Source organism: Peptoniphilaceae bacterium AMB_02, assembly GCA_036321625.1.
Classification (GTDB): Bacteria; Bacillota; Clostridia; order Tissierellales; family Peptoniphilaceae; genus Microaceticoccus; species Microaceticoccus formicicus.
In genome coordinates, this window is the sequence record CP143259.1 from 346,030 (window position 1) to 403,700 (window position 57,671).

A 57,671-nucleotide genomic window follows, 5' to 3' on the forward strand; every position below is an offset into this window, starting at 1 on the left:
AGCTGCAGAAAGAGATTGAACGACAAACTAGCGTGATAATGGAGCTTGCACTAATGCTGTCACAGGTGGGAGTTTATGAAGAAACTGAAGAAACTGAAGAAACTAATAGCGAAAATACTAATCCAAATCCTGATGAGAATGGAGGGCAAGGAGGTGAATAAGATGTTAGTAATATTATTAGCTGAACAAGTACTAAGCGGGAAAATTAAAATCGAGCAAATCGGAAACGGATTCAATTTAAGAAAAAGAGTTGGAAGCGAAAATAAAAGAAATGCTTAACGAACAGGAAGAAGAAGCAGGGGAGTAAACCCTTGCTTCTTTCTTACCTACAAAGAAGGTGATTAAATGACCATTAAAAAAATGGGATTAAAGAAAATAACACTAAACTATGACCAACATCAATTGACAGGACTTGAACTCATGCAAGGTGACACACTGACAAGAGGCTACTCAATTCTTGTAACGGATGCGGACGGAAGAGTAATCAAAGCCAGTCCGGATTATGAGCTGCGAATGTACTGTGTAAACATGGCATATCCGGAACAAACCTACTACCGAATCGCTGAGATAAACGGAGACCGATACGATGTTATCGTACCGACAAGTGCACTAACCCAAAAAGGTCGCATCAAGGTTCAAGTCGGACTATACGAAGGCGATGACACGGCGATATATTCGCACGTATGGGAAGGAAATGTCGGCGAATCACTGCCACAGGGCGGAGCGACTGAGGGTAGTGATTTGGTCGTTGATTTTACGAAATTAACACTTGCGATAGAGAAGGTCGATGCCTTGCAAGCTGACTATGAGCAGAATCTTGCAGAGCAAAAGGTAATTAAAAAGGACATCGACACTAAGCATCAAGAAGTCACTACGATGCACGCAGCACTCGAAACCGTCTTCGACACAGAGAACGAACGAGTCGCAGCGGAACAAGCAAGAGCGACAGCCGAAACAGCAAGGCAGACAACAGAAGACGATCGCTTAAGCTCTGAAACGACTAGAAAAGCAAACGAAACAGACAGACAAGGCAAAGAAGCTGCAAGGCAGTCGACTGAGGCTGGTAGAGTTAGTGCAGAAAATACAAGGCTGACAAACGAAGATGCAAGGGTCGATGCTGAAAATGCAAGGAATACCGCAGAAAATTTAAGGGCAACAGAAGAGACTAAAAGGAGAAATAATGAAGTATCTAGACAAGATGCTGAAGTAATTCGAGAGCAGAACGAAGAAACAAGGGTGACAACGCAATCCCAGAGAGATAGTATATGGCAATCTTGGCAAGGCTTAATCGAGGAACAGACTTTACCGCCAGCGACAGATATGGTTGCGGGAGTTTTAAAGATTGATAAAGCAGGGCAAGATACGGCAACTTCAACAGACACGTTTAATGCATTAAAAAATTTGGTTCAAAATGGACAGATTCCTAAAAACGCTATTGAGTTTAATTTAAACGAGGATTTAAACAATTATATTGAGGTTGGGTTTTATTATACCGACAAGTCGGTAGTTGCAAACAGCTTAGCAAACAAGCCTACAGATATTGCGTTTGGGATGACAGTTCTTAAAACAGCGGGCATTGTTCAGATTGCATATGAATACTTACAAAATCCAGAAAAACGAAATAAAATGTTTATCCGAGCATATTATGATCACTCAAACAAATGGAACGATTGGTGGGAAGTTGCAAGTCTACAAGAAGTGCAAAACTTATTAAACAATAAAGTTGACAAAGCATCGGGAATGGGATTGTCTCAAAACTCCTACACCACGCTTGAAAAAGAAAAGCTTGCAACGATTGATAGAAATGCAAACAATTACACCCATCCAACAAGCCATGATGCAAGTATGATAACCGAATCTGAGACAAAGAGATTCGTAACCGACACAGAAAAAACGACTTGGAACGCAAAAGTGGGCAGTCACGGGAGCATCACGATTGAACAAATCGCTGTTATTAATGCGGGCGGAAGTACGGCGGAGATACCGAATAACACGCTTATATTGGAGTTGGAATAATGGCAAAATATTGGTATGAGAAGTGGAGCATTAAGACGAATGAGGTTACGCACAACACTGTAACCAATGAAGAAGTACAAGGGTATATTACTTATTTTAAGTTTCAGACAGGAACAAACGGCTTGAAATACACAACAAATGGAACGCACGACATGCTTCTTCAAAACCGAGTATTCTTATATCCATTAGTAGCCCATAATGCGGCAGCAACCAACAGTGATTATAAGATAGTAATAAGTAGTAAAGCAGGCAATGTGCCTAATCTAACTTTTGGCGGAACGGTCTACAGGCTTGAATATGTGAAAAATGCATTAATCGAAACCATTGTCGCCGACGAGTCGGAATATCCCGCTAATGGCATACAAGGCGATTATTGGTATATCCGAGGTGAAAAAGCATTCCCAAGCTTGAAAATAAATGGACAGACAATATGCGGTGCAAAAATTAAAGACAGCACCGGACAGGTGAGGACGGTCAGGAATGTGTATTATAAGGACAGTTCGGGGATTGTAAGGAATTTGAAATAGAAAGGATGAACACATGTGCATGGATGAAAGAATATGCAACGAAAGAATGAAGAAAACCGAAGAGCACCAAGCAAGGCAGGATTTAAGATTGGATAATCATTCATCAAGGTTAGACCAACTAGAGCAGTACCGAGCGGGATTTGAAATTCAAATCGGGCATTTATGCGAGAAAATCGACGGACTAATTAAAACAATTCAATGGGGAACAGGCTTACTGATTAGTGTTTCAGTAGGCTTTTTTGTTTGGTATATCCAGAGCATCAAATAGGAGGGTTAGAAAATGAACATTAAGCAATGGTTGCTACCCGAAAGCGATACAAGAAATTTTGGTAAAATGCAAGGAAAGTATCAATATATTACAATTCACAACACAGCTAATCGGATGCCTGCACAAGCAGAATCGCAGTATGTCCACTCCGGACAAGGAGAGGTAACGTATCATTTTGCAGTGGATGATAAAGAAATAATACAATTACTTCCACTTGACATGACTGCATGGCACGCTGGAGATGGTAGAGGGAATGGAAATCTAAAATCAATTGCAATAGAAATATGTTACAGCTTAGACAAGGGAGATAAGAGATATCCTAGAGCAGAAGAAAACGCAGCTTGGCTTGCTGCTAAATTGCTTGTAGAAGGTGGTCTCTCTATGGACAGATTAAAGAAACATCAAGATTGGAGCGGTAAGTATTGTCCTCATAGAATGCTGGACAACAAAGGTTGGGAGCCTTTTAAAAAGAGAGCAGGAGAATATATGAAAGAACTTCAAAACACTACAAAACTAAGTACAGAAGATTTTATCGAAAAAATAAAAGATGCAGCAGTTGACGGATGGAAAACGCATGAAATTTTACCATCGCTGACCATTGCACAAGCAATTCTTGAAAGCGCATCCGGAAATAGCGAACTTGCCACCAAAGCGAACGCATTGTTCGGAATCAAAGCACACACGGACCCGAGTTGGACGAATGTGTACAAGAAAGAAACTAAAGAATGGAGCGGTGGGAAGTACATCACGATTACAGCGGACTTCAAAGCATATAAAAGTTGGGATGAAAGCTTGAAAGACAGACTGACTTATCTAACCACACGAAAAATCAATGGGAAGTATATCTATCAAGGATTAATCGGCGAAACGGATTACAAAGTTGCTGCCCAAAAGATAAAAGATGCTGGATATGCAACTTCTCCGACTTATCCACAAAACTTAATAAACTTGATAGAAAAATATAATCTTCAAAAATATGATGAAGTGACAAAGGATGATGAAAAGTTGAATATCGATAAAATAGTGATAGCTTACTGGAATGATGGAGACCTTGCGAATGCTCTTGCACTGTTGAATGTGTTAGGAAATAGGGCAGTACTGACAAGGACACTGGATGCAACAGAATACAAATGGTCCGAGGTGGTCCAAGTAGGTGGAACAGAAATAAAAGGTGCAACTAAAATAATAAAGGGTGCAACTAGAAAAGAAACGTTGCAAAAAGTTGCAGAGTATGTAAAGGAGAAATAGAATGAATGAAGAATTAAAACTATTAGTAATTCCGGTCTTAATTGGAATCTTGGAAGTCTTTAAAAAGCTAGGCTTACCGGTGAAATACGTGCCGGTACTTTCCCTTTTATTAGGAGTATTGGCAAGTGTTTCTGTGTCCGGATTGGCGGTCGAGAATTTTATGCAAGGGTTGGTTTACGGACTAAGTGCATGCGGTCTATATTCCGGGACCAAAGCCACTTTGGAAGAGGTAGAATAGTATCAAGAGACATGCGAAAACGGCTTACAGGCGATTCTGTGAGCCGTTTTTTTGTTTGCAAAATGCAAAATTGTATGTTATACTATATTTAATTTCATAATGCTCTATGGAATAAAAGAATATGTAAAAAAGCAGCTAGAACACTTTAGTTGCTTTTTTATTTATCTATAGTTTTAAAATTGCTTTAATGTCTGCTGCTGTGACCTTTAAATCTAATTTCCAGTCTCCATTCGAATCAAAGTATTGTTCTTCATTCTTTTTTATGTGTTCAATTAAACCTTGCCATGCTACCTCTTTGTCATTTTTATTTAAATCTGCACTTGCTATCGCAAAGCCCAGCTTAGCTGCATTGTTCCAAGTTTCCATCCTGTCTTTTACTTCTAAGACCTTTCCGGCTTCTCTGTAGTTAGTAAAAAACATTGTAGGTTCACCGTCTCTGTAAATCCTTGCATTATATTCTATCCAGTTTTCCTTATTTGAGTAATCGTATATTTTTCTGTCGTTTATATTTACATAAACATCTCTACCTTGATCGTCTTTGATTAATACTAAATTTGTCATTGTCTCCCTCTCCTTTATTTTATCCTTGTATTTTTCTTCAAGCCATTCTCTGTCGATTAGCCACATGTTGCCTTTTTTGATTCGCTTGTTTTCTGGGATTACTTTATTTCTTGTGATGTATGAACCGAATGTGTTGTGCTTTACACCAGTCAGCTGTTCAGCTTCTTTTAGTGTTAGCCATTTATCCATTGTTTTTTCTCCTTGTAATTTTAAATTAAGTATCTAACTTCATAAATGTCAAAAATCTCTTCCGTCTCAACAAATAGGGTTTTAATTTTTATAGTTCCTCTAAAGTAATTAAATTGTTCAATTGACAACGCCGCTGTTTTAGCAAAAATGCTAAGCTCTTCTTTGGTTGCATTTCTGTACACGGTGTCTTCTTCAAAATAACCTTTGGCATCCATTTCCACCCAAGTTATTTTATCTAGTGTTTCTTGATTGAAATATTCATCCAGTCTGTCCTTGAATATTTTAGGAACGTAAATGTTTTTGATTTCACTTGGCTTAACTTCACCCACAACATATTCATCATACAGTCCTAAGTTTGCATCGTTTTCTATCATTTCATTTTTCCATGCATTAGTTTCTACTTCGAGGAGGACTAAACCATATTGTGTGAATGAATTTTGTAAGCCTAATGGTTTTGCTAGATAAACTAAGTCGAGAGAGTTGTTTCCTCTAAGTCCTTCATCCCAAACATTATTTCCAGTTTTTGAAATTGGGAGTATTCCTTCATATAAAATTCTTTCCAAGTATTCAATGTCTACATTTTTGTATAGTTTCATGGTTTATCCTCCTTTCTTTGTATCTCTTATCTTACTTACATTATACATGATATCTCATGTACTGTCAAGCTTTTTATAAAATTTTAAATGGCTTAAAATACACGTTTGCGAAAAAAGTTTAAAAAAAAGTTTTTATTTTTGAAGATTTTTTTAAAGTTAGTGGGATATTTTAACGAAATGTAAATAATCTCTAGTCAAAATCAAGTCAGAGAAAATGAAAAAGGCTAGATGGCAACACTTATAAGACTTTTAACGGAAACTCCTTGTCTCCACCAAAATAAAGGAAAGACCGGTTTTAAGCGGTCTTTCCTTTGTCATTTTTCTACATATTTTCATCGGGAATTAGAAACATCCAATAAAAACCGAATTTGTCTTTTACTTGACCATAGAGAGGACTGAAGAAAGCCGGTTCCATTGGCATAATTACTTCTCCATCAGCTGCAAGGGCATTGAAACTTTCTCTCAGTTTTTCTTCATCCTCTGAAGAAACAGAAATCCAAAAACTGGAATTCGGTTCAGTAACCACCCCTGGGTCATTATCACTCAAGGCAATTTGACCTGCAAAAGTATCGACCATCGCATAGGCTACTAAATCCTTGTAAGTTTCATCAAGTGGACAATCAGGGTCTTCAGGCATATCCGAATATTTCATCATATACGGTTCCTGTGCTCTAAAAGCACGGCTATAGTAATTTGCAGCTTCAGCTGCATTTCCATTTAATACCAAAAATACTTCTATCATTTGAAACCTCCTTAATAAATACGGTTAATCGTATTTATATAATATATACCCTAAACACATCTTTTCTAAGTAAATAAATAATGATATATTAAATTTCAGAATTAAAAGTTTTTGGATTACCGAAAATGCTTTTTTAAAATTCACATAGTCTGAAATGGATATTGAAGGATGAAGAAAATGAAAAATAATACAATGGGGGAAATATTAAAAATAGTTTTAAATTATCATTTCTTTAACATAAAAGTTATAATAATGTGATTAAATGGTATTAATACGTCATTGATACATAAGTCTATTTGCTTGTACACCATAATATATTAAAGTTTAAATGATTAAAGTATAAGGAATAAATCATTATATTATTGACATAAAGATACATGGTTGTTATAATTTTCATTAATACATTTTATATTAAGAGGTGCGGGGGTTTTTGCCGCACTTTTTAAATAATATTGGAGGATAATTATGATTTGGGCAAAAGAAGAAATGATGCCTAGAGCTGAGATTGAAGCTATACAATTGGAAAGGTTAAAGAAACAGGTTGAAATTGCATACAATAAGGTAAAACCTTATAGAGTAAAGATGGAAGAAGCTAAATTGAGACCTGAAGACATCAAATCTTTAAAGGATGTATCAAAACTACCATTTGTGACCAAAGAGGATTTTAGGGCGAATTATCCCTTCGGACTCTTTGCGGTTGATAGAAGTGATATCAGAAGGCTCCATGCATCATCAGGTACTACCGGGAAACCAACGGTGGTGGGTTATACTGAAAATGATATGAAAAGCTGGACTGAGACTGTCAGTAGAATTGCAGTAATGGGAGGAGCGAGTTCTAAGGATACTGCACAGATTTGCTTTGGTTACGGTATGTTTACGGGAGCTCTTGGTCTACACTACGGTCTTGAGAATATGGGGATAGATATAATTCCGTCTTCAGTAGGAAATACTAAAAAACAAATTATGTTTATGCAGGATTTTGGTACGACTATTTTAGTTGCAACGCCATCATATGCGCTACATATTGCAGAAGTTATTAAACAGGAAGGTTTTGTACCGGCTAAAGATTTCAAGTTAAGGATAGGCCTACTAGGTGGTGAAGCACTATCGGACAAGATGCGTTATGAACTGAACGAATTGTGGGAAGGCAGTGTATTATTTACTCAGAACTACGGTATGAGTGAGTTAAATGGTCCCGGGATATCGGGGGAATGCGAAGAGATTGCTGGTATGCATATTAACGAAGATCACTTTTTGGCCGAGATTATCGACCCTAATACTCTTGAAGTACTTCCTGAAGGAAGTGAAGGAGAACTGGTCATAACTTGCTTGACCAAGGAGACAATTCCGCTCCTAAGATATAGAACCAGGGATATTACTTCTCTAAACTATGAAAAATGCAGATGCGGAAGAACTACAGTCAGGATGGAGCCTTTGAAAGGCAGAAGTGATGATATGCTTCTCATAAGGGGAGTAAATGTATTTCCGTCTCAAATAGAAGAAGTGCTTTTGAGTATAGATGAGATAGGTTCGAATTACGAGATAGAAGTAAATCGTGATAAACATATGGACAATATGCTCGTAAGAGTAGAACTTACCGATTATGATTTATTGGATTCATTTTCACTACTGGAACAACTTGAAAAGAGAATCAAATTCGGTATTAGAGAGATCGTGGGTATTGATGCAACTATTAAAATTCTAGCTCCGAGATCCTTAAAGAGATTTGAAGGTAAAGCTAAAAGGGTATTGGATTTAAGAGATAAAAATTAGTTATCTGAATTTATATGTAAATTCATTTAAAATGCTAAGAGGTGTGATTATGAGTGAAAAGACAATAATGCTTGGAAACGAGGCTATCGCAAGAGGTGCTTATGAAGCCGGTGTGGTTGTTTCCAGTGCATATCCAGGAACGCCAAGTACGGAAATCAGCGAATACTTGGCCCAGTACAAAGATGAACTATACTGCGAATGGGCACCAAATGAAAAGGTTGCAGCTGAAGTTGCCATTGGAGCTTCTATCTCAGGTGTGAGGGCTATGGCTTCTATGAAACATGTAGGGTTGAATGTTGCTGCAGATCCGTTATTTACAGCTTCATATATTGGAGCATCGGGCGGACTGGTTTTCGTGGTTGCCGACGATCCGGGACTTTACAGTTCCCAAAATGAACAGGATACCAGGTCTGTGGGTATAGCTGCAAAAGTGCCGGTAATTGAACCTTCAGACAGTTCTGAAGCCAAGGAATTTATGAAAATTGCTTTTGATATAAGTGAGAGTTATGATACGCCGGTTATTTTTAGAACAACCACAAGGCTCTCTCATTCTCAGGGGGTAGTAAACTTAGAACCGAGAGTTGTGCCTGAGATAAAAGAATACGAAAGAAATCCTGCCAAAAATGTAATGATGCCGGGAAACGCGAGGTTGAGACATCCTTATGTAGAAGATAAACTTAGTGATTTGGCTGAAGATGCATCAAATATGACATATCTAAACAGTGTAGAGATAAATGATACCGGAATCGGTATTATAACTTCAGGCATACCATACCAGTATGTAAAAGAAGCTCTACCCAATGCATCAGTACTTAAGTTGGGTCTTGTGCATCCTCTACCGAGAAAGATGATAGAGGATTTTGCTGGCAGAGTAGATAGACTTGTGATTTTTGAAGAATTGGATCCTGTAATAGAAAGAGAAGTTAAGTCATGGGGTATAGATTGTGAAGGCAAGGAATTGTTTTCAATGATAGGAGAATACAATGCTGAAATGCTCAGAGCTGTTTTCGGCGACGAAACTCTTATAGATCAACCGGAAAAGGCACCGGTAAGACCTCCGATTCTATGTCCGGGATGTCCACATAGAGCTGTGTATTCCGTACTCAATAAACTCAAGATACATGGAGCAGGAGATATTGGCTGCTATACACTTGGAGCGGTTGAGCCTTTAAATGTAATAGATTCTTGTATTTGTATGGGAGCCAGCATCAGTTCGCTTCATGGCATGGAAAAGGCAAGGGGAAGTGAATACATTAAGAACTGGATTGCCATTATAGGGGATTCTACTTTCCTGCACACAGGGATTAATTCTCTAATGAATATGGTCTATAATGGTGGTACCGGTACTGTATTGATACTCGACAACTCGACCACTGCTATGACTGGTCATCAAGACAATCCTGCCACTGGGCTTACACTTATGGGTGAGCCTACAAACGAAGTAAATATTAAACAGCTTTGTGAATCCGTTGGGGTTAAGCATGTCGTAGAGATTAATTCCTTTGAAACGGTTGAACTGACGCGAATTTTTAAGGAAGAATTAAACAGAGATGAAGTATCGGTGATAATTGCCAAAGCTCCTTGTGTACTGCTCAAGGGTAAGCCAATAAAACATCAGTACTTGGTAAATAGAGAGCTTTGTAAAAAATGTAAGATTTGTATGAAACCCGGTTGTCCGGCTCTTACAGTCGATGAAGACGGAACAACTATGATTAATGATACCATGTGCAATGGATGCGGATTATGCTTTAGAAGCTGTCCGTTTGATGCCATAGAGATGGTAGATTCTATAATAGAAGAGATATAAGAGGTGCGATATGGAAACTAAAAACATAATGATAGTCGGTGTTGGTGGTCAAGGGACACTTCTTACCAGTAGAATCTTAGGCGGTATCATATTGGAATCGGGTTATGATGTTAAATTATCAGAGGTTCACGGCATGGCTCAAAGAGGTGGGAGTGTAACGACCTTTGTGAGATATGGAGATAAAGTCTTTGAACCTATAGTTGAAGAGGGCTGTGCTGATATTCTAATAGCTTTTGAAAAATTGGAAGCTCTTAGATATGCTCACTTCTTGAAAAAAGAGGGTATACTTATAGTGAACGATCAAAGAATTGATCCAATGCCTGTTGTCATTGGAAAAGAAGAGTATCCCAAAGATATTTTTGAAAGGCTTGAGGACAAGTATGATTTAGTTGTCGTGGATGCATTAAACGAGGCACGAAAACTTGGGAATGTCAGAGTTTTTAATGTAATAGTGCTCGGTATTGTATCCAGGTATTTAGGAATAGAAAAAGAAGTCTGGGAAAAGGTAATAAGAAACACTGTACCGGTTAAGACTGTGGAATTAAACTTAGCTGCATTCGAAATAGGAAGGAATATTTCTAAGGAGAAAAATTATGATTAGACAAATATCTGTATTGGTAGAAAACGAAGTAGGTACTCTTTCAGAGGTAACAGATGTACTGGCAAAAGAAAACATCAATATAAAGGCTTTTTCAGTATTTGATACTCAGTATTTTGGAATACTCAGACTAATCGTAGATAGACCGGATGATGCGGAGAGAACTTTGAAAGAAAATGGTTTCGGGTATAAGGTTGGAAATGTGGTTGCAATTGAACTTGAAAATGTACCCGGTGCACTTAATGGAGTTTTAAAATTGTTGGCAGCTGAAGGATTCTTTGTGAATTATATGTATTCGATGGTTTTAAACGGAGAGGAAGCACCTCTTATGGTAATACATTTAAATGATGAGGAAAAAGCTGAGCAGTTTCTTAAGGAAAAAGGGGTTGTTGTGGTATGATATGGAATGAATCAAAGGAATGTATGAGCAGAGATGAAATGCATCATATGCAGAGTGTAAGGCTTTCTAAACTGGTCAAAAGGATTTATCACAATGTACCTTATTATAGAAAGAAAATGCAGGAAGTCGGAATTGAACCATGGGATATTAAAACTGTAGAAGACATCTCAAAACTGCCCTTTACCACAAAAGAAGATCTTAGGGACAATTATCCTTTCGGATTATTTGCCGTGCCAATGACAGAAGTGGTTAGATTACATGCATCTTCAGGAACTACAGGTAAGGCAACAGTTGTAGGATACTCCAGAAGAGATATTGAAATATGGACAGAATGCGTGACCAGAGTTCTTGCTATGGCAGGGATTGGCAAAGATGATAAAATTCAGGTATCATATGGATATGGGCTGTTCACCGGTGGACTTGGACTTCACTATGGGGCCGAGAATGTAGGAGCTACAGTAGTTCCAATGTCAACATCGGGTACTAAGAAGCAGATAACTATGATGGAAGACTTTAAATGTACTGCGGTGGCATGCACGCCATCTTATCTACTCCATTTGATTGAGGAAATAAAGGAGAAAGGAAATCTTTCAGAAGTTCATCTAAAAGCTGCCATCTGTGGCGGGGAACCATGGACTGACAATATGAGAGAGAATATTGAAAATAACCTAAATAGCAAAGCTTATGATATATATGGTTTAAGTGAAATTATGGGACCGGGAGTTGCTGCCGATTGCAGGTATCACAAAGGCTTGCATATCTATGAAGACCATTTTCTTCCTGAAATAATCAACTCCGATACTCTCGAGCAAGTTCCTGAGGGAGAAGCAGGGGAACTGGTAATTACGACACTGACTAAAGAGGCATTTCCACTAATTAGATACAGGACTAAGGATTTGACTTCGATTAGTTATGATAAATGTGACTGCGGTAGAACACTTGCCAGAATTTCCAGATTCACAGGAAGATCTGACGACATGCTCGTTATAAGAGGAGTCAATGTATTCCCATCTCAAGTCGAAGCGGCACTTCTTGAACTGGGAGAAACTAAACCATATTATATGATAATCGTCGACAGGGTTGACAATATGGACACATTCGAAGTTTGGGTAGAAGTAGATGAGAAGTTCTTTAGTGACGAGATTAGAGAGCTTGAAAAATTAAGACAAAAAATAGCTCATGGACTAAGACAAGCTCTTGGACTGAATGTTAAGGTAAAACTGGTTGAACCGAAGACTATTGAAAGAACATCGGGTAAATCAACGAGAGTTATTGACAAGAGAATACTCGTATAAGGGGGATAATCAAATGATAAAACAACTTACAGTATTCATAGAGAACAGAAAAGGATCGCTGACCAGAGTTACTAAACTGATAAAAGATGCCGGGATAAATATTATAAGCTTCTCATTGGCCGATACCGAAAACTACGGACTTCTTCGAATGATGGTGTCCGAACCGGATAGAGCTTATAAAATACTTAAAGATGCAGAGATGTCGACGAGTCTGACAGATGTCACTGCAGTTGATATCAAAAATGTTCCTGGCGCATTACATGCATTATTATGCTTAATCGAGGATTTTGATATTCAGTATATGTATATGTTTTCCAATAGGGATGATATTGCAGGAGTAATACTTAAAATAACTGATAAGGAAGCTGCTGAAAAAGTAATTGTAGAAAATGGATTTAAGTTGATAGATAGAGAGTTTTTCAGGTTTTAATGAGATTAGAATAGTTTATAAAAAAATTTTAAAACAAGTAAAAAGGGGCTTTTGCAAAATAGCTCCTTTTGTGGTGCAATTAATTTAAAATAAGAATGGAGATAATAGAGTATCATTAATGAAATTAGTTAATCGATAAAAGGTCAATAAGTTAAGGCTGACCCCTTTAAAACAAAATAGGTAGTGTATCAGAAAATAGTTTATTCTGACACACTACCTTGATTAATTCATTCTAGGTTTAAAATGTGTATGGTTTAGTCTTTTTGATCCTTATATCCTTCTCTTATAACGTGGTATTCTCCTGTTTCAGTGTTTAGGTCATAGATATTGAAATTGGTCTTCATATCGATTCCTTCATGATGAGTTGCCAGGTTTATGGATGCCGATCCTTCTTCCGCACTAACTACTCTATGGAATACATGAGTTGGCCAAATGAGAACTGCACCGCCTTCTACAACGACTTCACCATTATGTTCAATATATTCAGGAGTTACAACAAAGTATTCTATCTTCCCATGTTCAACATTATAAAGTTCTACATATCGCTTACCATGAAGTACAAATAGATTGTCATCTTGGTGAGTGTGCATATACCATGGTCTTTCAACATCTCCTACAGGTCCAGGAGAAACTGCACTACTCATATGAAGAACTCTGTCAATAGCATCAACCTTCGGTACCATTGATTTCACCATTACATCAAAAGCAACACCTTTGGTCCTTCTAAACTCTTTCAGCTTTATTATTTGATACAATCCTTTAATTTCAGCTACAATATGATCCATATTTCCCTCCTAATATAATTTTACATAAAGAACGTTTATTTAGAAATGCTCACCATTAAATATATACCCTTAATTCGTGAAATAAAGCAGGATAAAACCCTTTAGGATTACAATAAAAAAACAATCGAACAAGAAAAGTTTACGTGCTTTGTAATAAACTGATATATCTGTTAAAATAAAAAGCAATGATAAGTGACGGGTGAAAAAATGAAAGACAAAATATATGAATTCGAGGCAGAAATAATAAAGGTTCAAGATATGGATGCGGCATATATAGTTTTTCCATATGATATAAGAGAAGAATTTGGCAAAGGAAGAGTAAAGGTACACGCTACTTTTGATGGGGAGCCTTATGACGGATCGGTAGTTAATATGGGTACGGGAAACTATATTATTGGGATTAGAAAAGATATAAGAAAAAAGATAGGAAAACAAGCCGGAGACATGATTCGTGTGACTATAAGAGAAAGAGTATAATCAAACTCTGAAAAATGAGCTTTAAACAAGAGATAACGATTCTATTAACAATGATATACTTGACCGTATAAGTTTATAGTTATATAATAAAAATAACCGAATAAAAATTGTACTTGCTATTAGCCGGCAATTGCCGAGGGAACCGGATGAGATTTCCGGACTATCCCAGTAACCGTGAAGTGGACGAAAGAGCGAATACCACTGTAGAAATGCAGGAAGGTGCTCCGGTAGAATGAAGCCAAGTCGGGAGACCTGAGTATAATTAACACCTCTGGGATTGGGTAGCAGTTTTTTGATGCTCACTTTCCATGGAGAGCATTTTTTTAATGGAGGGAAGTATGAAAAGTATATTTAATTGGAAGCGGTTTGTAGCTGTGTTCATGGCAATCATGTTATTGGCTGCATGTAAACCAGTAACCAAGGAAGAAAATGTAGAACCTAAAAAGGTAGAGACTTCTGAACAGGAAAGTAGTGAAAGTAAAGAAGAAAAGAAAGAAGATAAGAAAGAGGAAAAGAAGGAAGAGGATAAAGAAGAAAAGGGTGCTGAATCCGGTAAAATTGAGTTCACAGATATGGCCGGCAATCAGGTCAGTTTAGATGCTCCTATCAAAAAAATTGTAGTTTTGACACCTTCTGATTGTGAAATTCTATATGCAATCGGTGCAGGAGACAACGTCATTGGAAGAGGTACTTACTGTGATTATCCTGAAGAAGTTAAATCAGTAAAAGAGTTGACTTCCGGGAAAGACACAAATATTGAGGAAATAATCGCTTTAGAACCCGATGCTGTTGTGATGTCTATGATGAGTCAAACTGAAGATCATGTAAAAGCGCTCGAAAAAGCCGGAATTAAAGTGATAGTATCCGATGCAACCAGTATTGAACAGGTTTATCAGGCGATTCAAATGATAGGAAAAGCTACTGGAAAAGAAGGTGCTGCTGAAAACCTGATTAAAGAGATGCAATCCACCTTTGAAGAGTACAAGAAAAAAGCCGAAGGAAAAGAGGGAGGAAACATCTATTACGAGGTTTCACCACTTGAGTACGGTCTGTGGACTGCCGGTAATTCTACATTTATGGATGAGATAGGTAATATCATAGGTGTTAAAAATGTTTTTGCAGATGTTAAAGGATGGTCTGAAATTTCGGAAGAGCAGATTATCGAAAGGAATCCTGATCATATAGTTACGATTACCATGTATTTTGGGGAAGGTCCAAAACCGGATGAGGAAATACTTGGAAGAAATGGTTGGGGAGATATCACTGCAATAAAAAATAAATCTGTTTTTATGGCAAATGCTGATGAATTCTCAAGACCTGGACCTAGACTTAAAGAAGCTGTAAAAGTTCTTTATGATTTTATTTACAATGAATAATTAAAGGCGAGATTTAGGTCTCGCTTTTTTAATAGTGAGAATGAAAAATGGGAAATGAATTAATTAAAAACGGTAAAATTAAATATTTAATACTGTCATTACTTCTCTTTGCAACCATAGTATTTTGCATCTGTCTTGGTTCTGTAAATATACCATTAGCAGATGTATTTAATGCTTTTGTTAACAGATTAAAGGGACTTGAACCAAAGGGACCTTATGAGAGTATTATTATACATGTCAGAACGCCAAGAGTACTTTCAGTCGCACTTGTAGGCATGGCCTTGTCGCTTAGTGGCGCAGTAATGCAGGGCTTACTTAAAAACCCGCTAGCTGATGGATCGACGCTTGGTGTATCTACAGGAGCTTCCCTAGGGGCTGTGCTTGCGATTGTCCTTGGTATTAGATTTACTGCATTGCCTTTTGCAGGGACTATGATTATGGCGATAATCTTTGCCTTTTTATCGCTTATTTTCGTCTTATCTTTATCCTATAAACTGGATTATTCTCTATCTACAAATACTATAATCCTCATGGGAATAATTTTTTCGATGTTTGTAAACAGTTTAATCAGTTTATTACTGGTATTTTCGGGAGACAATATTAAATCTATCATATTCTGGAGCATGGGATCTCTACAGGGCTCTACTTATGAAAATGTAATTGTTCTACTCATAGCTGTAATTATATTTTCGATTATAATCATCTCCAAAAGCGACGAATTGAACGCTTTTGCTCTGGGTGAAGAGATAGCAAGCAATCTAGGCGTAGACACTAAAAAGATAAAATTGATACTTTTAATTACCTCATCTGCACTAATCGGTATTACTGTTTCGGTAGGAGGTACTATTGGATTTGTTGGACTTGTTATTCCACATATAACCAGACTTATTACAGGACCAAACCATATGAAGCTCTTACCATCATCTATGTTTATAGGATCGAGTTTTCTCATGGTAGCGGATTTGGTAGCCAGGACAATGTTTAAACCCTTGGAACTACCGATTGGTGTCGTTACATCCCTGATAGGATCGGTATTATTTGTGTATATATTTTCAAAGAATAGGATGGTGAGATAATGCTTAAAATATCAAACCTTTCTGTTGAGTATGGAACATTTAAAGCACTGGAAAATGTGAGTTTTGAAGTATCCGAAGGTCAATGGATTATGGTAATAGGGCCAAATGGAGCAGGGAAGAGTACAGTAGTAAAAGCAATATCGCAGTCCGTCAATTATACAGGTTCAATTATTTATCATAATAGAGATTTGAGCAAGATGAAATCGAAAGAAAGAGGAAAGTCTATAGCTGTCCTTTCTCAAAACTATTCAACCGGCTACGGGTTTACAGTTGAAGAAGTGGTTAGGCTTGGCAGATATTCCCATTCAAGTGGTTTTCTATCAAGACATAATGAAAAGGACTTTGAAATCGTAGATCAAATGCTTGAGTTAACCGGACTTTCAAAATTAAAAAACAAGAATATTTTAAAATTGTCAGGTGGTGAACTGCAAAGGACATTTCTAGCCCAAGTGCTCGTACAGGAGCCTAAGCTACTAATACTTGATGAACCTACAAATCATCTGGACTTAGTCTACCAAAAAGAAGTTTTTGAACTAATAAAAGAATGGATTAAAGTCAAAGGTAGAGCAGTGATTTCCGTTACTCATGATCTCAGTTTAGCAAAGACATTTGGCACTCATGCAGTACTGTTAAATGCAGGCTCATTGATTGAATGCGGCGAAACAAATGCTGTCATGTCACCGGAAAACTTAAACAGCGCCTATAAAATGAACGTCTCTGCATGGATGAAACAATTATGTGAAAATTGGTAAGAATTTAAATGTTGTATCAGAATTTCCTATATTCAGGTACAACATTTTTTTATGTAAACAGACATAAGCCTAAAATCATAGAATTATACATATTTTGATTTTATAAAAACCGAACATTTCAACGTTAGAATGGGGTCAGGCTTCCGATTCTACTATTTTATGGATAATTATAATAACAAAATCGTTATTAAAACTTGTTAAACAATACAATCAAGAGGATAAGCTCGCTGAGATATATACGCTATATAGTATATATATGCATAAAATAGAAAAATAGAAGCCTGACCCGCTTAATTTTTGGGGATAGATGGTTTAAATTAGAGGTTTAGTGTTTTTTGACATGATTTTATTGTACATAAAAAGGACCTGTCATTTTGGAAGGTCCTTTTGAGTTTTAGGAGCTGTTTTGCAGCTGCTTTTTATTATTTGACTATTTTTTCTATGAAGAGCATATTGTTAACTGTTATTATGCCTGCCCAGTCTCTTACGACATTCTCTGGCATTTCCATATCTTGCCAGTCCCAATTGATTTGCCAAAATCCGTAATCTGTAACGCTTTCTTCGATATAATCAGTATAAAAGCCGCAGATATCTTCATTTCCTATATACATAGGATCATTTTTTCCTGAGATATACATGGAAGGAGGTGTGTAATAGTTACTCTCCGTATAGTCTCCGGTATCTCTACTTATTGATTTATCGACCCTTTCTTTTATGAAAGCTTCAAAGTTATTTGGTAATAGATTTGTTTTATTGACCGCTTTTAAGTCTCGATATAAGTTTAGGACATTTACCAGTTCGTGTACCTCTATTTCGTAGTTATCATCGGTAATTATCGGAATCATTGTATTTAAGACTTTTAGTCCATATTCATAAACTTCAGATTTTTCGTCTGCAAATCTCAGTATAAATCCGACAAATTCGGCAGTAGGATTATAACCAAAGGTATTTTGTCCACTGTAAAAATACCATGGTGAATGAGGGTACTCGTTATTACTTGGTACCATTGCATCCCAAATTAGATTATCCCTATCAAGGCTATTTAGTAAATAGTCTAAAATTTTTTCTATCATATTTAAACTAAGCTCCGGAAAGTTTAGTTCTCTTAGAACTTGAATAGCCATCCAGGTAGACATAGGGTTTGAGTTTGGATTTTGCACATCAGGCTCCAGCCCATGTCCAAATCCACCGTCCATATTTTGATAAGTGGCAAGAGCTTTTAAAATCTCTGCCTCTTTTCCGTCTTCAAAGTGGTAATTCCATCTTGCTACATCCAGATATCTTCCGTTCCTAAATAAATACTCTCTGATATTTCTTAGTTTTTTACCAGCCATTTTTTTGATTCCTTTCATGTAGTAAAATAAGCTGAGATCTATTGGTTTTATGTTCTTTCCAATTTTAATCTCTTCTCCTTATACTAAGTATATCATATGGAGTCTCTTGATAAACATAATAATTTAACCAATTAGAAAAGAAAAGATTGCCATGTGCTCTCCAGTTGGCTTCAATTCCCTTATCCATGTCATCATCTACATAGTAATTTATGGGCATCTTGATATCCAATCCCTTGTCTAAATCTCGTACGTATTCTTTGTGAAGGGTATCATGGTCGTATTCCCAATGACCGGTTACAAATATTAAACGATTATCCTTGGTTGCAGCTATATTTACTCCTGTATGAGGATTGTCTGCTAGTATTTCAAGGTCTTCTATTTCCATCAGTTCCGAGGATAAATTATAAGTATGTCTTGACTGCGGCATATCAAATACATCGTCAAAGCCCCTGACAAGTGGTGAATTCCCCATAGGGGTATACTTATAGATTCCGAATATCTTTTCATTTGAATTGTATTTATCTACACCATAATAGTGGTAAAACGCCGCTTGAGCAGCCCAACAAATAAACATCGTAGAAAATACATTATCCTCGATATAATCAAAGATATTTTTTAATTCATTCCAGTATACTACTTCATCGTATTCCAAGTTCTCAACTGGTGCTCCCGTAATAATGAAAGCATCGTATTTATTGTTTTTTATTTGAGAAAAGGTCTTGTAAAATCTTTCCAAATGCACACTATCAGTGTTATTGGACTTATAGCTCTCGGTGTGAATCAAATCGACTTCTATTTGCAAAGGTGTATTCGAGAGTCTTCTCAATAATTGTATTTCAGTTGCTTCCTTAGTAGGCATTAAGTTTAAAATACCTACTTTAAGTGGTCTGATATCTTGAGTATGTGCCCTTTGTTCATTCATAGTAAATATTCTTTCACTTTTCAAAACTTCTTCTGCAGGTAGTCCTTTCGGTATAATGACCGGCATTAAATCGCCTCCAATGCTTTTTCAATATCCTCTAGTATATCTTCTATATTCTCCAAGCCGACTGAAAGCCTAATGAGATTAGGTGTAATGCCGGCTTTAATCTGATCTTCTTCAGATAATTGGCGATGAGTCATGCTCCCCGGGTGAAGAGCACAGGTTCTAATGTCGCCAACATGTACTATCAATGCTGTTAATTTAAGATTATCAATAAATTTTTTGCCTTCTTCAATACCGCCCTTGACTCCAAAGCTTATTACTCCACTGCCTGCTTTTAAATACTTAACGGCATTTTCATAAGAGGGAGAAGATTTTAAGAATGGATATTTAACCCATTCGACCTTGGGATGTGATTCTAAAAACTCTGCAACTGCAAGAGCATTTTCTGAATGTCTATCCATTCTAACCGGAAGCGTTTCTGTTCCGAGATTCATCAAAAAGGCGTTGAAAGGCGATAAACAGGTTCCCAAATCTCTCATAAACACTGCACGTGCTTTGACGATATAGGCAGCTTCGCCGAAAGTTTCAGTGTAACTTAGACCATGATAATTAGGATCCTTTTCAGTTAAGTGAGGAAACTTTCCATTAGTCCAATCAAAATTTCCACTATCAACTACAACTCCACCAACCGAGGTTGCATGCCCATCGATATACTTGGTCGATGAATGGATAACAATGTCCGCTCCATGTTCAATTGGTCTTAGAAGATAGGGAGTAGCAAGTGTATTGTCTACAATGAGAGGTAGACCGTTTTTATGTGCCAAGTTTACAAACCTCTCCAGATCCAATACATCTACACCCGGATTTGACAGTGATTCGGTAAAAATCAGTTTTGTTTCCGGTTTGATAAGGGATTCAATTTCTTCATCACTCGCATCTTTGGAAAAGAAAGATGCTGAAATTCCGAATTTTGCGAGAGTTGAAGAAAACAGTGTAAAACTTCCGCCATATATATTATTTGGGGCAATAAAATGTTCTCCATTATTACATATGGTTAAGATTGCAATCAAAGAAGCAGATTGGCCGGATGAAGTTGCAAGAGCTCCAACTCCTCCTTCTAAATCTGATATCTTTTCTTCAAATGCAGCAACCGTAGGATTTGAAATCCTGGAATACATATGGCCTTCTTTAGCTAAATCAAAAAGTGCAGCTACTTCATCTGCAGATTCATATCTAAAAGTAGTGGACTGAAAAATCGGCAATATCCTAGGTTCTCCATTCTTAGGATCGTATCCCGATTGTAGACATTTTGTGTTAAAACCGTATTTACTCATTTATTCCTCCTATTTATCGTATAATAAAAGCTCTCACCCTAAACAAGGGCGAGAGCTTAGCTTCGCGTTACCACCTTTTTTACATCATATCTCACGATACGATGCCTCTTCGAGTACCATCATACTCAAGCGCTATAACATGCACACATGTTTCAACCTAAATATCGATTGAAAAGCTCCGGGACCATATTCTGTAACTTTTCCACCTGTTCCTCTCACCAAACGGAACTCTCTGTAAGGTTTATCAGCACATACTCTTCCCATCAAAGCAACAATATTGCTATAATTATATAGTGCATTAAAGTAAATGTCAAGACATAATAAAAATCTATTTTAACAAATTCTATAATACAGCTAAATCCTCATCCATCGGGTCACAAATAAACATATACCCCGGTGAATGCGTAATCATAAGATCAGGTTTACTGGTCATCGCTATGGACTGAGGCGTAACTCCACAAGCCCAGAAGACCGGAACTTCTCCCTCTTTTATTACTGAAGCATCTCCAAAATCGGGTTTATCGATATCTTTAATCCCTATTATACTTGGGTCTCCGATATGCACAGGAGCTCCATGAACTTGAGGGAATCTTGACGTCGCTTGAACTGCTCTTACGATTTGTTGATGAGGTATCGGTCTCATACTGACTACCATCTTACCATGAAACTTGCCAGCCGGTTCAGTTTCTATATTTGTAATATACATGGGCACATTGTGATTATCTTCTATATGTCTGACAGGGATTGAAGCGTTTAGCATAGCTGATTCAAAAGAGAAGCTACAACCTAGTAAAAAAGCCACTAAATCATCTGTCCAGTATTTTTCGATATCGGTTACTTCATCAACCAGTTCACCATGCTTATACACTCTGTACTTTGGAATATCAAATCTCAAATCAGCACCTTTTGCCATCAGCTTAGGTTCAGGATCTCCAACATCCGTTACATCTAAAATCGGGCAAGGCTTAGGGTTGCGCTGAGCAAAAAGTAAGAAATCAAAAGCCAAATCCTTATGAACAATTACAAGATTTGCTTGAATATGCCCTTTACACATTCCCGATGTAGGCTGTACTAATTCACCTTTCCTAATCAAACTTCTAACTTCATTTGGTTTCATATTAGCTAAATCCATAATATCCTCCTTAAGATTAAGTTATTGCTATATTGGTTTAATTATATAGTGTAAGAAAGTTAATGGTCAAGAGGGATTTAATCTAGATTTAGTACAAAATAATCCCTAATTGAGTGATACTTTGGCAATGTTGCTTCAATTTGGTAACCACTTTTTATAAAATTTCTAGCACTATAATGATTTTTTGGTGAAACTGTCGAGATAACACGTTTTTTGTCATAACGGACAGCATAGTATTCTGCTAAGCTAATAGCGAATCTATGTATACCATAACCAACATAATTCTCATCGACTAGTGCTGCATCTAATAATACTGATTTTTCATCTTCGGAATCAGGGTACATATCTTTATATAGATCTTGTTCCGGTGTTGGATTTGGTACGACAAGTAGAGCTGCTACAATTTTGTTTTCATCAAAGAATCCTACAAAAATATCGTTATTAATCCCATAGATAGTTTCTTCTATAGTCATTGGTTCGTAAATATTATCGATATCGTTATTTGGAATCTTATCAACCACTTTTGCTTGCAAGTTCATGACCTTTGTTAAATCATCTTGATTAAGCTTTCGTAAGTTTAGTTCAATCTTTTCGAATTTATTATTAATGAATGTAATATTAACAGAGCTGTTTTTATCGTTAGCAAAGCAATATGCGCGATATCTTCTATGAAAATCATAGTCATACATATATATTGCATCACCAATATATATTTCTTGTTTTTCTTCGTGCAGCCTTTTTCTTATAGTTTCTAACCAAATATCATACAAGTCTATTATGAATGGATACATAAAACCATATGGGAGTAGTTCGATTCTTTGAATTTCGGGATTGTTACACAATGCAAAAAACCTAAATCTAAACATTTCGTCGATAAGAGATAAATCTATTGTTTCGGTAATTACCATTAGATAGATTGTCTCAAAGAAGGATAAGTATGCTGAAAAATCTGCAACAGAGTCACCATCATATGGTGGAGTTTCTCTAATTCCAATGTTTCTATAGGTTGTATCTAAATATCTATACACTCTTTGAGCAGGTGCTGAGGTTTGAAATTCATTATTGACTTCTAATAACAATCGCATATAATTCTGCTTGTTTTCTATTGGTAACTCTTTGAACCAGGCTAATGTATCTTGTTTATTGCTTCTATCTACAAATCTATCTTTTAACTTTGAAGATGAAACTAGAAACATACCGGAAGTTAATTTCTCAAACATGGCATCATAATACTCCATCCTACCGCGCAAACAGTTTACGTTGGGTAACTGTGCAATTGCATCGGGTAAGTATGTCGGGAAGCCATCAAAACCTGTAAGGACTATACCTGTAATTCTTTTGTTCTTTTCAAAAGCATATGCAATTTCTTTAAACATGACATCTTCTGGATTATAAATTCTTTCTGAAAGTGCATCCTTAGAAAGAAGAACTATGAAATCATTACAACTATCAATAGCATCCATGATATTTTTACGAAAGTCACCCGAACCTAATGTTTCCATATCGTAAAAAGTAGAAAAACCTGCAGCAGTTAAATCACGATATAGCATATGCGCTATAGCTTCTGCTCCTTGTCTCCTATAGCTTATGAAAATATCAAACTTCATACAATCACCTCCAAATTTAACCACAAATATTATGCAAACGTTTACTATATTGATTATATGGGATAGTCATGCATCTGTCAATTTTGATGCCGGCTCATAAATCAGTTTTTATTTGTTTATATGGGATAAAATTATGCTATAATTTATATGAATTGGTAAATGTCAAGGAATGAGGAATTCTCAGGAGGAGTATGATGGAAAAATCTAATAAAAATAGACGTGTTCAGAGAAATAGAATATATAGATACTTTATTGATGCTGCCGTCGATATCTTAAATGAAGATGGCTTGGATGCAATAACGATTAGGGCAGTTAGTGAGAGGGCAGGATATAATAGCGCAACTCTCTATAATTATTTTACAAATCTGGATCATTTAAAATTCTTTGCAGCTATCTCGGTTTTAGATAAATATGTAGAGAAATTAAATGGTGTAACCAATGATGACGATTCAAGTAGAGAAAAGTATATAAAGATATGGATGGCTTTTGCAGAAAACTCATTTGAGTATCCGGAGCATTACTATATAATTTTCTTTTCCGAGATGAAAAAGGATATGGATGAGTACTTAAACGATTACTATGATATCTTTATCGGAGAGGATACTAAAGTTGAGGACACCATACAGAGAATGTTAAAAGAAACAAGTCTTTCCAATAGGTCGATGGTACTTATGAATGAATGCATTAAGGATGGATTATTCAGTGAAGAAAAAGGAAAGATCATTGATGAGATAGTAATTTTAGTCTATCAAAGCATACTAATTCAAGTGAAAACCGGAGTTTTAGATCCGGAAGATGCATTGAATTCGTTTTCCAAGTATTTAAACAACCTACTATAATAAAGTATAAATAATAACTATATACCCAGATGCGATAAAGGTGTCTGGGTATTTTTTTATATGTTTTTCAGTGTAAAATGCATTAAATAGTTGATTTAATTTTTTGTTGAGTATATAATATGATTAAAAAGTAATCATGATTAGTTTATAAACGAAACTAATTGTATCTTATAATTTGCTGAAAACGATATTATTAGGAGGTAAGAAATGAAGCGACTTGAAATTGGCAATTTCCATGTAAAAGACGTAGTATTTGGAGAAGTTACTAAATTTGAAAATGGAATATTGACAATAAACAAAGAAGAGGCAGAGGCATTTATTAAAGAGGATGCACATATTACCAAGCTTGAACTTAAAATTGCTAGACCGGGAGAGAGAATCAGAATAGTGCCGGTTAAAGAGGCGGTTGAACCTAGAGTAAGACTAGACGGAAGAGCTGTATTCCCGGGAGTAACAGGAGAGCTTGCACCTACAGGTGAAGGTAGAGTACATGCATTAAAAGGTGTGTCTGTGCTTGGTGTAGGAATGCATATGGGTAGCTTTGGAGATGGTCTAATCGATATGTTCGGAGAAGGACAAAAATATACCATCTTTGGAGAACTAATAAATATTTGTATTATTGCAGACACTGACGAAGATTTTGAAAGATTTGAACAACAGAAAAAGAATAAAGCTATCAGATGGGCTACACACAAGTTCGCTGAGTACCTCGGGAAAACAGTTCTAGAACAAGAACCTGAAGAGGTTGAAACCTTTGATTTTGAAGCTGTAACAAAAAGAAGTGCTGAGTTAAACGAACTTCCAGGAGTGGTATTGGTTATGCAGCCGCAATCACAGATGGAAGAGATGGGTTATAATGATTTACTTTATGGTTGGGATTTAAATCACTTTGTTCCTACTTTTATGAATCCTAATGAAGTGCTTGACGGAGCAATAATCTCCGGTTCATTTATGCCTTCTTCATCAAAATGGGCAACATATGATATGCAAAACTTCCCTACAATAAAAGAGTTATACAATGCTCATGGTAAGACTATTAATTTCTTAGGAGTTATTATGTCAAACCTAAATGTATCATTGGAGCAAAAAGAAAGATCTGCTATTTTTGTAGCTAATATCGCAAAAGCACTTGGTGCAGATGGTGCGATAGTTACAGAAGAGGGCTATGGAAATCCGGATACGGATTATATAAGATGTATAGTGGCGTTGGAAGATGTTGGAGTTAAGGTAGTAGGAATTTCCAATGAGTGTACAGGTAGAGACGGTGCATCTCAGCCGCTAGTTGTACTTGATGAAAAAGCAAATGCACTTGTGTCTACAGGAAATGTTTCTCAAATGATAGAGCTTGAACCGGCTGATGAAGTATACGGTGAATTAATGGCTCTTGCCAGGGACGGACTGTCAGGTGGTTGGGCAGATGATGAGATACTAGGATCTTCAGTCAGAGAAGACGGATCAGTAATAATGGAAAATAATGCTATGTTCTGTGGAGATGCCATAGCCGGATGGTCTGTTAAGACTATGAAAGAATTTTAGAGGTGAAAAAAATGAAAAAATGTCTATACTATATTAATCAGTTTTTTGCCGGAGTCGGTGGAGAAGAGGAAGCTCATTTTAAGCCTGAACTTAGAGAAGGATTTTTCGGTCCCGGTTTGGCATTAAATGACGCATTGGAAGATTGTGAAATCACTCATACCATAGTTTGTGGTGATAATTATATCGGTGAGAATAAAGAAAAAGCAGTAGAGGAAATATTTGAGTTAATTGAAGGACTTGAATTTGATTTATTTGTTGCAGGACCGGCATTCCAAGCAGGAAGATACGGTGTTGCCTGTGGAATGATTTGTGGAAGCAGTAGAAAAGAAATACAATGTCCCTGCACTGACTTCAATGCATATTGAAAACCCCGGTGTTGAGATGTATCGTAAAAAAGTAATCGTATTTAAAGGCGGTAATTCTGCAGCTAAGATGCGTGAAGATGTTAAAAAAGTTGCTGCTTATGCCAATAAATTATTAAAAGGAGAAAAGACTCTTTCAGCTGAAGAAGAAGGATACTTCCCAAGAGGAGTTAGACATCAAGTATGGTTGGAAGAGCCTGTAACTGCAGCAAAAAGAGGCGTTGACATGCTGGTTAAAAAACTTAATGGTGAAGAGTTTGAAACTGAGCTTGTAATCGAAAAGAAAGAACTGGTTCCTGTAGCAGAACCAATTAAAGACTTAAAGAAAGCAAAAATTGCACTTCTTAACACCGGTGGAATTGTTCCGGTTGACAATCCCGATAGAATTCAATCAGCATCGGCTACCAGATGGGGAAGATATGATATCTCCAATATGGATAAGTTACTGGGCGGAGAATTTAAAACAATCCATGCCGGATTTGACCCTGCAGCTGCAGATGCAGATCCAAATGTAATTATGCCGGTCGATGTTATGAAGGATATGCTTAAAGAAGGAGTATATGGCGAACTTCATCCATACTTCTATTCAACAGTTGGTACTGGAACTACCCAGGCTGAAGCAGCCAGAATGGGAAGAGAAATGTTAAAATACCTTCAAGAAGATGGGGTTGACGGAGTACTTATGGTCTCCACCTGAGGTACTTGTACACGTTGCGGTGCAACGATAGTTAAAGAAATAGAAAAAGCCGGACTTCCGATAGTTCAGTTATGTAACTTGGTTCCTGTAGCTCTTACAGTTGGAACTAATAAGATAGTACCTACTATATCAATACCTTATCCATTTGGAGATCCTTCAACTTCTAAAGAGGAGCAATATGATCTTAGATATAAACTGGTAAGAAGAGCATTGGAGGCACTTACCGAAAACGTTGAAGAACAAACTGTTTTCAAAGCATAGAGTATTAAGCTTAGCTATAATCAAAGGTCGAAAGCTTACTTGAGGATTTCAAAATGCTTTCGACCTTAATCCTACAGTGAGACTGTAGAGAAGGTGGTGTGTATGAAAAAAGATAATTCCGTATTCAATATATCCTTGGTCATTGTAGCAATAATTGCAGGCTGGGGTATAGTCAGTCCCAAGGGATTTGGTAAAGTCGCTGATTCTGTTTTTAAAGGACTAACTCAATACTTCGGTTGGTTCTACCTCATGGTCATGTTTTGTTTTGTCCTATTCGTAGGATATTTAGCCTTTAGCAAATATGGGAATATTGTTTTGGGACCGGACGATTCTAAACCGGAATATTCAACTATATCTTGGTTTGCAATGCTTTTTTCAGCAGGTATGGGTATAGGTCTTGTATTCTGGGGAGTAGCAGAACCTTTAAATCATTTTATGGCACCTGGAAGAGGATTGGTTTCGGGGAGTCCTGAAGCAGCTGATTTTGCAATGTTTGCATCATTTATGCACTGGGGATTACATCCATGGGCAAATTACACAATAATAGCACTGCCCCTTGCATATATGCAGTTCAGAAAGAATAAACCGGGTCTTATCAGTAGTATATTGATTCCATTAATCGGGGAAGAAAGAGCGAGAGGACCAATTGGTAAATTCGTAGACATATTGGCAATATTTGCAACAGTGGCAGGTGTAGCTACATCACTTGGACTTGGGGTTCTACAGATAAATAGCGGTATGAATTATTTATTTGGAGTTCCAATTAATAATTTTGTGGCACTTATAATAATCATCGTCGTGACATTGGTATTCGTAGGAACAGCAGTGTTGGGAATTGAAAAAGGTATCAGTTTGATTTCCAATATAAATATAGTGATAGCAGGATTGATAATGCTGGTTTTATTCCTTGTAGGTCCTACATTAAAGATATTAAATTCATTTACAAACGGTCTCGGTCAGTATATATCTGGACTTGTGCAAGACAGCTTGGCAATTAGTACCTATGGAGATAATTCATGGCTTGCAGGTTGAAGAATATTCTACTGGGCTTGGTGGATTGCATGGGCACCTTTCGTTGGAGTATTTATTGCCAGAATATCAAAAGGCAGAAAGATTAGAGAATTTGTGCTAGGGGTTACATTGGTACCGGCGCTTGGATCTTTCATTTGGTTTGCAATATTCGGAACAACCGGAATAAACCTTGGACCAGAAGTTGCAGCTCAGGCAATTCAAAAAACTGAGACTGCATTATTTGTCGTCATGGAGCATGTTCCTCTTGGAAGCATCCTGTCGGCAGTGGCAATTGTGTTATTATACACATTCTTCGTCACAAGCGCCAATTCAGCGACATTCGTACTTGGTATGATGAGTAGGAATGGAACTCTAAATCCCGATGTAAAAACAAAAGTACTTTGGGGAATTATACAATCAGCATTGGCATATGCTCTAATGCTGGCAGGAGGACTACAAGTACTTCAAACTGCATCAATTACAGTAGCCTTCCCATTTGCAATAGTAATGATCTTTGCAATGGTAAGCATAATGAAAGCGTTAAAAACGGAGTTTTAATATAGAAAATACCGCAGCCTATGGATTGCGGTATTTTTATTTAAAAAATCTATACCAATCTATGCTGAAGTCACAAAATTTTAATTAGCAGACTAAATTATTTCTTTTCTGAGATTATAATTTCTTTTATATCTTTACAATTATTGATAACTAACTCAATATATGTTACTATGATTAAGACATTATAATACATACTATTCGGTTTGCGAATTTGCAATTAAATCTGGAAGTCGAGTGAAAATCTCGCGCGGTCTCGCCACTGTGATATTGATAATATCAATTAAGTCAGGTCTTTTGCCGAATATGTCCTGGTATTTCTACGATGTATAGAAGAGGGAGAAGTTTGTGTTACTCCATCTTTGAAGAGATTTATACATAATAACTTCAAGGAGTGAAAATGGAAATTAATAAAAATATTAGTAAATTGTTGGCTGTAATTATTGGTGAGTTGCTGTGCGCAATTGCCATCACTTATTTTTTTGTACCCCATAAACTGCTCAGTGGTGGTATCGGTGGTATTGCAATTATGATTCAGTATTTGACGAACTATTCGAGTGGTATTTTTATTTTCTTATTCAATATACCATTATTTATATTAGGATTTAAGAAACTTACCAAGAACTTTATGTTTTACACTTTTATCTCAGCGAATCTATTATCTATTTATTTGATGGTTTTAAAAGCAGTTAATTTTAATTTTCAGATAGATGATATAATACTCTCTGCGATATTTGGTGGCGTAATTAACGGGATAGGTATGGGAATCATGTTTAGGTTCGGTACAAGCCAAGGCGGTCTTGACATACTTGCTATTATTGCTAGAAAAGACTGGAATATGAATATTGGCTCAGCACTACTTGGAATGAATCTCATAATTGTTTTAATAGCATCCGTACTATTTGGATTGACAAGAGGACTTTATACAATTGTTGCCATGTACATCGGATACCAAGTTGTAGACAAGGTAATAAGTGGTTTTGATGTAAAGAAACAAATATTGATCGTATCCAAACACAGCCATGAAATAGCTCAAAAAATAATGGTAGACCCACATAGAGGTGTAACTTATTTTCAAGCTAAGGGAGCCTATACCGGCGACTCTAAAGATGTAATCTACTGCGTTGCGAACAATAGACAAGTAGTCAGGATAAAAGAAGTAGTCGATGAAATTGATCCAAGAGCATTTATGTCGATTTCTCCAATGACCGAAGTAAAAGGTAAAGGATTTGCAAATGCGGAAATATAAAAAAGGTAGATCAAAATATAATTAGTGTTTAAAAACATAGGTTCTTTGTCAAATAGTGTTGGTATATAAATTAATCACAAACTATTAATGTCAGGCAGCGTTAGCTGCCTGACGTTTTTTTACACTTACAGTGTCTTTTGGTACTATCATTTTCTTGCAAATTAATATTCGATTCCTAAAATGATAGTACGACCTGTATCCGAAAGCAACTCTTTTTAAACACTTAATAAAATTATTAATACCTTCTAAACATCCATTTGTAACATTGACTTCTAAGCAATTTTTTACGTACTCAAAGTCCTTTAAAAGCGTGTTAATACTAGTTTTCATAGCATCTGATACCTCATCTGAATAATATTCTAAATGTGCCTTTAAGGAGGCAATATCTCCGTTTTCTACATCCTTTAAAAGAATCTGATAACAATCATAAGTATTTAGAAGTGTTTTGTTGACACTAATACTATCCATAACCACATCTCTAGCACTTTTCCATCTTTCAAAATGTATCCACTTTCTAAAACGTGTAGAATTAAGCTTTAAATAAGGCTTTTGTATCAGCTTCCAATACCTTTTTAACCTTTTGTATTCCATTGAATACTTAGAAAAACTATTCATAACTTCTATTCTTGTTTTGTTCAATGCTCTAGATAAGTGGTTAACTATATGGAACTTATCAAATACTATCTTAGCATTAGGGAAAAGATCAGAAATTAGACTAATGTATGGCTGATACATATCTATACATATACTTTTAACCGATTCTCTAGCACATTCACTAAACCTAGAAAAATAGCGCTTAAGATAGTGTAATTGCCTGTTTTCAACAATATCGATAATATCATGAGTAATAGCATCACAGAAAATAAAGCTCATAGATCCTTTAGCAGTTTTTGTGGATTTAAACTCATCAAAACATAGATGTTCTGGTAAAAACTGATAATTAGGCTTAAACTGTTCAAAAGCTTGATCTACACATTTAGAAACCGTAGAATGAGAAACATAATGTAAACTAGCAACATCTTTTTCACTTACTTTCATGGTCAAATTAGTTGTAATATGAGCTTTTACTCTATTAGAAATAAAACAATTCTTTTTAACAATATCAGTTTCAGCTATAAAAGTAGAATTACACTCCTTACATAAAAATCTCTGCTTTTTAAGTCTCAAGAAAGTAGGTTCGCCATTAAAAGGAAGAAGTTTAATATCAGAAGACTTAGTGCCGTGTTTAATAATGCTTGGGCTATGCACGTTACCACAAACGGGACAAACAGAAGCATTATAGGTAAGCCGGCCAAAAATCAAATTGTAAGAGATATTCTTCTTTTTAATCTTCTCGACATTTTCAAAAATCTCAATATTTTCATCTTTTAAATCTAATAAATTTAAGATATAATTACTAATAGACATAGTGGCCTCCTTATTTTTTTGTTGTGGTGATTAAATTATAAAGGAAATTGGTCACTATGTCTTTATTTTTTAAAAAGAAAATAGTGCCCGCAAAGAAACTAATATTTCTTCACCAACACTATAAATTATAGAGCCAAAACATATCCAATATACCAAACGGCCCATCTTCATGATGAGCCGTTTTTTTAGTGAACCCGAAGATTTTAGATGCCTAAACAAAAGGTCAACCAATGTGGACTTTTGGTTGACCTTAAATATTTATTGATTCTTTTTCTTAAGTGCCAGCAGCGCTAAAAACTCAAACACTACATTTGCAGCGAGTAGTGAAGTAATATCTGCAATGTCATAGGGTGGTGCGACTTCTACGATATCAAATCCAACAAAATTAATATCTTTTAAGCCTCTAATAAACTGAAGACCTTCAAAAGATGTATAACCTCCTACTTCAGGCGTTCCTGTGGCAGGAGCATAAGCAGGATCAAAAAAGTCGATATCAAATGTTAAAAATGCTTTATTGTCTCCAACTACTTCACAGATTCGTTTAATCGTCTCAGGAATTCCGATTTCTCTGACCTCATGAGTGGGGATAAGAGTTAAGCCTAGTTCTTTTGCGAGTTTAAACTCGCCGGCATCATAAAGTGAACCTCTCATTCCAATTTGGACTGATTTATGCGGATCTATCAAACCTTCTTCTATAGCTCTTCTAAATGGTGTCCCATGATTATATTTTTCTCCAAATACTTCATAATTAATATCGGCATGGGAGTCAAAATGTATCAAGCTGACCTTGCCGTGTTTCTTATGAATAGCTCTAAGTTCACCAAGTGTTATTGAGTGATCTCCACCCAATGCTATTGGGACGGCACCGGCATTTAGTATTTCAGAAGTGAATTCTTCAATTCTTTCATACGTAGGATGAATATATCCTGGGACAATATTTACATCGCCTAAATCAGCGCCTGTCAGATAATCCAATAGATTTACTTCATGGATGGTATGATTGGTTTTCATCATTACTGAAATATTTCTGATTGCTTGAGGACCGAATCTAGCTCCAGTTCTGTATGAACAGGCAGTATCAAATGGAATCCCATAAATAGCAAAATCCAACCCTTCAGATTCTGAAACTCTCTCCATTCTCATAAAATTTCCCGTATTGCAAAATCTTGGAGAAGCAAAAGCCGTAGATGGCTGTTTAATTTGTTTTTCTTTCATCTTTACCTCCGTATACTTCATGGCTTAATTATACACATTTAAGACGAGGTCTTGCAAGGTAAAAAAATATCTTGATACCAGTAGACTTTACTACAATATAGCGATTAAGTAATTTTGCATAGGGTATATTACTAATAAGAAAACCGGGAAGGGGGTGAAGTTATGAATTTTATCATTTCCAAGAAAAAAATTGCGGGATGTATTTACTTATTGGCAATTATATTTTTAATGACCGGATGTAATCAGTATAATTTTAAAACAAAGGATGAAGCAAAGACAATCAATGTAGAGATAGAAAAAACTGAAGAACCAAAAGATGATGATAAAACGGAAGAAATTAGGCTTAATGCAGTAATTGAAAAAGAGAATATAGATATAGCAGAAGAAACTAAAGATGAAGTTTTGACTCATGATTCCCATGAGAAATCGGAAGAATTTAAAATAGAAGTCTACGAATTAAAATTACCAAGTATTGATGCTTTAAAACCGTATGTCACAGATACCGGGGATGAAGTAAGGCCTTATATATCCATACCACAAATCACGCCCGTTAATGATGAAATAAAGTATTATAATAGACAAATGGTTAGATTTGCAGAGTTTTTAGTAGATAACTTCAAGATGGATGAGCAGTACCAAGCTCAACATACCGGTACTGCGAGTTATGAATCTTATGTAAACAATGGTATCCTATCTGTTATTACTAAGCATAACAGCCGTTTAGATGGTAGAAAAGAACCTTTTATGAATTCTATAAATGTGGAGATGACTACCGGTCATGTATTAACCGCTGATGAAATGATGAAAAGAGCGGGTATTATAAACTTTGCGCCTAAGTTGGATTCTGTAATAATGAAAGAGCTAAAAAAATTTGAATATTACTTATCGAATGAACCCTATCAATATTTAAAAGCTATGATTCTTATGACAAATTGGAATCAGTACTTTCAATTGAAATCCGTATTTGAAGATAATCATAATAAGCATGAAAAGGAATACCGGCCATTAAAACCATATGAAATAGACTCCCAAATAGCTGCAACTTTCTTAGACGAAAATGGAGAACTTGCATACATTTTAAATGTTAACGCGCCTACCGGAGTCGGAGTGGATCAAGTTATATTTTATCCTAAAAATGAACAGGACTACGAACCCGGTTTAAATAAGGCTTACGAATATTTTGCTCAAAACCTGGAAATTGATCCAAAAAGTGAAGAATCACCAGTAGCTTTGATAGCTTATATAGGTGGACTCCCATCAAGTGAGCCTACTGAAAAATTAAATGAGATACTAATGAATTCACATTTAAAACTGACTCAGATTTCAAAAATAAAAGCAAATCTAGACAATGAAGATAAGGGGACGGAATTATATATAATAATACCCAAGTATGTAGATACATGTATGTACCTATATACCATGGTGTCAGAAGATCAACCAATTCCACTGGACGGAACTACTCAGATGATCTTAATGTCGACAAATAGTAATAGTTCGGATGGAATATTAATACGAATTCAACATAGAGGCAATTTGGTTTTTTATAGTACGAGGCAAAACGAAGAAGGTATACTTAATAATATACCTAAGGAGATAATGGATATTTCAGACTTTCTTGTAATAAAAAATGGTGAAGTACCTAAAGAAGTTAAAAACTTTATAGAAAGCTTTATAATGGGACTGGATTAAGTGGGGCATATTCACTTAATCCTGTTGATTATATTTAGACTGTTTTTATTATCTTTTTTCATTTGGTAAAGAATCAAACCGAGAGCTTTATTCTAATAACCTAAGAAGTGAGATTGTAATTCTATATATCCTCCGATTTTTATACGGTACATATCATTATCCAGAGATTTTATACTGGCATTTATACTTCCCCCTGGCTGTACTATATCAAATTCTGCATAATCAGCATCTTTCTCATTACAAAGATATATTGAGGCTGCTACTGTACCAGAACCACAGCTACCTTCACGAATCAATGTATCAGTTTGAGCAACGTAAACAAGTGGAACCATGGTAAGAGCGTTTGTGTCCAAGTACATAACTCCTGTAGCTTCAGGATTGTACAGAGTTTTAACTTTATGTAAAACCCTTGCAGTTAGGTCTTCATCCTCTTTCATATCAAGTGCTAATACATGCAAAATCCCATCCAAATGAACTACAGGGAAAATCACGCCATCTATTTCTAATTCTGTAATTTTCTTTTCTACCATTAGTTCAATTCCGGCAGTGCTTTCATTAGTATTTGTGAAAGCCAAGACCGGAGTTTCTGCGCCTGATACTTCTATTAAAAATTCCTTTTCACCTTGAAGCTCTTCAAAAGCTAGAAACATTGCAAAACTTCTGGAAGCATTAGCACAAAACTCTCCTCCCATCATCTCCAGTCTACCGATCGTATTATCCAGTTTAGGTTCTTGTATAAATCCGACTTGTTCAATATTATAACCCGGTATAGCCATTAAACTCTCAGCAATTTCAATATAATGTTCACTGTTAATATTTCCGGGGACTAATGCAGTTATATTTCCGGCAGGGTTGGCAATTATAACTTCTTTTCTCATTAAGTGACCTCCTTCTCCATCATTACATGTGGAATCCCCTTATAATCAAAAACTTGTGAAGTAGTTTCATATCCTAGGGATTCATAAAAACCCTTTGCGGTTGTTCTTCCTTTTAGGGACAGCTTTTTTATCCCCAGTTTTTTCGCAGATTCATGTATTTTATCCATCATTAGCTTGCCGTAACCAAGACCTCGAAACTGATCGAGTACAATTACGGCTCGAACTATTCCTTCATTGTTTTCTGTAGGTTTCAAGAATGCCATAGATATCATTCTCTCGCCTAGGAAGCCGGCATACATTTCAGATTCGAAATCATCTGATAAGTCATCATCATAAATACTTAATCCTTGAGGCCTTCTAAAAACCTCATCTCTTATTTCGAGAGAGATTTTATACTCTTGGCTATTGATATCAAATTTTCTAATTAAAAAATTCATATAATCCCCCTTAAAATGTATAATAAATGTACTTCATTATATATATACCTCAATTTTGTAAAAATAATTATTTTTATTAAAACTTAGACAAAAGTATCGATATACATCATTGAATATGGTCATAGTAATCACTTTTAATAATGATACTTTGATGCGAATGATTTAATACAATGCATAGATTAAGTATTGTAACAAAGGGTATATTAAATAAAAGAGATAATCTATATTACCTTAAAACAATTTGGGGAGTGATATTTATGAAAATCAAAAACAACATACTGAACTTACTGATTCCGGTTTTAGTACTTACGATTTTTTTGCTCGCCGGATGTAATGAGACTACAAAGAATGGTGGAAGGATAATTACGGATAATGAAAAGCAAAATGATAAAACTCTGGGTAAAGATAATGAAAATAATGAAAAAATCAATGATAATACGAAAACTAAACTAACTGAAGAATCTGATAAAACAAAAGATGATAAAGTGGAGAAGGAAGAAAAGTCTGAGACTGCGCCTGAAGAATTAAATATAGCAGTATACAATCTCAAAGATCCTGTTATCGATAGAATATTACCCTATACTGTAAATGATAAAACAATTAATCCAGAGATTATGATTCCACAAATTACTCCTATTAACGATGATATTGAAAATTTTAATTATCAGATGAAGGAACTAGCCATAGATTATGCTGAAACTTTTAGTTATGGAGAAGAATACCAAAACGAAACACCCGATTCAATAAATTATGAATCTTATAAAACAAATGGCGTACTAACAGTTATAATAAAGCATGATAGTAAAAATATGGGGTACATAAAACCACTTGAAAATGCAATCAGTATCGATGTATATACAGGTGAGGTTTTATCAAATAACGAATTAATTGAAAGAGCTAAGATACCCGAATTTATTGAAAAACTCGAATCCTCAATAAATGAAGATTTGAATGCTTTTAAAGAATTTCACACCCCTGAGGAGTATTCCTATTTAAGGGCTAATACCTTAGTAAAAAATTGGAATAAATACTATGGTATTGAACCAATTTATTCTTGGTCTACAGAAAATGGAAATAGGAACTATAAACCGACAGAGGTCTATGGCGATCAACATGAAGCTGTTTCATATCTTTCTGAATCAGGACAGTTGATATATACCAAAACGATAGAGACTCCGGCGGCAAGTGGTGAAGATTATAGAACCTTTCAACCGATAAATCAAAATAATCACAGGCCTGAAATAAATCCGGCTTATGAGCATTTTGCTAAAACACTAAAAATAGATTCCAGTAAAGAAAATGCGCCACTAGCATTTATTGGACACCTTGGAGAGACTGCAAGCACGACCGGAATCGAAAAAATTAACAGTCTTGTAGATGAATCAATACTTGCTCTTAAAGATATAATGAGAATTAATGAAAATGCTATGGATCCGTATAAATTCTCGACACTTTACTTAATCATCCCCAAATATAATGATACATGTATTTTCTTCTCAAATGCAAACAGTAAAGGTTATTCATTTCATATTAACATTGATACAATGAATACTCTATTTAACACATATCAAGATCACGAGCTTTCAAATTGTGAGGTGAGAGTCCAGCATAGGGATAAAATGGTTATATTTAAGCCTAAACTGGACGAGGGATACAACTTAACAGAACTACCTAAAGAAATAGTAGATATAAGTAAAAATATTGGTAGATCTAATTTTACTGAAGTAAGTAATGAAGTATTTAAGTTTTTTGAGTATTTTAATGATTAAAATAAAGCGGCCGTTAGGTCGCTTTTAAATTAGAGCCAAACCCTAATAAAGAACAAGGTTTTTTTGAGGTTATATTTTTCCGGCTCCATCTTTTGGCAGTCGAATTCTGGTAAATCACCTTGTTCTTCTAATGGCTCCATCTGACGAGGGAGCTGTCTGCGATAGCAGACTGAGGGAGAGATATACAAAGGAATTCGAAGAATTCTACTGCTATACTTGAACTCACTACGAACTACTTCCATACTTACAACCATCTTCACACTTCCACGTTTGTTACCATGACTAATCTAATGGAGAAAGAAACTTCTTTTTTGCAATTATCCAAAGTATTTATCATGAAAATCTAAAATACATTAAAGTAGAAGCTGTAAACTCCTAATCCGGTTGATGCTTTTTTATTTAAACTTTCGAAGTATAAATCTAAAATTTAAAAGAATTGACCATTATTTAATCTAATACTAAAAAATCTTCATTTAGAATGAGGATTTTTCTAATATTTAACGAGTATTTTAATATTTCCATACCAATATTTTTCGTTAATTCGATACAATACTTGTTTAAAGGGATAAATTGTGATAGAATAGGAGAAATTTATAAAAAAAGGAGGTACATATGCATACTAAACTATTTATACCCGGACCGGTAGATGTAAGGAAAGATGTATTAAATAAAATGGCGAATCCTCAAATCGGTCACAGAGGTAAAGAAGCATCTGAGCTTCAAGAAAGAATTGAAGAAAAACTGAAAGTAGTATTTAAGACGAAAAATCATGTTCTGATTTCAACATCTTCAGGATCAGGACTAATGGAAGGTGCAATCAGATCGTTTACAAAGAAAAGGGCAGCAGTTTTTTCGTGTGGTGCATTTGGAGATAAATTCTACAAAATATGTACCGCCAATGGTGTTCCAGCAGATGTATGTAAGATCGAAATGGGGAAAGGATTTTCTCCACAAGAGGTTATCGACTTTCTAAACAAGGGTGATTACGACTTACTTACATTACAGCATAACGAGACATCAACAGGTGTTACAAACCCCATAGGCGAAATAATTGCTTCGGTTAAAGAATGGCATCCCGAGATAATTATCGTTGTAGATGCGGTCAGTTCGCTTGGCGGTATGGATATCCCTGCTGATGATTGGGGAATTGATGTATTGATTACATCATCACAAAAATGTATTGGACTCCCTGCAGGTATTTCATTTGCATCTATTAGTGAGAGAGCTATCGAAAAGGCAAGAGGAATTGAAAATAGAGGGCTTTATTTTGACTATGTGACTCTCTATGATTTTAATTTAGAAAAACATCAATACCCTTCCACTCCTACTCTACCTCATATGTTTGCACTTGATTATCAATTGGATAGAATCCTTGAAGAAGGCCTTGAAAATAGATACGCTAGACATAGAGCTCTGGCAGACATGGTTAGAGAGTTTGCTGAAAAGTACTTTAAACTCTTTGTTGAAGATGAAAAGCTTAGATCAGACACGGTTACTTGTATAGCGAATACCAGAAATATCGATATTGGAGAGCTGAACAAAAAATTAACTGAAAGAGGATATATAATATCAAATGGCTACAAAGCACTTAAGGACATAACTTTTAGAATATCTCATATGGCAGATTATACTGAAGAAGATGTAAGAGGACTGCTCGATGCCATGATTGAAGTATTGGGATTAGAGGTGGATGATTAAAATGAAAAGAGTTCTGATTGCCGATGGGATGGATCCTCAAAAGATTGAAGAACTTATCGATAGAGGATTTGAAATAATAGATAAAAGAGTAGATAGTGAAGAGCTTCTAGATACAGTTAAAGTAGTCGATGCATTAGTAGTACGATCAAGAACAAAGGTGAATAAAAATGTTGTAGATGCGGCAGCAGAGGCCGGAAGACTTAAAGTCGTAATAAGAGCAGGTATTGGACTGGATAATATTGATTTAGAAGCATGTTCAAATGCCGGGATTGAAGTATATAATACACCGAATTCCAGTGCAAATGCTGTTGCAGAACTTGCCCTTGGACAGATGATTTCAATATCCAGAAATGTAGACCTAGCAAATATTGAACTGAAAAAGGGTCTATGGAATAAAGAAAAATATATGGGCGTGGAATTATCAGGAAAAACATTGGGGTTAATAGGATACGGGAGAATTGCCTGTGAACTAGCTAAGAAAGCGAATGCACTTGGCATGAATGTAATTTTTACCAGTAGAAGTGATAAAAAATGTGAAGAATTTAGACAAGTGGACTTGAACCAGCTTTTATCAGAGTCGGACTACATTTCAGTTCATATACCCGGTGGCAAGGCAAATCATTACTTTATAAATGAGCCTGAGTTTAACAAGATGAAGGATGGAGTTTATCTGATAGATCTTGCTAGAGGTGGAATAGTGTGCGAAAGAGCACTTATTGAAGCACTTAATTCCGGAAAAGTAAGAGCTGCCGCGGTGGATGTATTTGAGTGTGAGCCCTCAGATAATACGGAATTACTTTGTCATCCAAAAGTATCAGTGACACCTCATATAGGAGCTTCAACATATGAAGCTCAGAAAAATATAGGTACTGAAGTAGTGGAGAGGTTGGTGGATAGATTATATGGTTAAACTAAGATCGTTCAAAGCTTTTAGACCGAGCTTTGATGATGCAGAGATAATTGCGGAACTGCCATATGATGTTATGTCAACTGATGAAGCTCGGGAAATAATAAAAGTAAATCCAAGGTCTATAATAGGGATTGACAGAGCAGAAGCTCACTTTGACAATATAGAATATAATGACCCCGCAGTATATAAAAAAGCGAGAGAGCTTTTTAAAGAAATAATTAAAAGCGGTGAACTAAAACAGGACGAGGACTCATCCATATACCTATATGTCCAAGAATTTAAAGGGAAAACTCAAAAAGGCATAGTAGCTTTGTCCTCAGCCGAAGACTACTTAAATAAAAAGATAAAAGTCCATGAAAAGACGATTGCAGAAAAGGAAGTTGATAGAACAAACCATATAGACATAACGGGATATCATCTAGGTCCGATTTTCTTACTATACGAGACGAATAAAAAAATAGAAAATATCATAAATGAAACTATAAAAAATGATAATGTTTTATTTGACTTTGAAAAAAACGGAGTTAGAAATACCGGTTATAAAATTATCGATTCAGAAGGAATCATCGAAGCCTTTAACGAAATAGAAAACACCTATATAGCAGATGGTCATCACAGGTCAAAATCAGCTATTAATGTTTATCTAAAAGACAGGGAAAATAATACAAGAAGAGAATCGGATTATTTTCTCTCGGTGCTATTTTCTAAAGATGATATCAATGTCATGGCTTATAATAGATACCTTCGTTCTTTAAAAGGACTTAAGACAGAAGAGGTTTTTGATGCATTAAGAAAATATTACGAAGTAGAAGAGCTTAAAGAATTCACTGAACCTGGGCAAAAGTATGAACTTTCTGTGTACCATGATAAAAAATCTTATAAGCTTACACTCAAAGACGAATATAAAAACTCTGATGTCCTGAAAGACCTTGACGTATCCAGTTTGCAAAAATATGTACTGAACGGTATTTTCGGCATTGAAGATCCTACTGTTGAAGATGATCTAGAGTTTGTAGGAGGAATACGAGGAATTAACCATTTAAAAACATTAGTCGATAAAAACGGAGGCATTGCCTTTTCCATGTACCCAACTTCAGCAGAAGACTTACTGTCTGTTGCTGGAAGAGGGGATATGATGCCTGCCAAATCAACATGGTTTGAACCAAAGCTTTTAAATGGACTATTTGTGCACGAAATGTAGTAATGAGAATTAAATAGGAATCCATAATGAACTGAACCCATAAGTTATCACAGAACCACTACCTGGTAACAATATGGGTTCTTTTTTTGATTATTTAATACTTATAAAGAATTATTAATAATCCGGTAAAGGAAATTTTATGTGCTATTATTAAATATAATACAACGCTTGAAAGGAGTAAAACATGTTAGCTTTTATTAAAGTATTTCTCATTTATATATCAATAGTAGTAGCTGTGTGTTTTGCTATTGCCAGGATAGTCTATATAGTTTTAAAATTACTCGGAAAAGATACCAAGTATCCAATAATTGAGAAATTAGGAAAGTTTACAAATTTCATTTCTGGGGAAGATTTATAGTATAAAAAGTAAGTTGTAAAATCAGTATGGTTTTATAAGGAATGCTTGTGCCTATTTATATATAATACATCAAAAGAGCTATTGAAGTTACATATATCAATAATGAGAATTTAGTATTTGAAAGCCTCCATCTGACGAGGGAGGTGGGTCGCCTAAGCGACTCGGAGGGAGAGAAACACAAAGAGCGACATCTTCACGTCGCTACATTAAAAGTCTTATTTCTAACCTCAAACCTCGTACATCTTACATCTGCTTTTCAGGTAGGTTTCATATAAAGAATTCCCCAAATATAAGTAATTACAGGTAAAACAAGAGTGGATTATAATACACATAAATGTTCAATCCCAGGTAAGTTATTGAATGAATATATGGATGTTTTATGTACTAGGATGCAAAATACCTCAAGAATAAAGAAAAGGCTTTTGCTGCAAGTGACAAATATTTGCAGATGCACTGGCAATTGCTCCGGTAGCTTACATTAAATCAATGCCAATACTATTGGTTAAGAAAGATGAAGTACCTGAAGTAATAAAAACTGAGATTAGGGAAATGGATGAAATAGTTGTAATCGGAGGAGAAGGAACCATTTCTAAATCTGCTAAAGAGATCTTAGCTAAATAATATCACATATCCTTCCACCAAACCCGGCAAATTAACTTTGCCGGGTTTGTTTTTCATTTAAATGGTTTTACACTAAGATAATAAAGTATTAATAAATATGATAATATCATTTGGCAACTGTGATATACTCAAATTGGATTGGAGGGGAGTTAATGTTTGGAAAGACTAAAAAATATTTAAGGAAGATTTATGGGAAGCCTACTGACAATGTTTATAAACCTGATGTTAATGTCAATGTAAGGTATCATTATGACTATGTTAGAAGGCAGAGTCGTGATTTTATGATAGATGATATTACATGGGATGATTTGAATATGGACAGGATTTATGAGAAATCGAATCATTGTTTAACTACTTCAGGAGAGCAGTATTTGTACTATATGTTAAGGTCTCCAAGTAGGGAAGAAGTAGAGTATAGGGACAAGTGTGAACGAATCAAGTTTTTAGAAGAGAATGAAGATATTAGGGACAGTTTGAGGCAGAAATTGTATAAACTCGGTAGGAATAAGGTTGCCGACATCTTCAATTTCATAAAAGATGAAAAGACTAATTATGAGAAACTAATCTTTTATATTGCGATGGGGCTGACCTTTATCATCACGCTGATACTTGCGATTCTAAATTACAAAGTCTATCTTAAATACACTACTATGATTGCAATAATAAATATAATTCTATACGAGTCCATAACTAAGAAAAGTCAGGTAAGATATGTAACTATCAATTATGCCTTGGGAATAATAAGGACCTCAAGTAAACTGGTGGCAGAGCTTAAAAAGTCGGGTCAGACACCGAGTGAGGAGGTACTTAATGCTCTTGCAAAACTGAATCCTCTCAGAATATATGGAGGATTTTCGGCAGTTAAGACAGGAAGTCCTATGGAGTTAATCGATGCGCTTACACTTCTGGTCCTAATACGATTGGAACTTGTGGTAAGCAAGATAAGTAAGTTTAGGGATGAATTGTTTATACTTCACAGTTTTGTTGGAGAAATTGATGCCTCTATCGCAGTAGGATCATATAAAAAGTGTTGTGAGAACATAACTACTCCGCAAATAGAATTTAATGCAGATGCTAAACCATATATAAAATGTATCGACGCTTTTCATCCACTAGTGGAAAACTGTGTTTCCAATTCAATAGATACTGAAAAATCAATACTTATAACCGGCTCAAATGCCTCCGGAAAATCTACTTATCTTAAAACTATAGGATTAAATGTAATCCTGGCTCAGAGTCTTTGTTTTAATTTTGCAAAAGAATACTCGGCAACTTCATTTGATACCATGTCCTCAATGGCTATCTCAGACGACATAGTCGAAGGAGACAGTTATTATGTAGCCGAAATAAAATCTCTTAAGAGAATACTTGACTACTCGGCAGGTGGAAGTAGGATATTTTGTATACTGGATGAGTTGTTGAGAGGAACCAATACTGTAGAAAGAGTGGCTGCAGCAAGTACCATTCTTGAAGAACTCGCCGGCAATAATCTTATCTGTATAGCTGCTACTCATGATATCGAATTAACTAGATTATTGGCAAATAAATACAATCAATTCCATTTTAGGGAAGAGGTTGTAGAAGATGAGATGACTTTTGATTACAAGATACATGAAGGACCAACCAAGTCTCGTAATGCCATTAAACTGCTATCCATAATGGGATTCAAACCTGAGACTATTAAAAATTCAGAATCCAGGGCAGGAAGATTTATTACAACCGGGATTTGGAGTTAAAAATACTTTAAAGCTAAGTAAAATATTAAATTATTTATCAAAAGACTTGCATTAATTATCTAGATGATGTATAATCCAATAAACACTTTAGAGGAGTAATGAGATGAAGATGATAAATCTGCAAACTAGACTTAATAATAAAGTTCATAGCCATCATCATAACCATGTGATCATTTGGGATGTTATCAGATGGCATTGTTTGCGTGATTAATTACGTTTATTTTTGCTATTCTAACCATCCCTTGGCGGATGGTTTTTTTATTTATTAGGAGGGATTTTGATGAATTATGAAGTTGCCGGCTCCAGCACATTAATCGGAGATAGTATCAAGAGGTTGAGGGAAGTTACGGGGGCATTGATAGAAGAGTCAGAAAAATTAGGTTATGAGGAAATCATAATGCCTAACTTTGAAGATTATGATTTATACAAAAACCATAGAGGAATCGACAGACTTAAAATGGTCAAAACCATAGATAATGATGGTAGAGTATTGGTGTTAAGGCCTGATGCAACAATTGGGATAACGAGATATGTATGCAATAATTTCCCGATATCTGAAGCTCCTGTAAAACTCTTCTACATATCCACGATTTTCAGAGAATTTAAAGGAGTTAAAAAAACCGGCCGAGATTTTATCCAAGGTGGAGTTGAGTATTTTGGGGTGGATGATATATCTTGTGAAGAAGAAATCATTCAGCTGGCAGTGAATATTATCAGAAAGATCAACATAAACAATCTTCAACTAGGACTTGGAAGTGCAGCTTATTTAAGCGGTTTTTTATCCACTCTAAAGCTATCTAAAGAAGATGAAGATACCATAATGGAGCATTTAGAAATAAAGAACCTGAGTTCATTGGTTCCTTTCCTAGAATCTAAAGGCATTTACTTTAAAGACATAGAAGCATTGGTGAAACTGACTTCACTGGTAGGTAATGTGAATGAAGTACTTCCTAAAGCAAGAGAACTCGTGAGAAACATAGAAATGGACAAAGCGCTAAATAAACTCCAAGAACTTAGTAATCGTATAAACGAGTTTGATCCTAGAATACAGATAAAACTTGATTTTACCCTTACGAAAAGATTCAACTACTATACAGATACTATTTTCGAATTATATGCTGGCGGTATGCATGTCCCTATAGTTTCAGGAGGAAGGTACAATAAACTCGCAGAACAATACGGCGAACCAAGACCTGCAGTCGGATTCGGAATGAACTTAAGCCTGGTAATAGACTATAACGAAAGCACTGTCGAAGATATTGTAACCATTGCCGTTGCGAAGGGAAGAATTACAAAAGAAGTTGTAGAGAGACTTGTAGCAGGAGGTCTGAAATTTCCTGAATACGAAAGTGGAACGAGAAAGCTTCTTATCAATGACAGTGAGAATAAATTCAGATTAGTACTTGTTAAATCACCGGATGTACCGACATATGTTGAATCCGGTGCAGCTGATTTAGGAATAGTCGGTTCAGATATCCTGGATGAAGGTGAGTTTGACGGCTATATACTGAGAAATACTGATATCGGCAAATGCAGAATGTCATTCGCAAAACTTGCAGATAAAAAGATGCCAAAGGGAAATTCATTTACAGTAGCGAGCAAGTATCCCCGATTGACATCAGAATACCTGAAGAGTCAGGGGGTCAATGCCAATATAATAAAACTAAATGGATCAGTGGAACTTGGACCAATAGTCGGACTTTCGGATATCATAGTTGATATTGTAGAAAGCGGAAATACCCTAAGGGAAAACGGATTGGTAGAGATGGAAAGCTTTATGGATATTTCATCCAAGATTATTTGTAATAAAGTTGCGTTTAAGACGAAACAGGCTGCAGTAGAAGAGTTCCTGGAAAGATTTGACCAAAATATAGGAAATTAAACTAAGGAGGACAATTATGAAAATTATTAAAGTAAGTAGAGATTTGGACAAGAAAAAACTGGTAAAAGAGTATTTGGACAGAACGGATAACCCTGATCCTGAAATTGAATCAGCAGTTGCAGAAATTATCAGATCAGTTAAACAGTACGGAGATGAATCTTTAAGATATTATACCAAAGGATTCGACAGGGTTGAGATTGAGGATTTTAGAGTATCTGAATCTGAACTTAACGAAGCCGTCTCCATAGTGGGTGAAGATTTTATAAATGTACTTAAAAGGGCATATAAGAATATATACGAGTTTCACAGTAAGCAATTGGAATCAACTTGGTTTAATGATTTCAGACCGGGTGTAAAACTAGGACAGAAAATTACCCCTATAGAAAGAGTGGGAATATACGTGCCGGGAGGAACTGCAGGCTATCCTTCAACAGTATTAATGACCGCCATTCCTGCAGTGGTTGCGGGAGTGGGTTCTATTGCCATGGTGAGTCCACCGAACGACAAAGGTAAGATAGATCCATATATTCTGGCTGCAGCATATGTCTGTGGTGTAAAAGAGATATACAAAGTAGGAGGAGCACAAGCAATCGCTGCGCTTGCTTATGGAACCGAGAGTATCGAAGCAGTAAACAAAATAGTCGGCCCGGGAAATATCTTCGTTGCCACAGCTAAAAAACAGGTTTTCGGAACTGTCGGCATTGATATGATTGCAGGACCTAGTGAAATCGGAATACTTGCAGATAAAAACGCAAATCCTTCCTATATAGCTGCAGACCTACTTTCTCAAGCTGAACATGACACCAAAGCCGCACCTGTATTAGTGACAGATGATTTTGAATTTGCAGAGCTGGTTGTTAAAGAGGTCGGTATAATCAAAGATGAACTGTCACGAAATGAAATAATTGAGCAATCCTTAAAGAATTACGGTACAATATTTGTAACCGAATCAAAAGAAGAATCCATAGAACTGATGAACATTGTAGCTCCTGAACACTTAGAAATACTTTGGGATAATGCCGAAGATTATATTGATTCAATTGTAAATGCAGGAGCGATATTCTTAGGGCAATATACTCCTGAACCGCTTGGAGACTACTTTGCAGGACCTAACCATACACTTCCGACAGGTGGTACTGCAAGGTTTTCATCACCACTTGGAGTATATGATTACATTAAAAGATCCAGCTTAATCTCCTATAATAGGGAAGCTCTGATGAAAGAAGCCGACGATATCATGCAGTTTGCTAAAAATGAAAGGCTAACTGCTCATGCAAAGTCGATAGAGCTGAGAACAAAATAAAAATAATAAAAAGGTTGTGAGAAACATGATTGAAAAATTCCTTAATAAAAATCTACTTAACTTTGAAAGTTACTTGGCCAAGATGCCAAACGAGAAGATACTTCTGGCGTCAAATGAAAATCCATACAATTTAATTGAGGATGAAGAATTTAATAGTGGGTATATGGAAGTGCTAAATCAACTTAAACTAAACAGATACCCTGATCCGAATGCAGACGAGTTAAGGAACGAACTTGCAGTATATACAAATACGAAAGCGGAAAACATAATTGTAGGAAATGGTGCCGATGAAGTAATAGATATGATACTTGCAACCTTTATTAATCCCGGTGATGTTGTAATAACTCATAGTCCAAGCTTTGAAATGTACACAATCTCAGCAAAAGCAAAAGGTGCAAGATGTGTTGGTGTTTCGGACCTTGACCATAGAATCGATACCGATGGAATCATAGAAAACGCAAACTTTTTAAAAGCAAAACTTATTTTTCTATGTGTTCCAAACAATCCAACCGGATACTGTGTTCCGAAAAGTGAAGTTCAAAGGATAATAGACGAAACAAAAGCTCTCGTCGTCCTAGACATGGCATATATCGAATTTTCTGAAGAGGACTATGCTGATCTTGTATTAAATGACAGAGTGATTAGACTTCGAACTTTGTCTAAAGCATTTGGACTTGCATCACTCAGAGTTGGATACGGATTAGCATGTCCGGAGATAATAAAGGCTATAAACCTGGTAAAGCCACCTTACAATCTAAACCAACTCAGTCAAAACCTTGCCAAATATACACTTAAAAATAGAGTGAAATTGGAAGGTGTAATGAATATCCTAAAGGAAGAAAAGGAAAAACTGTACAGAGAAATAGTAAAACTGGAAAATGTAGAAACATTCCCGACAGGATCCAACTTCTTCCTTATAAAAATAAATGAAAGTAAAACAGAACTCTTTAATAAATTATTGGAAGAGGCAGATATAAGAGTTAGAATGTATCCGAAGGATTCAAACTTGGGCGGATATTATAGAATAAATGTAGGTAAACCGGAAGAAAATGAAGTGCTGTTAAGAGTGTTAAAGAATATTGGATAGATTTGGAAATAACAGGTTTAAATAAGTGTATTGCATACCATATAGCTTAGAGTTAAAAATGTTAAAACAGAAATTTAGGACAGTAGCAAGATCTTATCAAATCAGATTTTAAAATGTCATTAGGGAAATAGCACTTAGAAGAATACACTTAGTAAATTAATTAAGGGAGGAATACATTGCGCAATTCAGAGCTGAAAAGAATAACGACAGAAACCAATATAGATATGAAATTAAATATAGATGGAAACGGTGACTTTGTAGGAACGTGCAGGATGGGGTTTTTTGATCATATGATGGCGCTTTTTACAAGACATTCGGGATTCGACTTATACCTTGGAAGCAGTGGGGGACCTTGAAGTGGATACTCATCATTTAGTCGAAGATATCGGAATAGTGATGGGTACTTTATTTAAAAATGTCATTGGTGATTGCAGGGGTATTGCTAGATACGGATCTTTCTCCTGCCCCATGGATGAAGCCCTTACCAAAGTCGACCTTGATATAAGCGGAAGAGGATACCTGGTCTACAATGTGGAACTAAAAAGGGAAAGAGTTGGAGATTTTGAAACGGAAATGCTCAAAGAGTTCTTATACGCATTTGCAATAAATGGAGGAATCACACTTCATGTAAATAATCTATATGGAGAAAATGAACATCATATCATAGAATCAATATTCAAAGCACTTGGGCGAGCTCTTGGCATGGCATCTAGAATTACGGATTCATCTGGAAAGATACCGTCAACGAAAGGGAAAATAGGTGCATAATATGATAATACTTCCTGCAATAGATTTAATCGATAAAAAATGTGTGAGACTAACTAAAGGGGGTCTACACTGAACTTTCCGTTTATGAAGAAGATCCTGTAAAAATGGCTAAAACTTTGGTCGAAGGTGGTGCCAAATACATTCATATAATCGATTTAGATTCGGCAATCAAGGGAACAAAAGATAATTTTGAGGTAATAGAAAAAATAAGAAATGCAGTTGATGTACCCATACAGCTTGGCGGTGGAATAAGAAGCATAGAACGGGCAACTGAACTTATTGAAATGGGCATAGACAGATTGATAGTCAGTACTGCTGCGATTATGGACGATGAATTCTTAAACACATTAATCGAGAAATTCAAAAGTCAAATCGCCATATCTCTTGATGCAAAGGGAGATATCGTACTTATTAAAGGTTGGGTCGAAAAAACCGACAAAAACATATATGATTTAGCAAAAGAACTGGAAGAGCGTGGTGTAGAAAACATAATACACACCGACATAGATAGAGACGGAATGCTATGCGGACCGAATCTTGAAGTTTTAAAGAAATTAAATGAAATGGTAGATATAAACTTAATTGCAGCCGGAGGAGTCACAACGGTTGATGACCTAAATAAACTATCAGAACTTAATTTATATGGGGCAATAGTCGGTAAAGCTCTATATGAAGGAAAAATAAGTATGGAAGAAATTAGAGATTTCCAATCGAGGAGTTGACGGAATTGAAAAAGAATAAAATTGTAGCTTGCTTAGATGTCTCCGGAGGGATGCTGGTTAAGGGAGTTAAATTTGATGAAATAGTGAGTATAAAAGACCCGGTAGAAGCAGGACTTAAATATGCAGAAAACGGGATAGATGAGCTAGTATACTACGACATATCTGCAACAGTAGAGGATAGAGGAATCTTTGAAAAGCCAATCATTGAGCTTTCTAAAAGGATTGGCATACCTTTTACGGTAGGAGGAGGAATCAAAAACCTGGAAGATATAGAAAGAGTATTAAAACTTGGAGCAGATAAAGTCTCGATAAACTCAGCAGCAGTTTCAAATCCAGAGCTTATATCTCAGGCCGCATCTAAATTCGGCAGTAAGAAAATCGTAGGAAGCATGGATGTTAAAAAGAGTGGTGATTCTTGGGTAGTATACCTCGGTGCAGGCAAGGTAGAGACCGGTATTGATGCTGTTGAATGGGCTATTAAACTGGAAGAACTTGGAGCGGGAGAACTTTGCATCAATTCCATAGACAATGATGGAGTTAAAACCGGCTTTGACTTGGAACTGGTGAAGAAAATATCTTCATCTGTAAAAATACCGACAGTCGCATCAGGAGGAGCAGGTGAATACCAACACTTTATAGATGCCTATGAAGCGGGAGCAGTCAGTGCACTTGGAGCATCGGTGTTTCACTTCGGTATATTAGACATAGGAACCCTAAAGGAAAAGATAACAGAATATACCCTAGGCAAGTTAAAGTTCGACTCTTTAGGGCTAATACCAGCAATAGTACAAGATGCACTCTCTAAAAAGGTCCTCATGCAGGCCTATATGAATAGAGAATCTCTTGCCAAGACGATAGAAACGGGAAGCAGCTGGTTTTACAGTAGATCGAGACAAGAACTCTGGGAAAAAGGAGCTACATCCGGAAACACTCAAAGAGTAGTATCATTATCAGCAGATTGCGATTACGACTCATTATTAATGGAGGTTCTTCCTGACGGTCCTGCATGCCATACGGGAGAGGTATCCTGTTACTACAATGAAATTGTGAAATTCACTGACTCGGTCGACAGGAATGTACTTTTTGAAGAGTTTGATTTAATAAAGGATAGAGTAGTGAATCCAAAACCCGGAGCCTATACAGACTACTTGCTTAGTGAAGGCGTCGATAAAATCTGTAAAAAGATTGGTGAAGAAGCTGCAGAAACCATAATAGCTGCCAAGAATAACTCCAGAGAAGAGCTGATATATGAAGCAGCAGATTTACTGTATCATTTGAATGTTCTTTTGGTTGACAGGGGAATTGAACTCGATGATATAATGAGGGAAATAATGAAAAGGGGATCGAAAAGTTATTGAAAATCTCTTCCGTTCCAGGTTTTAAGAAAAAGCCGTTTATAGTTCTTCAGGAGATTACAATACCGCTTCGCTTAAAAGAATGTAATCTAAACCCTACAGAACAATAAACGGATTTTTCTACTAAAACCTTCCAAAGTCAGATAATTTCAAGAACATTTCGCTGGGGTACTGAAGGTAGCGACGAAGAGATGTCGCTTTTGTTTGTAAAAAAGATAAAAGAGGATAATTGGTTTACTTTAGTAGCGATCAAAAGATATCGCCGTAATTTACAGGGGATGGAAAAGTTAGGAAATTTCTTCTCCGTTCGCAACATGGTGAAAAGTCTCTATCTATAGATAAATTTTATTGAATACCACCAATGGAGGTTCATATGCGAATCAAAACCGACAGTCATACTCATACTGAATACTGTCCTCATGGCAGTGGGGAATATGCAGAAGAGATGATTAGGCGCGCCATAGAACTTGGCTACGAAAACTATAGTATTACGGAGCATGCACCGCTCCCTGAGGAATTTTTACCTAGTGATGTTTCCAAAATCTACGCCATGGATGAATTTAATATGAAGAGTTCCGAGGTGGAACATTACTTAAAGTCAATGCATAGACTGAAGGACAAATACAAATCTGAGATTAATATAAAAGTTGGATTTGAATTTGATTATATCGAAGGTTATGAAGAATACCTTAGGGATTTCCTGGATGAGTATCATGGATGCATAGACGATTCGATTATTTCAGTTCACTTTTTACGGGGCGCGGGGGGATTAAGAGCAATTGATTTTAGTCCATCTGATTTTAAAGAAGGAATCCTAGATTTTTATGGCAGCTTTAAAGAGGTTGAAAACGCCTACTTCAAGACTATAGCTGCGCTCATTAAAGCTGATTTAGGAGAGTACAAACCAAGACGAATCGGCCATATAACTATTTATAGAAAATTTGAAAAATACAATTTTGACGGGGGAGAAAGTATTCCAAAAGCAAGTATACCGGATTTTATCGCCCAAATGCTGCTTGAGAAAAATATTCAATTGGACTACAATTTAAGTGGATACAAAAAGCCTTATCTTAAAGATAGCTGTCCACCGGCTTATTTATTGGACAGTCTAACTAAAAAGGGGATAATCTTGGTTCCCGGTTCCGATGCTCATTCTTCAAAGGACTTATGGAGTGAAGAGGATTTGGCATTAATTAAGTAAAAATTAAAGGATGGATTATGGATCACGAATTTTTTATGAATATTGCAATCGAAGAAGCTATGAAAGCTGCTAGAATAGGAGAAGTACCGGTTGGAGCAGTCATTGTAAAAGACGGAGAAGTAATTGCAAGAGGATATAATAGAGTGGAAATAGACAATGATGCGACGGCTCATGCAGAACTGATTGCCATTAAAGAAGCTTCGAAAAAACTTGGAGTTTGGCGTCTTTCCGGATGCACTATATACGTTACTCTTGAGCCTTGTGCCATGTGTGCAGGGGCAATGGTTCATTCCCGAATTGATAAGTTAATTGTAGGAACTGATGATTATAAAAGAGGATGCGCTGGAACCGTAATCGATCTATTGAACTTTGAACCTTTTAACCATAAGGTGGAAGTAAAAAAAGGAGTGCTAGCCCATAAATGCAGTCAAATACTATCAGAATTCTTTGAAAATTTGAGAAGGAGTAGGAAAGAACTTTAGTTGACTAAAATTATTAATAATAATACTGGCAGGCTGAATTGAATGAGGATTAATTCAGTCTTTTTTTGTTCAAAAACTTACTAATTGCAACAAGCATAATAAATATTAAAAAAACGTAATAAATAGCCTTGAATGAATAAAAAAACATTTAAATTCATTAAATATACATCATTTTAGAATAAATGAATACAAAAAACAAAAAATGAAAAAGATTAGCTAATTTAAGACAATGAAATTCACGTATAGTCGAATAATTATACATATAATTATTACAAAATATCATGTAATTTGAATAAAACAGAACTAAGAAGGCCATAGAAATATATTAAAATAGAAAAAAATAGTGCTTTTATGCATGATATCGTTTACATAACTTTAAAATTTAGGGAAGACTTGCTATAATAGCTAATAAGTATTCGGATAAGGATACAAAATGAAATATAAGGAGAGATAATTATGAAAAAGTTTAGAGTTTTATGGCTTATAGTTGCAGCTATTTTACTTATAACCGCCTGTGGTGGAGGTGGAGAGAAAACCACGGCTCCGGATGATAAGAAAACTGAAGATGCAGGTAAGTCCGGAGACACTATTAAAGTAGGAGGACTTGCACCACTTACCGGTGATGTTGCAATTTACGGAGTTACTGCCACCAATGGAGTTAAGTTAGCGTTTGAGGAGATAAATGCTAATGGTGGAATACTTGGTAAGCAAGTTGAATATGTTGTATATGATGAAAAAGGAGATCCAACTGAGGCTGTTACTGCATATAATAGATTGGTAGATGAGGGAATTGTAGCATTAATCGGTGATGTTACTTCTAAACCTACACTTGCTGTTGCAGAAGTTGCTAAAAATGATGGAATCCCAATGATTACACCAACTGGAACTCAGAAGAATATAACTGAGGGTAAGGAAAATGTATTTAGAACTTGTTATATTGACCCATTCCAAGGCGTAATACTTGCGAAATTAGCTCAAAAAGATCTTAATGCAAAAACTGTTGCTATAATTTCAAATACATCAGACGATTACTCACAAGGTGTTAAGAATACTTTTGTTGAAGAAGCTAAGAAGTTGGGATTGGAAGTAGTAGCTGATGAATTCTACACCGTAGACGATACAGATTTTAAATCTCAGCTAACTAAAATGGTAGCACTTAAACCTGATGTACTGGTTATTTCCGATTATTATAAATATGTAGCACTTATTTCAGCACAAGCTAAAGAAGTTGGACTTGAATCTAAATTAATAGGTCCTGATGGATGGGATGGAGTACTTGAAACTCTTGACAAGTCAAATATGGATGCAGTTCAAGATGCACTGTTTACTAATCACTTCTCCGTTAAAGACACTGCTGAAAAAGTTAAAAACTTCGTTGATGCTTATAAGGCTAAGTACAACGAGAGTCCTTCAGCATTTGCAGCGCTTGGATACGATACTGCATATGTTCTAAAGCAAGCTATGGAAAGTGCCGGTAGCGTAGATAAGAAAGCTGTAGTAGATGCTATAAAAGCAATTGAATTTGAAGGGGTAACAGGAAAGTTTAAATACGATGAAGAAAACAATCCTATAAAAGCCGTAACAGTAATGAAGATAGATAATGGTGAATATGTATTTTATTCAGTAGAAGAATAAAATGAATTAAGGAGAGGAAAGAAGAAGGTTCAGCCTTTTTCTTTTCACTCCAAATTGTTTTTTATAGGTATATAAATTGAAAGGAAGAATATATGGAGCTGCTATTACAAATTATAAACGGATTATCTATAGGTAGTATCTATGCTCTGGTTTCACTTGGTTATACCATGGTTTACGGTATAGCTAAACTGATCAACTTTGCACATGGTGATATCATCATGATCGGAGCATATACTTCACTGATGATGATACCAGTATTTGCAAAATACAATTTACCGCTTTGGTTAACAGTGGTACCCGCAATTATTTTATGTGTTATTCTAGGAGTTCTAATTGAGAGAATATGTTATAGACCTTTAAGGAATTCACCTAGAATTGCAAACCTCATAACGGCAATAGGTGTAAGTTTGCTACTGCAAAATGTAGTAATGAAAATCTTTGGACCTGACTTTAAATCATATCCTAAACTATTTGACTTCCCTCCACTTGTCATTGGCAGGGTTAGATTAGGAATAAATGTAATAATAACCATTTTACTAACAGTTATACTGACCATCTTATTACAACTATTTATGCAAAAGACAAAATATGGTAAGGCAATGCTTGCGACAAGCGAGAATTACGAAGCATCTAAACTTGTAGGAATCAATATAGATTCTACAATTATGCTTACATTTGCCATTGGAAGTGGACTAGCTGCTGTAGCCTCAATACTATATGTTTCTTCCTATCCACAAGTACAGCCTCAAATGGGTTCCATGCTTGGAATCAAAGCGTTCGTAGCGGCTGTTTTGGGAGGAATAGGAATAATACCCGGAGCGGTTTTAGGTGGATTCATACTGGGGATAGCAGAGACTTTAACAAGAGCGTATATATCGTCTCAACTTGCTGATGCAATAGTGTTTGGTATACTGATACTCGTTCTATTGGTAAAACCGACAGGAATACTGGGCAAGGACTTAAAGGAGAAGGTATAGATGAATAAGACTAAGAAAATTTCGTATATAACTACGATTGTAATCGTATTAATTTTATATTTTATCCTTATAGGACTTATGCAAGCAGGCGTAATATCGAGATTTGCCAAGGGTATTCTCGTTATCATAGCGATTAATATCATTCTTGCAGTAAGTCTAAATGTTACCGTAGGATGTTTGGGACAGATAACACTGGGTCATGCAGGATTTATGTCAGTGGGTGCTTATTCTGCAGCACTATTTACTAAATCAGGTATAATACCGGGAATTCCAGGATACTTGATTGGAATCCTCGTAGGCGGAGCAGTAGCGGGGCTTGTAGGAATTATAGTAGGTGTACCTGCACTTAGGTTGAAAGGTGATTACCTTGCCATTATAACCTTGGCATTCGGTGAGATAATTCGTGTACTGATAGAGTATTTTGATTTTACCGGCGGTGCACAAGGACTTATAGGAATTCCAAGATATCAAAACTTCACTATAATATTTTTTGTAACTGTTTTATCAGTGGCTGCCATGTTTTCTATAATGACATCAAGGCATGGTAGAGCAGTACTGGCAATAAGAGAAGATGAAATTGCAAGTGATGCAGCAGGAATAGATACTACATTTTATAAAACATTTGCTTTTACAATCTCGGCAATATTTGCAGGAGTTGCAGGCGCACTATATGCACATCATATGGGAGTGCTTGGAGCAAAACAGTTCGATTATAACTATTCTATAGCCATCCTGGTAATGGTAGTACTTGGAGGAATGGGAAGCTTCACAGGAGCAACACTGTCAGCGGTAGTTCTTACAATCCTTCCTGAAGCACTAAGAGGATTTAATGACTATAGAATGATACTATATTCTCTAATTCTGATTATAATGATGTTATTCAGACCGATTGGTTTACTTGGCAGAAAGGAATTTGAGATTACTAAGATTATCGATAAACTTATTAAAAAACCCGGAGATAATGCGATATGACGGAGAAAATGATACAGGAGGTAAACATGGAAGCCATATTAAATGCAATGGATATAGGAATAAACTTTGGTGGGCTTAAAGCAGTTGACGAATTTAACATAACTGTAGATAAAGGAGAACTCGTAGGCCTTATTGGTCCAAATGGAGCAGGGAAAACTACGGTATTTAATATGCTTACAGGTGTTTATGAACCAACTGTTGGAAATATATATCTAAATGGAATGGGACTAAATAAAGTAAAAACTCATGAAATAGTTAAAAAGGGAATGGCTAGAACCTTCCAGAATATAAGACTATTTGGAAACCTTACAGTACTTCAAAACGTACTTATAGCAAATAATCATGAGATGAAATATGGATTCTTTTCCGGTATGTTTAGAACTCTAAAATATTGGCGCGAAGAAAAAGAAGCAGAACAAAAGGCTTTGGAACTGCTTAAGTTTTTTGACTTAGACAAAGCTGCAAATTGGAGAGCAAACTCTCTTCCTTATGGAGATCAGAGAAAACTGGAAATCGCCAGAGCTCTAGCCACAAATCCCAAATTGCTTTTATTGGACGAGCCTGCTGCGGGAATGAACCCCAATGAAACTCAAGAATTAATGGATACGATATCTAAGATTAGAAAGGAATTTGACATCGCCATACTACTCATAGAACACGACATGAAGCTGGTACTTGGTCTATGCGAAAGACTTATCGTACTGGATCACGGAAAGATAATAGCACAAGGGAATCCGGAAGAAGTTGTAAATGATAAGGCGGTAATCAAAGCGTATCTTGGAGAGGAAGTGGTGGCTTAATGTCAACTCCAATGCTGGAAGTAAAAGACTTGAATGTATACTATGGAAATATCCACGCATTAAAAGGAATCTCGCTGGAGGTTCATGAAGGAGAGATTATTTCTCTTATAGGAGCCAATGGTGCAGGTAAAACGACCACACTTCAGACCATCTCGGGAATAATAAGATCCAAATCCGGAAGCATACACTATAAAGGCGAAGATATCACTAAAACCAGAGCGCATAAAATACTAAGAATGGGAATAGCACAAGTTCCCGAAGGAAGGCAGATATTTGCAAATCTTTCAGTTTTGGATAATCTGGAATTAGGAGCATTTAGCATAAGAGGATCTAACGAAGAAAAAGTAGCACAAAGGGAACAGTTCTTTGATGGATTTCCAAGAATGAGGGAAAGAGCGAATCAAAGAGCAGGAACACTGTCAGGTGGAGAACAGCAGATGCTTGCCATGGGTAGAGCAATGGCTTCAAAACCAAAGCTTATGATACTGGATGAACCGTCTATGGGACTTTCACCAATCTTTGTAAAGGAGATATTCTCAACTATAAAGAGATTAAATGAAGAAGGAGTAACA

The 57,671-nt window shown here is 36.0% G+C and carries 53 protein-coding genes, 3 pseudogenes, 2 riboswitches and 1 other annotated feature (2 of these 59 only partly in view); of the genes and pseudogenes, 43 read left to right on the forward strand and 13 right to left on the reverse strand.

Features of this window, described 5'->3' with window-relative positions:
* The 6 genes from VZL98_01715 to VZL98_01740 all read left to right on the forward strand — a co-directional run.
* Window positions 1-161 carry the final stretch of a hypothetical protein gene (locus tag VZL98_01715; GenBank protein WVH63699.1) on the forward strand. Its footprint begins 223 nt before the window's first position, so 161 of the gene's 384 nt are visible here — the last part of the coding sequence; the start codon falls outside the window, past its left edge; the stop codon is at window positions 159-161.
* A 184-nt stretch (window positions 162-345) separates the two neighbouring features.
* Window positions 346-2,016, forward strand: coding sequence for a hypothetical protein (locus VZL98_01720; GenBank protein ID WVH63700.1), 1,671 nt, complete (start codon window positions 346-348; stop codon window positions 2,014-2,016).
* Window positions 2,016-2,543, forward strand: a complete 528-nt coding sequence (locus VZL98_01725; protein ID WVH63701.1) for a hypothetical protein — start codon at window positions 2,016-2,018, stop codon at window positions 2,541-2,543. The genes VZL98_01720 and VZL98_01725 overlap by 1 nt, the downstream gene beginning before the upstream one ends.
* 19 nt (window positions 2,544-2,562) lie before the next feature.
* Window positions 2,563-2,811, forward strand: coding sequence for a hemolysin XhlA family protein (locus VZL98_01730; GenBank protein WVH63702.1), 249 nt, complete (start codon window positions 2,563-2,565; stop codon window positions 2,809-2,811).
* A gap of 12 nt (window positions 2,812-2,823) precedes the next feature.
* Window positions 2,824-4,059 (forward strand): glucosaminidase domain-containing protein, encoded by a 1,236-nt coding sequence (locus VZL98_01735; GenBank protein ID WVH63703.1) that lies wholly within the window; start codon window positions 2,824-2,826, stop codon window positions 4,057-4,059.
* Between the two features lies 1 nt (window position 4,060).
* The gene (locus VZL98_01740) at window positions 4,061-4,297 is read left to right on the forward strand and encodes a hypothetical protein (protein ID WVH63704.1); all 237 of its coding nucleotides are present in this window, start codon (window positions 4,061-4,063) and stop codon (window positions 4,295-4,297) included.
* A 165-nt stretch (window positions 4,298-4,462) separates the two neighbouring features.
* Here the strand turns inward: VZL98_01740 and VZL98_01745 are convergent, their stop codons facing one another.
* From VZL98_01745 to VZL98_01755, 3 genes are all read right to left on the reverse strand, one after another.
* Complete coding sequence (locus VZL98_01745; protein WVH63705.1) at window positions 4,463-5,047, reverse strand: hypothetical protein; 585 nt, start codon at window positions 5,045-5,047, stop codon at window positions 4,463-4,465.
* 20 nt (window positions 5,048-5,067) lie between these two features.
* Window positions 5,068-5,643, reverse strand: a complete 576-nt coding sequence (locus VZL98_01750) for a hypothetical protein (protein WVH63706.1) — start codon at window positions 5,641-5,643, stop codon at window positions 5,068-5,070.
* Window positions 5,644-5,965: 322 nt separating this feature from the next.
* Window positions 5,966-6,385 (reverse strand): VOC family protein, encoded by a 420-nt coding sequence (locus VZL98_01755; GenBank protein ID WVH63707.1) that lies wholly within the window; start codon window positions 6,383-6,385, stop codon window positions 5,966-5,968.
* Between the two features lie 465 nt (window positions 6,386-6,850).
* Between VZL98_01755 and VZL98_01760 the strand changes: the two genes are divergently transcribed.
* The 6 genes from VZL98_01760 to VZL98_01785 are packed head-to-tail and all read left to right on the forward strand — an operon-like array spanning window position 6,851 to window position 12,688.
* On the forward strand, window positions 6,851-8,158 hold the full coding sequence (locus tag VZL98_01760) for a phenylacetate--CoA ligase (protein ID WVH63708.1): 1,308 nt from the start codon (window positions 6,851-6,853) through the stop codon (window positions 8,156-8,158).
* A 49-nt stretch (window positions 8,159-8,207) separates the two neighbouring features.
* A complete protein-coding gene (iorA, locus tag VZL98_01765) occupies window positions 8,208-9,965 on the forward strand; it encodes an indolepyruvate ferredoxin oxidoreductase subunit alpha (protein WVH63709.1) in 1,758 nt (585 codons plus the stop codon).
* Window positions 9,966-9,975: 10 nt separating this feature from the next.
* Entirely contained in the window at window positions 9,976-10,566 is a 591-nt protein-coding gene (locus tag VZL98_01770) for an indolepyruvate oxidoreductase subunit beta (GenBank protein WVH63710.1), read from the forward strand.
* A complete protein-coding gene (locus VZL98_01775) occupies window positions 10,559-10,963 on the forward strand; it encodes an ACT domain-containing protein (GenBank protein ID WVH63711.1) in 405 nt (134 codons plus the stop codon). The genes VZL98_01770 and VZL98_01775 overlap by 8 nt, the downstream gene beginning before the upstream one ends.
* Window positions 10,960-12,258, forward strand: a complete 1,299-nt coding sequence (locus tag VZL98_01780) for a phenylacetate--CoA ligase (GenBank protein ID WVH63712.1) — start codon at window positions 10,960-10,962, stop codon at window positions 12,256-12,258. The genes VZL98_01775 and VZL98_01780 overlap by 4 nt, the downstream gene beginning before the upstream one ends.
* Before the next feature lie 13 nt (window positions 12,259-12,271).
* Window positions 12,272-12,688: an ACT domain-containing protein gene (locus VZL98_01785; protein ID WVH63713.1), complete on the forward strand. Its 417-nt coding sequence runs from the start codon at window positions 12,272-12,274 to the stop codon at window positions 12,686-12,688.
* A 254-nt stretch (window positions 12,689-12,942) separates the two neighbouring features.
* On the opposite strand, the gene VZL98_01790 is transcribed toward VZL98_01785, so the two are convergent.
* Complete coding sequence (locus VZL98_01790; protein ID WVH63714.1) at window positions 12,943-13,473, reverse strand: hypothetical protein; 531 nt, start codon at window positions 13,471-13,473, stop codon at window positions 12,943-12,945.
* Window positions 13,474-13,680: 207 nt separating this feature from the next.
* Between VZL98_01790 and VZL98_01795 the strand changes: the two genes are divergently transcribed.
* The 4 genes from VZL98_01795 to VZL98_01810 all read left to right on the forward strand — a co-directional run bounded on the left by VZL98_01795 (window position 13,681) and on the right by VZL98_01810 (window position 17,154).
* Window positions 13,681-13,950, forward strand: a complete 270-nt coding sequence (locus tag VZL98_01795) for a DUF1905 domain-containing protein (protein WVH63715.1) — start codon at window positions 13,681-13,683, stop codon at window positions 13,948-13,950.
* A gap of 94 nt (window positions 13,951-14,044) precedes the next feature.
* A riboswitch (cobalamin riboswitch) is annotated at window positions 14,045-14,225 on the forward strand.
* A gap of 63 nt (window positions 14,226-14,288) precedes the next feature.
* On the forward strand, window positions 14,289-15,326 hold the full coding sequence (locus tag VZL98_01800; GenBank protein WVH63716.1) for an ABC transporter substrate-binding protein: 1,038 nt from the start codon (window positions 14,289-14,291) through the stop codon (window positions 15,324-15,326).
* Window positions 15,327-15,373: 47 nt separating this feature from the next.
* A complete protein-coding gene (locus tag VZL98_01805) occupies window positions 15,374-16,402 on the forward strand; it encodes an iron ABC transporter permease (protein ID WVH63717.1) in 1,029 nt (342 codons plus the stop codon).
* Entirely contained in the window at window positions 16,402-17,154 is a 753-nt protein-coding gene (locus VZL98_01810) for an ABC transporter ATP-binding protein (protein WVH63718.1), read from the forward strand. Before VZL98_01805 ends, VZL98_01810 begins: the two co-directional genes overlap by 1 nt.
* A 422-nt stretch (window positions 17,155-17,576) precedes the next feature.
* On the opposite strand, the gene VZL98_01815 is transcribed toward VZL98_01810, so the two are convergent.
* From VZL98_01815 to VZL98_01835, 5 genes are all read right to left on the reverse strand, one after another.
* Window positions 17,577-18,488, reverse strand: a complete 912-nt coding sequence (locus tag VZL98_01815; GenBank protein WVH63719.1) for a hypothetical protein — start codon at window positions 18,486-18,488, stop codon at window positions 17,577-17,579.
* A gap of 64 nt (window positions 18,489-18,552) precedes the next feature.
* Entirely contained in the window at window positions 18,553-19,476 is a 924-nt protein-coding gene (metA, locus tag VZL98_01820) for a homoserine O-succinyltransferase (protein ID WVH63720.1), read from the reverse strand.
* Window positions 19,476-20,747 (reverse strand): O-acetylhomoserine aminocarboxypropyltransferase/cysteine synthase family protein, encoded by a 1,272-nt coding sequence (locus tag VZL98_01825; protein ID WVH63721.1) that lies wholly within the window; start codon window positions 20,745-20,747, stop codon window positions 19,476-19,478. The genes metA and VZL98_01825 overlap by 1 nt, the downstream gene beginning before the upstream one ends.
* A 41-nt stretch (window positions 20,748-20,788) precedes the next feature.
* Window positions 20,789-21,023, reverse strand: a binding site (T-box leader).
* A gap of 67 nt (window positions 21,024-21,090) precedes the next feature.
* Window positions 21,091-21,879: a putative hydro-lyase gene (locus VZL98_01830; protein ID WVH63722.1), complete on the reverse strand. Its 789-nt coding sequence runs from the start codon at window positions 21,877-21,879 to the stop codon at window positions 21,091-21,093.
* A gap of 77 nt (window positions 21,880-21,956) precedes the next feature.
* Window positions 21,957-23,486 (reverse strand): toll/interleukin-1 receptor domain-containing protein, encoded by a 1,530-nt coding sequence (locus tag VZL98_01835; protein WVH63723.1) that lies wholly within the window; start codon window positions 23,484-23,486, stop codon window positions 21,957-21,959.
* A 194-nt stretch (window positions 23,487-23,680) separates the two neighbouring features.
* Between VZL98_01835 and VZL98_01840 the strand changes: the two genes are divergently transcribed.
* From VZL98_01840 to VZL98_01860, 5 genes and pseudogenes are all read left to right on the forward strand, one after another.
* The gene (locus tag VZL98_01840; protein ID WVH63724.1) at window positions 23,681-24,325 is read left to right on the forward strand and encodes a TetR/AcrR family transcriptional regulator; all 645 of its coding nucleotides are present in this window, start codon (window positions 23,681-23,683) and stop codon (window positions 24,323-24,325) included.
* Between the two features lie 207 nt (window positions 24,326-24,532).
* Entirely contained in the window at window positions 24,533-25,861 is a 1,329-nt protein-coding gene (locus VZL98_01845; GenBank protein ID WVH63725.1) for a glycine/sarcosine/betaine reductase component B subunit, read from the forward strand.
* Between the two features lie 11 nt (window positions 25,862-25,872).
* A pseudogene (locus VZL98_01850) lies at window positions 25,873-27,181 on the forward strand (glycine/betaine/sarcosine/D-proline family reductase selenoprotein B).
* Window positions 27,182-27,283: 102 nt separating this feature from the next.
* Window positions 27,284-28,750: pseudogene (locus VZL98_01855) on the forward strand (BCCT family transporter).
* A gap of 209 nt (window positions 28,751-28,959) precedes the next feature.
* Window positions 28,960-29,093: riboswitch (adenosylcobalamin (AdoCbl) riboswitch) on the forward strand.
* A 54-nt stretch (window positions 29,094-29,147) separates the two neighbouring features.
* Window positions 29,148-29,996, forward strand: a complete 849-nt coding sequence (locus VZL98_01860) for a YitT family protein (GenBank protein WVH63726.1) — start codon at window positions 29,148-29,150, stop codon at window positions 29,994-29,996.
* A 90-nt stretch (window positions 29,997-30,086) separates the two neighbouring features.
* Here the strand turns inward: VZL98_01860 and VZL98_01865 are convergent, their stop codons facing one another.
* Window positions 30,087-31,403 carry an ISL3 family transposase gene (locus tag VZL98_01865; GenBank protein WVH63727.1) on the reverse strand — a complete coding sequence of 439 codons (1,317 nt, stop codon included), beginning with the start codon at window positions 31,401-31,403 and terminating at the stop codon, window positions 30,087-30,089.
* A gap of 258 nt (window positions 31,404-31,661) precedes the next feature.
* On the reverse strand, window positions 31,662-32,618 hold the full coding sequence (gene speB, locus VZL98_01870; GenBank protein WVH63728.1) for an agmatinase: 957 nt from the start codon (window positions 32,616-32,618) through the stop codon (window positions 31,662-31,664).
* A 162-nt stretch (window positions 32,619-32,780) separates the two neighbouring features.
* Between speB and VZL98_01875 the strand changes: the two genes are divergently transcribed.
* Window positions 32,781-34,307, forward strand: a complete 1,527-nt coding sequence (locus tag VZL98_01875; GenBank protein WVH63729.1) for a hypothetical protein — start codon at window positions 32,781-32,783, stop codon at window positions 34,305-34,307.
* Window positions 34,308-34,399: 92 nt separating this feature from the next.
* Here the strand turns inward: VZL98_01875 and VZL98_01880 are convergent, their stop codons facing one another.
* Window positions 34,400-35,185 carry a hypothetical protein gene (locus tag VZL98_01880; protein ID WVH63730.1) on the reverse strand — a complete coding sequence of 262 codons (786 nt, stop codon included), beginning with the start codon at window positions 35,183-35,185 and terminating at the stop codon, window positions 34,400-34,402.
* Window positions 35,185-35,622 carry a GNAT family N-acetyltransferase gene (locus tag VZL98_01885; protein WVH63731.1) on the reverse strand — a complete coding sequence of 146 codons (438 nt, stop codon included), beginning with the start codon at window positions 35,620-35,622 and terminating at the stop codon, window positions 35,185-35,187. The genes VZL98_01880 and VZL98_01885 overlap by 1 nt, the downstream gene beginning before the upstream one ends.
* 257 nt (window positions 35,623-35,879) lie before the next feature.
* Here VZL98_01885 and VZL98_01890 point away from each other — a divergent pair, with 257 nt between their 5' ends.
* The 21 genes and pseudogenes from VZL98_01890 to VZL98_01990 all read left to right on the forward strand — a co-directional run.
* Complete coding sequence (locus VZL98_01890) at window positions 35,880-37,391, forward strand: hypothetical protein (GenBank protein ID WVH63732.1); 1,512 nt, start codon at window positions 35,880-35,882, stop codon at window positions 37,389-37,391.
* A gap of 612 nt (window positions 37,392-38,003) precedes the next feature.
* Window positions 38,004-39,089, forward strand: coding sequence for an alanine--glyoxylate aminotransferase family protein (locus tag VZL98_01895; protein WVH63733.1), 1,086 nt, complete (start codon window positions 38,004-38,006; stop codon window positions 39,087-39,089).
* 1 nt (window position 39,090) lies between these two features.
* On the forward strand, window positions 39,091-39,999 hold the full coding sequence (locus VZL98_01900; GenBank protein ID WVH63734.1) for a D-2-hydroxyacid dehydrogenase: 909 nt from the start codon (window positions 39,091-39,093) through the stop codon (window positions 39,997-39,999).
* Window positions 39,992-41,200: a DUF1015 family protein gene (locus VZL98_01905; GenBank protein ID WVH63735.1), complete on the forward strand. Its 1,209-nt coding sequence runs from the start codon at window positions 39,992-39,994 to the stop codon at window positions 41,198-41,200. Before VZL98_01900 ends, VZL98_01905 begins: the two co-directional genes overlap by 8 nt.
* Window positions 41,201-41,384: 184 nt before the next feature.
* Window positions 41,385-41,558: a hypothetical protein gene (locus tag VZL98_01910; GenBank protein ID WVH63736.1), complete on the forward strand. Its 174-nt coding sequence runs from the start codon at window positions 41,385-41,387 to the stop codon at window positions 41,556-41,558.
* Between the two features lie 453 nt (window positions 41,559-42,011).
* Window positions 42,012-42,179, forward strand: a complete 168-nt coding sequence (locus VZL98_01915) for a cell wall-binding repeat-containing protein (protein WVH64527.1) — start codon at window positions 42,012-42,014, stop codon at window positions 42,177-42,179.
* Between the two features lie 152 nt (window positions 42,180-42,331).
* Window positions 42,332-43,915: a hypothetical protein gene (locus VZL98_01920; GenBank protein ID WVH63737.1), complete on the forward strand. Its 1,584-nt coding sequence runs from the start codon at window positions 42,332-42,334 to the stop codon at window positions 43,913-43,915.
* A gap of 280 nt (window positions 43,916-44,195) precedes the next feature.
* On the forward strand, window positions 44,196-45,797 hold the full coding sequence (gene hisG / locus VZL98_01925) for an ATP phosphoribosyltransferase (protein WVH63738.1): 1,602 nt from the start codon (window positions 44,196-44,198) through the stop codon (window positions 45,795-45,797).
* 16 nt (window positions 45,798-45,813) lie between these two features.
* On the forward strand, window positions 45,814-47,100 hold the full coding sequence (gene hisD / locus VZL98_01930; GenBank protein WVH63739.1) for a histidinol dehydrogenase: 1,287 nt from the start codon (window positions 45,814-45,816) through the stop codon (window positions 47,098-47,100).
* Window positions 47,101-47,125: 25 nt separating this feature from the next.
* Entirely contained in the window at window positions 47,126-48,187 is a 1,062-nt protein-coding gene (hisC, locus tag VZL98_01935) for a histidinol-phosphate transaminase (protein WVH63740.1), read from the forward strand.
* Window positions 48,188-48,363: 176 nt separating this feature from the next.
* On the forward strand, window positions 48,364-48,543 hold the full coding sequence (locus tag VZL98_01940) for a hypothetical protein (protein ID WVH63741.1): 180 nt from the start codon (window positions 48,364-48,366) through the stop codon (window positions 48,541-48,543).
* Between the two features lies 1 nt (window position 48,544).
* Window positions 48,545-48,955, forward strand: coding sequence for a hypothetical protein (locus VZL98_01945; GenBank protein WVH63742.1), 411 nt, complete (start codon window positions 48,545-48,547; stop codon window positions 48,953-48,955).
* A 68-nt stretch (window positions 48,956-49,023) separates the two neighbouring features.
* A pseudogene (hisA, locus tag VZL98_01950) lies at window positions 49,024-49,677 on the forward strand (1-(5-phosphoribosyl)-5-[(5-phosphoribosylamino)methylideneamino]imidazole-4-carboxamide isomerase).
* A gap of 5 nt (window positions 49,678-49,682) precedes the next feature.
* Complete coding sequence (gene hisIE / locus VZL98_01955) at window positions 49,683-51,035, forward strand: bifunctional phosphoribosyl-AMP cyclohydrolase/phosphoribosyl-ATP diphosphatase HisIE (protein WVH63743.1); 1,353 nt, start codon at window positions 49,683-49,685, stop codon at window positions 51,033-51,035.
* A gap of 370 nt (window positions 51,036-51,405) precedes the next feature.
* Complete coding sequence (hisJ, locus tag VZL98_01960) at window positions 51,406-52,233, forward strand: histidinol-phosphatase HisJ (GenBank protein ID WVH63744.1); 828 nt, start codon at window positions 51,406-51,408, stop codon at window positions 52,231-52,233.
* A gap of 17 nt (window positions 52,234-52,250) precedes the next feature.
* The gene (tadA, locus tag VZL98_01965; GenBank protein WVH63745.1) at window positions 52,251-52,715 is read left to right on the forward strand and encodes a tRNA adenosine(34) deaminase TadA; all 465 of its coding nucleotides are present in this window, start codon (window positions 52,251-52,253) and stop codon (window positions 52,713-52,715) included.
* 456 nt (window positions 52,716-53,171) lie between these two features.
* Entirely contained in the window at window positions 53,172-54,350 is a 1,179-nt protein-coding gene (locus tag VZL98_01970; GenBank protein WVH63746.1) for an ABC transporter substrate-binding protein, read from the forward strand.
* Window positions 54,351-54,442: 92 nt separating this feature from the next.
* The gene (locus VZL98_01975) at window positions 54,443-55,327 is read left to right on the forward strand and encodes a branched-chain amino acid ABC transporter permease (protein WVH63747.1); all 885 of its coding nucleotides are present in this window, start codon (window positions 54,443-54,445) and stop codon (window positions 55,325-55,327) included.
* On the forward strand, window positions 55,328-56,299 hold the full coding sequence (locus VZL98_01980; protein ID WVH63748.1) for a branched-chain amino acid ABC transporter permease: 972 nt from the start codon (window positions 55,328-55,330) through the stop codon (window positions 56,297-56,299).
* A 26-nt stretch (window positions 56,300-56,325) separates the two neighbouring features.
* Window positions 56,326-57,099 (forward strand): ABC transporter ATP-binding protein, encoded by a 774-nt coding sequence (locus VZL98_01985; protein ID WVH63749.1) that lies wholly within the window; start codon window positions 56,326-56,328, stop codon window positions 57,097-57,099.
* Between the two features lie 11 nt (window positions 57,100-57,110).
* On the forward strand, window positions 57,111-57,671 hold the 5' portion of the coding sequence (locus tag VZL98_01990) for an ABC transporter ATP-binding protein (protein WVH64528.1). Its footprint extends 147 nt past the window's final position; only the first 561 of its 708 coding nucleotides appear in the window; the start codon lies at window positions 57,111-57,113; the stop codon falls past the right edge of the window.

Coding starts and splice junctions, on each gene's coding strand:
- VZL98_01830 (WVH63722.1), bottom strand. CDS start 21,879: ATGGATTTAGCTAATATGAAACCAAATGAAGTTAGAAGTTTGATTAGG.
- VZL98_01895 (WVH63733.1), top strand. CDS start 38,004: ATGCATACTAAACTATTTATACCCGGACCGGTAGATGTAAGGAAAGAT.
- VZL98_01865 (WVH63727.1), bottom strand. CDS start 31,403: ATGTCTATTAGTAATTATATCTTAAATTTATTAGATTTAAAAGATGAA.
- VZL98_01970 (WVH63746.1), top strand. CDS start 53,172: ATGAAAAAGTTTAGAGTTTTATGGCTTATAGTTGCAGCTATTTTACTT.
- VZL98_01780 (WVH63712.1), top strand. CDS start 10,960: ATGATATGGAATGAATCAAAGGAATGTATGAGCAGAGATGAAATGCAT.
- VZL98_01825 (WVH63721.1), bottom strand. CDS start 20,747: ATGAGTAAATACGGTTTTAACACAAAATGTCTACAATCGGGATACGAT.
- VZL98_01910 (WVH63736.1), top strand. CDS start 41,385: ATGTTAGCTTTTATTAAAGTATTTCTCATTTATATATCAATAGTAGTA.
- VZL98_01900 (WVH63734.1), top strand. CDS start 39,091: ATGAAAAGAGTTCTGATTGCCGATGGGATGGATCCTCAAAAGATTGAA.
- VZL98_01790 (WVH63714.1), bottom strand. CDS start 13,473: ATGGATCATATTGTAGCTGAAATTAAAGGATTGTATCAAATAATAAAG.
- VZL98_01785 (WVH63713.1), top strand. CDS start 12,272: ATGATAAAACAACTTACAGTATTCATAGAGAACAGAAAAGGATCGCTG.
- VZL98_01770 (WVH63710.1), top strand. CDS start 9,976: ATGGAAACTAAAAACATAATGATAGTCGGTGTTGGTGGTCAAGGGACA.
- VZL98_01920 (WVH63737.1), top strand. CDS start 42,332: ATGTTTGGAAAGACTAAAAAATATTTAAGGAAGATTTATGGGAAGCCT.
- VZL98_01720 (WVH63700.1), top strand. CDS start 346: ATGACCATTAAAAAAATGGGATTAAAGAAAATAACACTAAACTATGAC.
- VZL98_01730 (WVH63702.1), top strand. CDS start 2,563: ATGGATGAAAGAATATGCAACGAAAGAATGAAGAAAACCGAAGAGCAC.
- VZL98_01845 (WVH63725.1), top strand. CDS start 24,533: ATGAAGCGACTTGAAATTGGCAATTTCCATGTAAAAGACGTAGTATTT.
- VZL98_01880 (WVH63730.1), bottom strand. CDS start 35,185: ATGAGAAAAGAAGTTATAATTGCCAACCCTGCCGGAAATATAACTGCA.
- VZL98_01740 (WVH63704.1), top strand. CDS start 4,061: ATGAATGAAGAATTAAAACTATTAGTAATTCCGGTCTTAATTGGAATC.
- VZL98_01755 (WVH63707.1), bottom strand. CDS start 6,385: ATGATAGAAGTATTTTTGGTATTAAATGGAAATGCAGCTGAAGCTGCA.
- VZL98_01835 (WVH63723.1), bottom strand. CDS start 23,486: ATGAAGTTTGATATTTTCATAAGCTATAGGAGACAAGGAGCAGAAGCT.
- VZL98_01815 (WVH63719.1), bottom strand. CDS start 18,488: ATGGCTGGTAAAAAACTAAGAAATATCAGAGAGTATTTATTTAGGAAC.
- VZL98_01795 (WVH63715.1), top strand. CDS start 13,681: ATGAAAGACAAAATATATGAATTCGAGGCAGAAATAATAAAGGTTCAA.
- VZL98_01810 (WVH63718.1), top strand. CDS start 16,402: ATGCTTAAAATATCAAACCTTTCTGTTGAGTATGGAACATTTAAAGCA.
- hisC (WVH63740.1), top strand. CDS start 47,126: ATGATTGAAAAATTCCTTAATAAAAATCTACTTAACTTTGAAAGTTAC.
- VZL98_01875 (WVH63729.1), top strand. CDS start 32,781: ATGAATTTTATCATTTCCAAGAAAAAAATTGCGGGATGTATTTACTTA.
- VZL98_01735 (WVH63703.1), top strand. CDS start 2,824: ATGAACATTAAGCAATGGTTGCTACCCGAAAGCGATACAAGAAATTTT.
- VZL98_01805 (WVH63717.1), top strand. CDS start 15,374: ATGGGAAATGAATTAATTAAAAACGGTAAAATTAAATATTTAATACTG.
- VZL98_01890 (WVH63732.1), top strand. CDS start 35,880: ATGAAAATCAAAAACAACATACTGAACTTACTGATTCCGGTTTTAGTA.
- VZL98_01905 (WVH63735.1), top strand. CDS start 39,992: ATGGTTAAACTAAGATCGTTCAAAGCTTTTAGACCGAGCTTTGATGAT.
- VZL98_01775 (WVH63711.1), top strand. CDS start 10,559: ATGATTAGACAAATATCTGTATTGGTAGAAAACGAAGTAGGTACTCTT.
- iorA (WVH63709.1), top strand. CDS start 8,208: ATGAGTGAAAAGACAATAATGCTTGGAAACGAGGCTATCGCAAGAGGT.
- hisD (WVH63739.1), top strand. CDS start 45,814: ATGAAAATTATTAAAGTAAGTAGAGATTTGGACAAGAAAAAACTGGTA.
- VZL98_01760 (WVH63708.1), top strand. CDS start 6,851: ATGATTTGGGCAAAAGAAGAAATGATGCCTAGAGCTGAGATTGAAGCT.
- metA (WVH63720.1), bottom strand. CDS start 19,476: ATGCCGGTCATTATACCGAAAGGACTACCTGCAGAAGAAGTTTTGAAA.
- hisJ (WVH63744.1), top strand. CDS start 51,406: ATGCGAATCAAAACCGACAGTCATACTCATACTGAATACTGTCCTCAT.
- VZL98_01885 (WVH63731.1), bottom strand. CDS start 35,622: ATGAATTTTTTAATTAGAAAATTTGATATCAATAGCCAAGAGTATAAA.
- VZL98_01800 (WVH63716.1), top strand. CDS start 14,289: ATGAAAAGTATATTTAATTGGAAGCGGTTTGTAGCTGTGTTCATGGCA.
- VZL98_01745 (WVH63705.1), bottom strand. CDS start 5,047: ATGGATAAATGGCTAACACTAAAAGAAGCTGAACAGCTGACTGGTGTA.
- hisG (WVH63738.1), top strand. CDS start 44,196: ATGAATTATGAAGTTGCCGGCTCCAGCACATTAATCGGAGATAGTATC.
- VZL98_01975 (WVH63747.1), top strand. CDS start 54,443: ATGGAGCTGCTATTACAAATTATAAACGGATTATCTATAGGTAGTATC.
- VZL98_01985 (WVH63749.1), top strand. CDS start 56,326: ATGGAAGCCATATTAAATGCAATGGATATAGGAATAAACTTTGGTGGG.
- VZL98_01840 (WVH63724.1), top strand. CDS start 23,681: ATGGAAAAATCTAATAAAAATAGACGTGTTCAGAGAAATAGAATATAT.
- VZL98_01860 (WVH63726.1), top strand. CDS start 29,148: ATGGAAATTAATAAAAATATTAGTAAATTGTTGGCTGTAATTATTGGT.
- VZL98_01750 (WVH63706.1), bottom strand. CDS start 5,643: ATGAAACTATACAAAAATGTAGACATTGAATACTTGGAAAGAATTTTA.
- speB (WVH63728.1), bottom strand. CDS start 32,618: ATGAAAGAAAAACAAATTAAACAGCCATCTACGGCTTTTGCTTCTCCA.
- VZL98_01725 (WVH63701.1), top strand. CDS start 2,016: ATGGCAAAATATTGGTATGAGAAGTGGAGCATTAAGACGAATGAGGTT.
- VZL98_01980 (WVH63748.1), top strand. CDS start 55,328: ATGAATAAGACTAAGAAAATTTCGTATATAACTACGATTGTAATCGTA.
- tadA (WVH63745.1), top strand. CDS start 52,251: ATGGATCACGAATTTTTTATGAATATTGCAATCGAAGAAGCTATGAAA.